Here is a 57,120-nt window from a genome sequence, read left to right on the forward strand (position 1 = left end):
CCTGGTGCTGGAGCCGATGCTCGTGCACATCGCGCCGGGTGGGCGGCGGGAGAACGCGTACGGCCACCGGGGCGAGGAGTTCGCCTACGTCATCTCCGGCGAGCTGCTCTACGAGGTCGAGGGCGTGGAGCACCGGCTGTTCCCGGGTGACAGCGTGCACCTGCGCTCGTCGGTGCCGCACCAGCTCTACAACGACACCGACACGGTGACGACTGTGGTCTCGGTGGTCACGCCCCGACTGTTCTGACGGCCGCACCGGGCACGAAGAATCGCCCTCCGTGTTCACCTACGTGAAATCGGAGGGCGATTCCTCGTGTGGTGTCAGCGACCGAGACGTGCGTCCACGGCGCACATCGTGTCCTGCCAGATCACCGAGGCGCCGTCGATGACGGCGAAGTGGTCCCCCGCCTGTTCGAGGTAGCGGATGTCGTCGCCCGCGCCGGCCGCCGCGGCGGCGTAGCGCCGGTTGGCGTCGACGAGGTCGAGGCTGTCCTCCGTCCCCTGCACGAGCAGGGTCGGCACCCCGGTCGGCAGGCGCCGCATGGGGTCGCTCTCGGCGTACCGGCGCGGCGCCGTCGCCGGTGAGCCGCCCAGCGCCGCGGCGACCGCGCCGTCACCGAGATAGCGCCGCTCGCCCTCGGTGAGGTCGAGCACCCCGGCCAGCGACACGGCGAGCGCGACGCGCGGCCCGCTCGTACGCCCGGCGAGGTCGGCGGCGGCGCGCAGCGCGAGCTGCCCGCCGGCCGAGTGTCCGAACACGACGATCCGGTCCCGGTCCAGCGGCCGGTCGCGGGTCAGCTCCCGCACCGCGACGATGCCCGCCTCCACGTCCTGCGTGGTCGCGTCCCAGCCGTGCCGGTCCGGGCGCCGGTATTCCAGGTTCCAGCTCGCGTACCCGCGCCGGGCCAGGTCGACCGCGAGCGCGTCCATCAGGTCCGCGCCCCAGATCGACCGCCAGAACCCGCCGTGCAGCAGCACCGCGACCGGCGCCGGCCCGGTGTGCGGAACGGACGGCAGCCGCAGGTCGCCCCACTGGTCGGGCTCCGGGCCGTACGCGATCCGGGTGGCGGGCGTCCGGTGGCGGTGCACGGCGTGCCGGACCGCCCAGGCCAGGCCCCACAGTCCCCGCCCGGCCAGGTGCACCGCGCCGGGCACCGGCGCCTCGACGGTGAGGTCGTACCAGACCACGCCGGACGGCTGGGCGCCGATCAGAGCGCGGGCCGCTGGTGTGGGGCCGGGCAGCGCCACCACCGGCTGGTCCGTCGCGGCGAGCAGCGAGCGCAGCTCCTCGGCCGAGGCGGCGGTGACGACCTGACCGGCGATGTCGAGTTCGGCGCAGGTGACGGCGGTCAGCGACGCCAGCAGCGCCAGGTCGGCCACCAGCCCGGGGCCGGCCACGACGGTGAGTCGCACCTGACTCACCTGCGCAGCAGCGGCAGAACCGCCGAGCCGAGCAGGTCCACGCCGCGCTCGTCGGTGAGGCCGTGCGGTGTGCCGAACTCGACCCGGCGTACGCCCGCGTCGATGAGCGCCTGGGCCTGCGCGGCGACCTGCTCCGGGGTGCCGGAGAAGGCGAACCGGTCGAGAACGTCGTCCGGGATCAGCCGGCCCGCCGCCTCGTCCTCGCCCGCGTCGACGAGGTCGCCGACGCGCTTCACCAGGTCCTCGGGCATCTCGACGGTCGGGTCCAGCTCCGCCACCACGGCCAGGTACATGGCCACCTCGGTACGGGCCTTGGCGCGGGCCGCCTCGCCGTCGGTGTCGACGACTGTCACCGCGCCGAGCACGATGCCGACGTCGGCGACGTCGCGTCCGGCCTTCTCCGCGCCGGCCCGCAGCCGGTCGCGGATCACCGGGACCATGTCCGGGTTGGCGCTGCCGCCCACCTTGATCTCGTCGGCGATCCGTCCGGCCAGCGCCGCGCCCTGCGGGCCCCACGCGCCGAGCAGCAGCGGCGGGTCGGGCCGCTGCACGTCGTAGCGCAGCGCGGTGCCGGGGGCGAGCGAGAAGACCCGGCCGGTGAAGCCGCCGCGGTCGCCGCGCAGCAGGCGGTAGACGACCTGGACGGCCTCCTCGATGGTGGTCAACGGCCGCGGCTGCGGCAGGCCGACAGCGCCCAGCCAGGTCCCACGGGCCAGACCGAGGTAGGCCCGCCCGTGCGAGGCCAGGTCCAGGGCGGCGAGCTGACCGGCGATCTCGTACGGCGCCATCGAGTACGGGTTCAGGCAGGCCGCGCCGAGGCGTACCCGTTCGGTCGCCTGTGCCATCTCCAGCAGCGGGAAGATCGGCGGCTGGTACATCAGGTCGCCGAAGACGGTGAGCACGTCGAAGCCGTGCGCCTCGGCGGCGCGCGCCAGCCGGGCGTAGGCGCCGGCCGGCTTGTCGCTCTGCAGGCCGAGTCCGATCTCGACGGTCATGTCAGGTCCGCCGAGTTCATCGTGCGGCGGCAGGTCCGTTCCACCTTCATGACGAGCCGCTCCTCCGGGTCCGGGCAGATGAAGTGGGAGTCCTGGGCCAGCCAGTCCCCCGGCGCCAGGTCACGCTGCTTGGCGGCGAGGAAGGGCAGCACCGAGGCGAGCGCGTACACGCAGAAGTGCTTTCCCTCGGGCAGCCGCAGGTGCGCGCTGTTCGTCAGTTCGAAGTGGTCGCCCACGGCCATGCCGCACACCGACCGGCCCTCGATCCGGTCGACTGTGACCTTCAGGTCGTAGATCTCCATGTCGCCGTCGCTCACGGTCCCTCCCCCTCGTCGATCCGTACGATGATCTTGCCGGTGGTCCGGCGTTCGGCCAGCTCGGTGAGCGCCGCGGGCGCCTCGTCCAGCGAGACGACGCGGCTGACCGGCGGCCGGACCGCGCCGGAGGCGCACATGTCGAAAAGCTCCTGGTAGGCGGACTCGACGGCGCTGGCCCGCTGCCACGGATACTGCGAGCCCCAGGAGAGGCCGACGAGCGTCGCGTTGGCAGCCATCAGCCGCAGCGGGTCGACCGGCGGTGGTGCGCCACCGGCAGCGCCCACGGCGACCAGGCGGCCCTCGAACGCGAGGCAGTCCCAGGAGCGGGCGAACACGTCGCCGCCCACCGGGTCCACCACGACGTCCACGCCCCGGCCGCCGGTGGCCGCCCGCACCGCGGGTACGAAGTCCTCAGCGGTGTAGTCGATCGCCACGGCGGCGCCGTGGTCGCGGCAGATCGCGGTCTTGGCCGGGCCACCCGCCGTGGCGAGGACCCGGGCGCCCCGGGCGACGGCCAGCTGGATCGCGGCGATGCCCACCCCGCCCGCACCGGCGTGCACCAAGACGGTCTGCCCGGCGGTGACACCAGCGCGTTCCAGCGCGAACCACGCGGTCTGATAGGTGACAGGCAGCGCCGCCGCGGTCACCGGATCGATCGTGGACGGCCGCGCCACCACTACCGCGGCGTCCACGGTCACCGTGCTGCCGAGCGCTCCGCGCGGCAGCGCAGGGCAGGCGAGCACCTCCTGACCCAGCAGGTGCTCCGCTCCGGCGCCGGCGGCGACGACCCGGCCGGCCGTCTCCACGCCGGGCGTCATCGGCGGGTCCGGCCGCACCGGGTACTCGCCCCGGCAGAGCATGACGTCCAGGAAGTTCAACCCCACAGTGCGGACGGCGAGCCGTACCTCACCGGGGCCGGGCGGCGGGTCGTCGGGCAGCTCGGCGACCGACAGCACGTCCGCCGGCTCACCGGTCCGCCCGGCGACCAGCCGCCGGATCACGCCGCGCCCACCGGTTCCCGGACCAGCTCGGCGTGGTGGTGCACGATCACCCAGCGGCCGTCGATCCGGCGCACCACGTCGGTGACCCGGGTGATCTCCGGTTCGTCGTCCGGGCCGAGCTGCGCGACCAGCTCGTACCGGGCCACGCCGAAGTCGTCCCAGACGTCGATGCGCTTGTCCCGCGCGGCGAGCACCGCCAGCCGGGGCCGCTGACCCGCCGCGTCCCGCCGGGCGCGGTACTCGTCCAGCTCGGCCCGGGTCCGCAACGGCCCCGGCAGGTGCGTCTCCCAGGTGGTCACGTCGGGGTGCAGGTGCGTGTCGAACCGCTGCTGGTCCCCGGCGAGGAACGCGTCGTACATGTCGTCGATGCCGACGGCGATCGCCGCCGCGCCTGAATCCGCGAACGTCATCGCGTCTCCTCCTGGTTCCGGTCGTCGCGGGCGATCTGCCCGCCCTTCATCACCCACCGCACGTCCCGGAACGCCGAGGTGTCGGCCAGCGGGTCGGCGTCGGTCGCGATCAGGTCGGCCAGCTTGCCGGCCTCGACGGTGCCGAGGTCGGACTCCGCGCCGAGCCACCGGATCGGGCCGAGCGTGCCGGCGTGGATGGCCCGTGCGGTGCCGATCCGCTCGGACATGTACTCCATCTCCCGGATGGAGGCGGTGGTGCCCTCGAACTGCCAGAACGGGGGCATGTCGCTGCCGAGCAGCACCTCCACCCCGGCGGCGACCGCCATGTCGAAGCTCTCCAGGTGCCGTGGGCCGGCGCCGAGCGACCGGCACTGCATCCACTCCGGCACGCCCAGCTCGTCGAAGAACTCCTTGCAGCGGGTCACCAGCAGCGTCGGCACGAGCGCGGTGCCGCGCTCGGCCATCCGCGCCGCGACCTCCGGGGTGAGCTGGTAGCCGTGCTCCACACAGTCCAGTCCCAGCTCGACCGCCGCGCCGATCACCTCGGCCGGTCCGGCGTGGGCGGTGACCTTGCGGCCCCACGCGTGCGCGGTCTCGATCACCGCGCTCATCTCGTCGGCGAACAGCTGGGGGGTGTGGATGCTCTCGTGCTCACCGGCGATGCCACCCGAGATCATCACCTTGATCAGGTCCGCGCCGGCCTTGATCTGGCTGCGGACGCCGTGGCGGAAGCCCACCGGGCCGTCGCACTCGAGCGTGTCGTTGCTCTCGTGGCCGTGCCCACCGGTGCACACCAGCGCCCGGCCGGCGGTGTAGATGCGCGGACCCGGGACGCGCCCGCCGTTGATCGCCCGCCGCAGGGCGAAGTCCGCGTGGTCCTTCTCCGCCACGCAGCGCACTGTGGTCACGCCGGAGTGCAGCGTGCGCCGCGCGCCGTCGGCCATGTAGTGGGCGAGGTCGTACGAGCCCATCCCCTTGACGCCGTCGCCCCCGGAGCCGGGCAGCGACAGGGAGAAGTGGGTGTGCATGTTCACCAGACCGGGCGTCAGGTACGCGCCGTCGAGGTCCACCTCGGTCAGCCGGCCGGCGGCCCGCGCCTGCTCGGCCACCTCGGCGTACGGGCCGACGGCGACGATCCGGTCCCCCCGGACCCACACCCCGGCGCCGGTCACCGGCGTCATGCCGTCCACCACGCGGGCGTCCAGCACTGTGCAGTTGCCGAGCAGCGTGCTCGGCTGCTCGGGCGAATAGGCGGCACTCACGCGATCACTCCATAAACGTCTCGGGCGGCCCGGGCGGAGACGTAGCCCTCGGCCACGTCCCGTCGCACCGCCTCCGGATCCCGACTCCTCGGGTCGCCGTGCCCGCCGCCACCGGCGGTCAGCAACGTCACCCGATCCCCCACCGCCACCGCGGTACGCCGTGTGCTCACCCGGTGCTCCCGGTCCGTGCCCGGGAACACCACCACCTGGTTCGGCTCCGGCTGCTCGCCGCCGGCCAGCGCCCACGGCGCGCTCTTCGTCTTCTTGATCACCGTGAGGAACTCACCCGGCGTCACGAACCGGATGTCCCGACGCAGGCCGCAGCCGCCCCGGAACCGGCCGGCGCCACCGGAGTCCGTACGGATCTCCAGGCGCTCGAAGAACATGCCGGTCTTCGACTCCAGCACCTCGACGGGCGTGTTGCGGGCCTGGGTCTGGCACAGGTGGTTCGCCGGTCCGATGCCGTCGTGCCGTGGCGTGCCGCCCCAGCCGACCGGGTCGTTGTTGCTGACCGCGAACATGTCGCCGGTGTCCGGGTGCCGGCCGACCATCATGAACCCCGGCACGTCGCCGCCGGAGGAGGCGGCCAGCCCGTCCGGCATGCCCTGCGCCAGCGCCTTGAGGATCAGCTCCAGCGCGACGGTGCCGGTCCACTGGGTGAACGTGGCGGCCGGATACTGCGCGTGGAACAACGTGCCGGGCTCGGCGCGTACCCGCAGGGGCGCGAAGTGCCCGGCGTTCGTCTGCTCGCCGGGCGTGGTGACCCCCTTGAACGCGACGCGGCAGGTGGCGATGGTGGCGCCCAACGGCAGGTTCACCGGCCCGGGCACCGCCGGGGACGACCCGGAGAAGTCCACTGTGAACTCCCCGTCGGCGACCGTGACTGTGACCCGCATCCGGATCGGGTCGTCGGTGACGCCGTCGTCGTCCAGCCAGTCCTCGGCGGTCCAGCTGCCCTGCGGCAGCGCGGCCACCGCCTCTCCGGCGCGCTGCGCGGCGGCGTCGATCACCCGGTCTACGACAGCGTCGACCACTGCGGGGCCGTAGTGGCGGTACAGCTCGGTCACCCGCCGCTCACCGGTACGCAGCGCGGCGATCTGCGCGTTGAGGTCGCCGAGGACGAGTTCGGGCATCCGCGAGTTGAACCGGATCAGCTCGTGGATCTCCGCCACCGGCTCGCCCCGGGAGTACACCTTCGTGCCGGGGAAGATGATCCCCTCCTGGTGCATGTCCGTGGAGTCGAGCACGTAACCGGGATCCTTGGCCCCCAGGTCCATCCAGTGCGCCCGGATGCACAGGAAGCCGATCAGCTCCTCGCTCTCCGGCAGCACGACCGGCGCGAACATCGTCGCGTCGTACGTGTGCGCCGCGTTCCAGTACGGGTAGTTGAGCAGCACCACGTCGCCGCGGTGCAGGTTCTCCCGGCCGACGTACTCCACGCCCTTGCGCAGCGAGTAGTCGTTGGCGCCGAGGAAGCGGGACAACCCCGTGGACTCCGCGACCAGCCGCAGATGCCGGTCGTAGATGGAGATGCCGAAGTCGTACACCTCGTAGATCACCGGGTTGAACGCGGTGCGCACCAGCGCGGCCCGCATCTCCTCGGCGGCCGAGACGAGGTGGCTGCGGACGACCTCGACGGTTGCCCCGTCGACCGTCGGCTCACCCATCGACGTCCACTCCGTAGACGTCCCGGGCCGCCTCCCGGGAGACGTAACCCTCGGCCACGTCCCGCCGGACCGCCTCCGGGTCGCGGTTGCGCGGGTCGCCGTGCCCGCCGCCACCGGCGGTCAGCAGCGTGACCCGGTCGCCCGCCGCCACCACGGTGCGCTTGGTGCTCACCCGGTGCTCGCGGTCGGTGCCCGGGAACACCACCACCTGGTTCGGCTCCGGCTGCTCGCCGCCGTCCAGCGCCCACGGCGCGCTCTTCGTCTTCTTGATGACGGTCAGGAACTCGCCGGGGGTCAGAAAGCGGATGTCCCGCCGCAGGCCGCAGCCACCTCGGAACCGGCCCGCGCCGCCGGAGTCCGCGCGGATCTCCCAGCGCTCGAAGAACATCCCGGTCTTGGCCTCCATGACCTCGATCGGGGTGCCCCGGCCGGTGCTGCCGGAGACGTGCGTGGCGGCGTCCATGCCGTCGTGCCGCGCGGTGCCGCCCCAGCCCACCAGGTCGTTGTTGCTGACCGCGAACATCTTGCCGGTGTCCGGGTGCAGGCCGACCATCATGAAGCCGGGCACGTCGCCGCCGGAGGAGGCGGGCAGCCGGTCGGGCATGCCCTGGGCCAGCGCCTTGAGGATCAGCTCCACGGCGACGATGCCGGTCCAGAGCGTGAACGTGGGCTGCGGGTAGACGGCGTGGAACAGGGTGCCCGGCTCGGCCCGCACCTCCAGCGGCGCCACGGTGCCGGCGTTCGACGGCTCGTCGCGCGAGGTGAGCGACTTCAGCACGACCTTGCAGATCGCCTCGGTCGCGCCGAACGGCATGTTGATCGGGCCGCGGGTGGCCGGGGCCGAGCCGGCGAAGTCGACGACGAAGCGCCCGTCGGTGATGGTCACCGTGACCCGCATCTTCACCGGGTCGTCGGTGATGCCGTCGTCGTCCACCCAGTCCTCGGCGGTCCAGGTGCCCTGCGGCAGCGTCGCCAGCGCCGCGCGGGTGCGGGCCTCGCCGTCGGCGATGATGCGGTCGATCGCCTGGTCGACAGTGGTCCGGCCGAACTTCTCGATGATCTCCAGCAGCCGGCGCTCACCGGTACGCAGCGCGGCGATCTGCGCGTGCAGGTCACCCAGCACCGCGTCCGGCATCCGCGAGTTGAAGCGGATCAGCTCGTGGATCTCGCGCACCGGCTCGCCCCGGGAGACGACCTTGGTGCCCGGGAAGATCAGCCCTTCCTGGTGCATGTCGGTCGAGTCGAGCACGTAGCCCGGGTCCTTGGCGCCCAGGTCCATCCAGTGCGCGCGGACGCAGAGGAAGCCGACCAGCTCGCCGTCCGCGTCCGGGTCGGCCTCGTCGGGCCGGAACACCGGGGCGAACAGCGTCGCGTCGTACGCGTGCGCCGCGTTCCAGTACGGGTAGTTGAGCAGCACCACGTCGCCGCGGTGCAGGTTCTCCCGGCCCACGTACTCCACGCCCTTGCGCAGCGAGAAGTCGTTCGCGCCGAGGAAGAACGTCAGCCCGGTGGCCTCGGCGACCAGCCGCAGGTCGGCGTCGTACATCGACAGGCCGAAGTCGTGCACCTCGTAGATGACCGGGTTGAAGGAGGTACGGATGAGGGTGGCCCGCATCTCCTCCGCCGCCGACAGCAGATAGCTGCGGACGACCTCGACCTGGGCTCCGTCCAGCGTGGTCATGCCGCTTCCTCCAGGGTGACGAGCAGGTATCCGTGGTCGTCGACGGTGACCCGCTGGCCGCTGGGCACCACTGTGGTGGAGGTGCCCTCGTCGATCAGCGCCGGTCCGTCGAAGGTGTCGCCCGGCTCCAGGCGGGCCCGGTCGTAGACCGCGAACGGCACCACCGCGTGCTGCCCGAAGTCGTAGGCGTCGCGGTGCGCCAGCAGCGCCTGCGACGGGTCGCCGTCGCCGCGCGGCAGGGTCTCCAGCTCGGGCCGGTCGGTGCGGCCGATGCCGCGCACCCGCAGGTTGAGGATCTGCAGCGGGTTGCCCATGGTGTGGCCGTACCGGGCGCGGTGCGTCTCGTCGAACGCGGCGCGGACGGCGTCGCGGTCGAGCTCACGCCCGACGGTGACCATCAGGCTGTGCTCCTGGCCGAGGTAACGCAGCTCGAACTGCCGCTCCAGGACCGCCTCGCCGGCCGGCACGCCCTGCGCCACCAGCGACGTGACCGCCTCGGCCTCGACGGCCTTGAACAGCTGCTCCAGCTCCGCCAGGTCGGCGTCGTCGAGCGTGGCCATCACGGTACGGCTGAAGTCGTTGACGATGTCGGCCGAGAGCATGCCCCAGGCGGAGAACCCGGACGGCGCGAACGGCACGATCACCTCGCCGATGCCCATCTCCCGGGCCAGCAGCGGCGCCAGCAGCGGGCCGGCCCCGCCGAACGCGAGCAGCGCGAACTGCCGGGGGTCGTGCCCCCGCTCGACGGTGATCTGGCGGACCGCGCCGACGGTGCGGGCCAGCAGCACGTCGAACACGCCCGCCGCCGCGTTCTCCACGGTGAGGCCGAGCGGCTCGGCGAGCTGCTCGCTGATCGCGGCGCGCGCCTCGGCGTCGTGCAGACCCATGGTGCCGGCGAGGAAGCGGTCCGGGTCCATGTAGCCGAGCACCACCGCCGCGTCGGTGACGGTCGGCTTGGTGCCGCCCCGGCCATAGCAGACCGGGCCCGGGTCGGCGCCCGCGCTCTGCGGACCGACCTTGAGCAGGCCGTGGTCGAGCCAGGCGATCGAGCCGCCGCCGGCGCCGATGGTACGGATGTCGTACGTGGGGATGAGCAGCGGGAAGTGCTCCAGCTGGGCCTCGTACGCGGCGACCGGGTTGCCGCGCTCGATCACGCAGGCGTCGAGCGAGGTGCCGCCGATGTCGAACGTGAGCACGTTGTCCCGGCCCAGCTCGGAGGCGACGTAGGCGGCGCCGACGATGCCGCCGGCCGGGCCGGACAGCACCGTGTGCGTGGGTGCGGTCTTGGCGACCGCGCTGGTCATCGAACCGCCGCCGGACCGCATGATCAGGAAGCGTCCGGAGAAGCCGCGCTCGGCCAGACCGGCCTCCAGCTCGTCCACGTACCGCTCGAAGATCGGCCGGATGTACGCCTCCAGCACCGTGGTGCTGGTGCGCTCGTACTCCCGGTACTCGCGCACGATGTCCGTCGACAGCGACAGGCTGACGTCGGGGAACTCCTCGTGGATCAGGCGCGCGGCCTCCCGCTCGTGGCTCGGGTCGAGGAACGAGTGCAGGAAGCAGATGGCGATCGAGGTGACCTGCTGGTCCGCCACGAGCGTGCGGGCGGCCTCCCGGACGCTGTCCGGGTCCAGCGGCTCCACCACGCGTCCGCGGTAGTCCAGCCGGCCCCGCACGCCGGCGGTGAAGCGGCGCTGCACCAGGCTCTCCGGCCGCTGGTACTGGAAGTCGTACATGTGGTCGGACGGCACGTTGCCGCGGCCGATCAGGAAGATGTCCCGGAAGCCCTCGTTGGTGATGATGCCGGTACGGCCACCACGACGCTCCAGCACCGCGTTGAGGCCGAGGGTGGTGCCGTGGATGAACAGCTCCACCTCCGACAGGTCGGTGCCGAGCGCGGTGATCGCGTTGAGGACACCGTCCGCGGGCCGGGCCGGGGTCGTCGCCGCCTTGCGGAAGCGGACCCGGTTGGTGCGCGTGTCGAGTTCCATGGCGTCCACGAAGGTCCCGCCGATGTCGACGGCGAGCCGGATGGGGCGACGGGTCATGGCGTGACAGCCTGCCTTCCGATGAGGGCGGGAAGCTCGGGAACGCGCCAGCAGGCGGCCCGGCTCTCGCCGTACGACTGAAGCTCCTGCTGCTCCGATCGGCACCGGTCGGTGACGAACGGGCACCGGGCGGCCAGTGGGCACCCGGTCGCGGCGTCGGCTTCCTCCAGGTCCTTGACCAGCTCGACGGCCTCGCCGCCGGACCCGGTCGTCCCGCCGAGGCGGGGGGCGCTGCCCAGCAGCGCCCGGGTGTACGGGTGACGGGGCGTGTCGAAGACGACGTCCACCGGCCCCTCCTCGACGACCTGGCCGAGGTAGAGCACCACGACCCGGTCGGCGAACCCGCGCACTGTCGCCAGGTCGTGGGAGATGAACACCGAGGCGCGGTCCGCGTCGGCCGCCACGTCGGCGATCACGTCGAGGATCTGCGCCTGGACGGTGACGTCCAGCGCGGAGGTCGGCTCGTCGAAGACGATCAGGTCCGGCTCACCGACCAGCGCGCGGGCGATGCCGATGCGTTGCGCCTGGCCGCCGGACAGCTCGTGCGGGTAGCGCTGGAGGATCGACCGGTCCAGCTCCATCCGGTCCAGCACGGCGGTGACGCGCGCCTCCCGTTGCGCCGGGGACAGGCCCGCGGCACGCAGCGGCTCGGCGATGGAGTCGCCGACGGGACGGCGCGGGCTCAGCGAGCCGATCGGGTCCTGGAACACGAGCTGCGCCCGGGTCCGGGCCCGGCGCAGCGCCCGGCCCCGCGGACGAGGGCGGCCCGGCTGCTTGACCAGCGCCTGCCCGGCGACCGTGACGGTGCCGGACGTGGGCGCGACCAGGCCCATCACGAGCTTGGCGAGCGTGCTCTTGCCGCAACCGCTCTCGCCCACCACGCCCAGCGTCTCGCCCGGCCCGAGCCGCAGCGTGACGCCGCGCAGCGCGTGGTGCCCGCCGGAACCGAACCGGCTGCGGTAGACGACGTGCGCGTCCTCGATCTCCAGCACGGCCGGCTTCGGGTCCGCGCCGGCCGGCCCCGCACCGGACGCCACCGGCGTGTGCGAAGCCGGCGGCACGTCGGCGTCCAGCGGCCGGGTCTGCGGGTGGAAGCAGGCGAGCGACCACTCGCCGCCGCCGGGCACCGGCGTGGTGGCCGGGCGGCGCGACGAGCAGGTGCGGTCGGCGTGCGCGCAGCGGGCGACGAACGGGCAGTTGTGCGGCGCCTCGGTCAGCAGCGGCATGGCGCCGGGGGTGGCGACGACCGGCCGGCCGCCGACGTCCGGCACCGAGCGCAGCAGCGCCCGGGTGTACGGGTGCGCGGGCTCCCGCAGCACCTGCGCGGCCGGTCCGCTCTCCACCACGGTGCCGGCGTAGAGCACCACCACCCGGTCGCAGACCTCCGCGATGGACGCCAGGTCGTGTGAGATCAGCAGTACGCCCCGGCCGTCGGTGTCGGCGGCGTGCCGGAACTGGCGCAGGATCTCCCTGGTCAGCGTCACGTCCAGGCCGGTGGTCGGCTCGTCGGCGATCAGCAGTTCCGGTGCGCAACCGGTGGCCAGCGAGATCATCACCCGCTGGGCCATGCCGCCGGACAGCTCGTGGGCGTACGCGTCGAGCCGCCGCTGCGGGCTGCGGATGCCGACCGCCTCGAACAGCTCGCGCGCCGCCTCCCGGGCCCGGTCGCCGGACATGTCCTGATGGGTGGCGAGCCGGTCGACGAGCTGCTTGCCGATGGTACGGGTGGGGCTGAGCGCGCCGCGCGGGTTCTGGAAGCAGATGGCGACCCCCCGGCCGCGGTGGGCGGCGAGCGCGGCGTCGTCCATGCGCAGCACGTCCGAGTCGCCGAAGCGCACCCGCCCGGTGGCGTGCGAGCCGCCGGGCAGCAGCCCGACGACGGCGCGGGCCACCATGCTCTTGCCGCCGCCGCTCTCGCCGACCAGGCCGACGACCTCGCCCGGCCGGACGGCGAAGCTCACGCCGCTGAGCGCGGCCACCTGCCGGCCGGGCCGGCGGATCGTCACGGAGAGGTTCTCGATCGACAGCATGGTCACCGCCGCTTCGCGTTGGCGCGGTCCTGCAGGCCTTCGCCGAGCAGGCTGAAGCCCAGGACGCAGACGAACAGGGCCAGGCCGGGCGGGACCGAGGTCCACCACCGGCCGCCGACCACGTCCGCGGCGCCGAGGCTGATCATGGCGCCCCACTCCGCGTCGGGAATGCTCACGCCCAGGCCGAGGAAGGAGAGCCCGGCCAGGGTGAGCATGGCCCAGCCGCAGTTCAGCGGCGCGATCACCCGGACCGGGGTGAGGCTGTTGGGGAGCAGGTGCCGCCAGAGCACGCCGACCGGCGACGCCCCGGAGGTGATCGCGGCGTCCACGAACGGCAGTTCCCGCAGTGACCGCACCTCGGCGCGGACCAGCCGGGCGTACGCCGGCGCGTTCACCGCCGCGATCGTGATGATCAGGTTGATCGTGCCGTTGCCGAGCAGGGCGGCCACCGCCAGCGCGAGGATGAACGTGGGGAACGACTGGAAGATGTCGACCACCCGCATCAGCACGTCGTCGAGCCAGCCGCCGAAGTAGCCGGCGACCAGTCCGAGCAGCGTGCCGACGACCACCGCGAGCGCGACCGCGGCCAGGGCGATGCCCAGGTCCAGCCGGGCGGCGTAGAGCACCCGGCTCCAGATGTCCATGCCGTTGCCGTCGGTGCCGAGCAGGTGGCTTCCGCCCGGCGCGACGAGCGTGTTCGCCGCGTCGATCTCGGTCTCGCCCCACTGGCTCAGCAGTGGCGCGAACACCGCCGCCAGCGCGACCAACGACAGGATGCTCGCCCCGGCGATGATCATGCGACGGGCGAAGCGGCTGTCCCGGTCGCCGCCGGGCACGACCACCGGCGCGGCGGCGGGACCGTCGGTTCGCAGCTCGGCCATCAGAGCCTCACTCTCGGGTCGAGGATCGCGTGGACCACGTCGGCGATGAGGAACACCAGCACGTAGCACAACGCGATGACCAGCACCGACGCCTGCACCACCGGGTAGTCCCGGTAGAGCAGGCCGCGCAGGGCCCACTGGCCGAAGCCCTGCCACGAGTACACGTACTCAACGAGCACGGTGGAGCCGATCGCCGTACCGAAGACCAGCGCGGCCAGCGACGGCAGCCGGACCAGCGTCGCCCGCAGCAGGTAGCCGCGGTGCAGCGTCCGGTCGCGCAGCCCGTGGGCCTTCGCCGCCGTGTACGACTCGGAGTGCAGCACCTCCAGCGCGGAGGCCCGGACGCTGCGCAGCAGCGGGGCGACCACGCCGACCACGAGGGTCAGCACCGGCAGCACCAGGTACGCCGCGGCCGAGGCGATCGCCGGCCCGTTCGCGGTGAGGACGGCGTCGACGAGGTCGGCGCCGGTGAGCGGGGTCAGCCCGGTGTCCGGGTCCACCCGGCCGTTGGGCGCCGGGAACCAGCCGAGGATGCTGTAGCCGACGAGCACCAGGACCAGGCCGAGCCAGAACTCCGGGACGGAGTTGCCGACCAGCGCGAAGATCCGGACGCTGTGGTCGCCGGCCCGGTTGGCCCGCTTGGCCGACCAGATGCCCAGCACCGTCGCCACCACGAGCGCGATGCTCACCGAGATGACGACGAGTTCCAGGGTCGGACCCACCCGGAGCGCCATCTCCGAGCCCACTGAGCTGCCGCTCTGGATCGAGGTACCGAAGTCGCCGGTGAGCAGCCCACCGAGGTAGTCGAGGAACTGCTGCCACAGGGACTTGTCCAGCCCGAAGCGGGCCCGGGCCGCGGCGGCGTCCTCCTCGGTGGCGTTCTGCCCGAGGATGCTGCGGACCGGGTCGCCCGGCAGCACCCGGACCAGGAGGAAGGCCAGGACGACCACTCCGAGCAGAACGGGGATCAGCTGGAGTAGTCGCCTGACGACAAACCGGAGGATTCGCATGAAGGGGTGACGTTTCCTAGGCCGAAGCGCTCAGGTAGCGCAGGCGGGCGAGGCCGTCCATCGGCTGCACCCAGCCGGCGACGGATTCCCGGACGGGCAGGTTGAAGTTGGGCTGGCAGATGACCACCCACGGCACGTCGGCGGCGAGGATCTCCTGGACCCGCTTCCACAGCGCGTTGCGGGCGCCCGCCTCGACGGTGGTGTGCGACTTCTCGTAGATCTGCTCGATCTCCGGGTTGCTGTAGTTCGAGTAGTTGAGGTTGGCGCCCTTGACGAAGCTCGTCGCCAGCATGTACTCGACGTCGTCCACCCAGAGCTGCCCGGAGGTGATCTGGAGCGGGATGTTCTTCTTGGTCCGCCGCTCACCGAGGGTCGCCGGGTCCAGCGGGGTCAGCTTGAGCCGGATACCGGCCTTGGCCGCCTCGCTCTGCACCTGGACGGCGATCTTCTGCTGCTCCTCGTTGTCGGCCTCGAAGACCAGCTCGGAGTCGAGCGACGCCCGGCCGGCGGCGGCCATCGCGGCCTTCGCCTTGTCCAGGTCGTAGGTGAACGGGTAGCCGCTCTCGTCGTATCCGGGCATGTCCAGCGGGACCGGGCTCTTGGCCGCGCGGGCGTCGCCGCCGTACACGTTGTTGATGATCTGCTCGTAGGGCACCGCGTAGGCGAGCGCCTTGCGCACGTTCACGTCGTTGAACGGCGCGGCGGTGACCGACATCTGGATGGCGACCTGGCGGTTGCTGGCCGCCGAGATGACCTTGATGCCCGGAGCCTTCTTCAGGTCCTGGATGTCGCGCTGGCTGACGCCCAGGGCGATGTCGATGTCACCGGCCTGGAGCTGGAGCCGCTGGTTGGAGGCGGCCGGCACCACCGAGATCCGGATGGTCGGCGTCTTGGCCGGGTCGGGTCCCGGGTAGCCGGTGTTCGCGCTGAGCTCGATCTCCTGGCCCTGGGTGGCCTTGGCGACGTTGAAGTAGCCGCCGGTCGGCGGGTTCTTCGCGAACCACTCCTTGGCCCAGGGGTCGCTGCCGCTGGCGTGCTTCTTGGCCTCGGCGGAGTCGAAGACGTACAGCGAGATCGCCTGGATCTGCCGGGTCAGGGCGCTCGGGAACGCCTGGTGGAACTCAACCGTGTAGTCGTCGACGACCTTGACCTGGTCCGCGCTGGTCAGGCCGATGGTGCGGTAGACGCCCGCCACGTTGGCCTGGGCGGCGAACGCGCGGTCCTTCGACCACTTCACGTCGGCGGCCTTCATCTCGTTGCCGCTGGCGAACTTCACGCCCCGGCGCAGCTTGAGGGTCCACACCTTCTGCTCGGCGTCCGGCTCGAACGACTCGGCGAACGTCGGGGTGATGTTCTGGGTGTCGAGGATCTGGCTGCCGCCGGCATTCGTGACGCCGTAGTCGATCAGGTACGGGAAGACGTTCTTGTAGAGCATCAGCGCGGTCAGGTCGAAACCGACGAAGTCCTGGTCCCAGCTCGACAGGTAGCTGGAGACGGCGATGCGCAGCGTCTTGGCGCCGGCGCCGCCGGACTTGCCGTCGCCTGACTTGCTGCCGCTGTCCGCGGCGCAGGCCCCGGTGGCGAACAGGAGCGCGACGCCGCCACCCAACTGCAGGACGCCGCGGCGGGAGAGCGTGGGCGAGGAGGCGCCCGGACGGTGTGAACGAGCCATGAGAAGCCCTCCTAGAAGCACGAGGCGAACGGCCCGAGCTGCGGACCTACCTGGTGTTCTACCGGATTAGGCAGCAGTGAACAATAGGGTGAACAGGTGTTCACGCCGGGCCCGCTCAGCGAAACACGAACGCTCTCGAACTGCGGGATTACCACGATGTCCGCGTTCACAGCGGTTCACTGAAACGTTATGAACACGAATCGCGCGGAGGGCCGAAACGCCGATGACCCCGGGAGGGACACCCGGGGTCATCGTTCGCGCGGCGGCCCGCGCGGTCAGCGGCGGCCGGACTCCGCCGGCCCGCCGCGCGGGTCGGAGCCGGCCTCGTCGGTCAGAGTGGTCCGCGGTAGCCGATGTCGCGGGACACGGCACGGGCCGCCTCGACCACCGCGGCACCGTGCCGCAGCGTCTGCTCGGCGAGCCGCTCCCGCGGGCCGCACAGCGAGACCGCGCCCACCACGTCGCCCGAGGCGTTGCGGATGGCCGCCGCGACGCTCGCCGAGCCGGCCTGCCGCTCGCCGAAGCTCACCGCGTATCCCCGCTCCCGGATGCCGGCGACGTCGTCACGCAACGCGTCGGCCGAGGTGAGCGTCCGCGGGGTGAGGCTGGCGTGCCGGTGCTGGGTGAGGAACTCCTCGATCGTCTCGTCGGGCAGCGCGGCCAGGATCGCCTTGGAGGACGACCCGGCGTGCAGCGGGTACATCCGGCCCAGGGCCACCGACATCCGCACCTCGTGCGGGGAGAGCACCTGGTCCACGTACACCCGCTGCCAGCCCTGCCGGATGGAGAGCGTGGCGGTCTCCCCGCTGAGCTCGACGAGCCGTTCGAGATAGGGGCGGGCGGTCTTCGGCACGTCCAGCGTCCGCAGCGCGGCCAGGCCGACAGTCAGCGCGCCCGGGCCGAGCTGGTACTGCTTGGTCCCCTCGTCGAACGCGAGGAACGCGTCCGTCACCAGCTCCTTGAGGATCCGGTGCGCGACCGCCTTGGGAATCCGGAGGTCACGTGCGATCGCCGACACGCCCAGCGCCTCGGGCGCCCGGGACGCCAGCAGATTGATGATCGCGAAGGTCCGGGCCAGCCCGGAGCGGGCCCGGCCGTCGTCCCCCTCCAACTGCTCCGCGCCCGGCTCCGGCCGCCGGCCGGGCCGGGACTGAACGATGATCTCCGCGCCAGCCGGACCGGTATCCACTGGGGCCATGTCGAAGGCTCCTTACAGAACAGTTGGCGTCTATGGTGCCGGAGAATGCCGCGGACACGTTAATCGCCGAGCCGCACCGCCCGCATCAGAGCCTCGACATCCGTCGCGGGCAGCCCGGCCGCACCCTCGACCAGCCGATCCACAGAGGCCTCCGGCCACCGGCCGGCCAGCAGCCGCCGTACCTTGCCCGCGACCCGGTCGAACCCGAGCGGATTGCCCGCGTGCCCGCTCGCGGCGAGCACCTCGGCGGTCGCCTGCCGGCCGTCCCGGGCCACCAACTGGATCCGGGCGCCGAGATGCCGGGGCGGCAACCGGTCGAGCCGGTCGTCGACAACCAGCCGGGTCACCGACTGCAGGCGCGCGAGTTCCGGGTCCGCGATGCGGCCGGAGTCCAGATGGGACAGATCGAAGCCGCCGTCGCGGACTCCGCAGGCGACCACGTACGGGGTGCTCATGCTCGCGGCCAGCGCCGTCGACGGGTGGGACCGGCCCAGCACGTCGACCATCTCGCGGAAACCCCAGCCGTTGATCTCCACGATCTCGGCGGCGTCGCAGCCGAGTTCGGTACGGGCCGCCACCGCCGCCTCCAGCGCGGCGTGCGTCGCGCCGGAGGAGGGGTACAGCTTCTGGCCCGCCCGCATCAGCATCGGCTCGCCGCCCAGCCCATCGGTGAGGCTGTCGAGGTCGACCTGGTCGGAGGCGGCGGCCAGGTAGCCCCGGTCGGCCGCCAGTGGCTCGTCGGTGGCGCGCAGGCCGGCCCGCGCGGCGAGCCCGGCGAGCAGGCCCTCCCGGGACGCCTGCCCGGACAGGGCGTACCAGGCGTCGGAGAAGTACGCCGCGCCGACCACGCCCGCCGCCGCGTTGACGGCCAGGCCGATCGCCGCCTGGTAGACCTCGGCCCGCTGCTCGCCGCCCACCTTCAGGCTCGCCACGGCGGCGGCCGCCGCGTTGCACCCGCCCCGCGGGTGCCAGCCCCGGTCGAACGCCGAGCGGCCGAGAGCGGTGCCGATCCGCATGGTGACCTCGTATCCGACCACCGCCGCCTCGATCAGCGCCGGGCCGGAGGCGCGCACCTCCTCGCCGCGCGCAAGCAGCGCCGGGAACGTGCCGACGCCCGGGTGCCCGAGCGAGCCGTGCCAGACGTCGTCGAGGTTGGGGCCGGACGAGCCCGCGACGCCGTTGAGGAACGCCGCCCGGTCCGGCGCCACGCGCAGGGCGGTGCCGACGACGGTGCTCAGGCCCGGCTCCCCGCCGCCCATGCGCAGTTCGGTGGAGACCCAGCGCCGGTGGTGGTCGCGGGTGCTGCCGAGCACCGCGACGCCGAGGTGGTCGAGCAGCAGCCCGCGTACCCGCGCGACCACGTCGGCGGAGAGATCGTCGTACCGCAGGTCGGCGGCCCAGCGTGCGAGCGCGGCGGTCGGGTTCATCTCAGCCCTGCTTCCAGCGGGTCGCCCAGCGCTCCAACACGATGATCAGTTGGGAGAGGACGACCGAGACGCACGCCACGAGCGCGACGCCGGCCAGCACGCCGGTGGTGTTGAAGAACGCGGCGGCGTTGGCGATGACGTAGCCCACGCCCTGGTTGGACGAGATCAGCTCACCGACGACGGCACCGATCACGGCCTGCGGCACGGCGATGCGCAGACCGGTCATCACCCACACCGCGGCCGACGGCATGACGACCCGGCGGTAGATGGTCAGCCGGTTCGCCCCCATGATCCGCAGCGAGTCGATGAACAGCGGATCGACGTCACGCGCGCCGGTGAACGTGTTGTAGAAGACCAGGAAGAACGAGATCAGCCCGACCAGGACGATCTTCGAGCCGAACCCGATGCCGAACCAGAGCACGAACAGCGGGGCCAGGGCGAGCTTCGGCATGCTGTAGACGACCGTGACGAACGGGTTGAGCACCGCCGCGGTGGTCGGCAGCCGGCCCAGGGTGAAGCCAACCAGCACGCCGGCCACGCTGCCGACCGCCAGCCCGACGCCGAACTCCTGCAACGTGATCAGCAGGTGCGGCCAGATCGACCCGGTACGGAACCACTCCAGCAACTGCTGCCCGATCGCGCTGGGCGAACTGGTGAAGAACGGGTCGAACACCCGGCCGGACATCCACTGCCAGGAGCCGAGCCAGACGATCACCACGGCGAGCTGGCCGAGCGCGATCTTGATCTTCGGGTTGAGCTTGCGGGGCGGCTGGGCGGCGGCCGGCCCGGCGGCCGGCGCGGTGACCGCGCCGCGGCTGACCGTCTCGGTGTCACTCATGGCTTCGCCATCTCCTTCTCGCCGGCGTGGATCTCCCGCCCGAGGTTGTGCCAGACCCGGCGGCGTACCTCCTGGTACTCCGCGGTGAACTGAAGCTGCTCCAGATCCCGCGGGCGGGGCAGGCCGACCTCGATCACGTCGACGATGCGGGCCGGGCGGGCGCTCATCACCACGACCCGGTCGGCCAGCGTGATCGCCTCGTCCATGTCGTGGGTCACGAACAGCACCGCCGCGCCGAGCTTCTCCATCAGCGAGAGCAACTCGGCCTGCATGCGCAGGCGCAGGATCGCGTCGAGCGCGCCGAAAGGCTCGTCGAGCAGGAGCGTCTCCGGCTCGTACACCAGCGCCTGGGCCAGGCCCACCCGCTTGCGCATGCCGCCGGACAGACCCGCCGGGTACGTGTTCTCGAACCCCTTGAGGCCCACCATCTCGATGTAGGTGGCGACCTTCTCGCGGCGCTCCCGTCCCGGCACCCGGCGGATCTGGAGCGGCAGCTCGATGTTCTCGGCGACCGTACGCCAGGGCAGGATCGAGTCCCGCTGGGTCATGTAGCCGATGCTGGTGTTCGGGCCGTCGATCGTCGCCCCGCGGTAGGTCAGCGACCCACTGGTCGGCGTGATCAGCCCGGAGACCATGTTGAGCAGCGTCGACTTGCCGCAGCCGGAGGGGCCCAGCAGCGCGACGAACTCACCCTCCCAGAGGTTGAAGTCCACGCGGGAAAGGGCGTTCACCGGGCCGCGGCGTCCGTGGTAGGTCATGGAGACGCCCTCCGCCGACACGACGGCGTTGCGGGCGGTCCCCGTTTTCTCGGTAGGCATCCGACTTCTCCCGTATCCGCTGTCAGGCCGGCTGGAGCATCGAGCGGTCGACCTCGGCCAGACTCGATCGCCCGAGCAGGGCCATCGACTTGACCATCTCCGCCGCGACCATCTCTAGGGCCCGCCGTACGCCGTCGCGACCGCCGGCACACAGCCCCATCGCCGCGAGCCGGCCCACCACCACCAGGTCGGCACCGAGGGCGATCGCCTTCAGCACGTCGGTGCCGCGCCGGATGCCGCCGTCGACGGCGACGCTGATCCGGCCGCCCACCGCGTCCACCACCTCGGGTAGCTGCCGGAGCGTGGCCGGGGTGCAGTCGAGCTGCCGTCCGCCGTGGTTGCTGACGATCACGCCGGCCGCGCCCATGTCGGCGGAGAGCACCGCGTCCTCGCCGGTCATCACGCCCTTGATCACCACTGGCAGCGAGGTCTCGCTGAGCGCCTCGGCCAGGTAGTCGAACGTCCACACCGGCTGACTCATGGCGCGGAACTCGCCGAACATCTCCTCGGCGTGCCCCGTCTCGCCCTGGTAGTTGCCGCGCATGACGTCCTCGTAGACGAACTGGTTGGCGAGGTTGCGATCGCGGTAACCGGCGGTCGGGCAGTCGGCGGTGATCACCAGACCGCGGTATCCGGCCGACTCGGCACGGCGGACCAGCCGCCGGAAGTTGACCAGGTTGCCGACCGGGTGGAGCTGGAACATCAGCGCCGACTCGGGCGCCACCTCGCGGATCTTCTCCAGCGGGTGGGTGGAGACGTGCGGCGCCAGGGCCAGCGCGCCGACGTCCTGCGCCGCGCCGGCCACGGCGAGCTGGCCGTCCGGGTGGAACAGCCCGTCCGCGCCGAAGGGCGCGGTGGCCACCGGCATCTTCAGCGGCCAGCCCAGGTACGTCGTCTCCAGCGACGGCGGCTTGCTGCCGGTGAGGATCCGCGGCCGGAAGGTCCACCGGTCGAACTCGTCGAGGTTGGCGGCGACGCTGCGCTCGGCGCCCGCGCCGCCCTCCAGGAAGTCCCACACGGCCTGCCGTGCCCCGTTGCGGGCGGCGGCCTTGAGGTCTCCGAAGTTCTTGATGTGGGTGGAGCTCACGCCTGGTACCGAAGTCGTAGTCATGATCGTCTTCCCAACGTCGAGGAGCCGGCCTGGCCGGCGATGGGCGGGCAGCTCAGTAGGACGTGCCGACCTTGTCGAACGCCTGCTTGGCGATGGTGGCGTTCCAGGTGTCGTCGAAGCCGATCTTCTTGGCCGCGGCCGCCTCGCTGACGCTGCCGTTGATCTCGAAGGCGGTGACCACGAATTCCTTGGCCTGCTCGTACTGCTCCGGGGTCGGGACGATGCTCTTGCCGTAGATCGGGTAGTTCGACTCGAACGCCGTCTTGAAGACCTCGGGCTTGATGTCGGTGAAGATGCCGCCGAGCAGGTCGCGGAACTCGTCCTTCTCCGCCTGGATGAAGTTGAGCGACCGCTGGATCGCCCGGCAGTACGACGCGATCGCCTCGGGGTTCTTCTCCAGGAAGTCCTTCTTGCAGGAGGCCATGATGTAGGGGAAGCCCACCAGCGGCTGGACCGGGTCCTTGGACATGTCGTAGAGGTACTTCATGCCGAGGTCGGAGATCGCCTGGTCGGAGATCGGCGACGAGATCGCCATGCCGTCGATCTGCTTGTTCTTCACCGCCGCGAGCATCGCCGAGCCGCCGCCCTGGATCGGCACGATCTGCAGGTCCTTGTTCGGGTCGAGCTTGCCCAGGTTGCTGGAGACGTAGCGGATCAGCAGGTCCGGGGTGCCGGCGACACCGGTGGAGGCCAGCTTCATGCCGCGCATGGCCGCGCCCCGCTGCTCGGGCGTGCTCGAGTCGGACAGTCCGGCCTTCTCGAACGACTCGGCGCTGACCACGATGTTCGTGGCCAGGGTGGTCACCATGCCGCAGAAGCTGATCAGCGGCTGGCCCACCGCCGTGGACTTCATGGTGTCCATCGGCGAGCCGACGACGAACTCGGCGTCACCGGCGAGCACGATGTTCGCCACCACGCCCTGGCCGGCGACCTTGCCGCTCTGCTGCAGCCCTTCCTCGGCGAAGTAGCCCTTCTTCTCGGCGACGAGGAACGGCGCCCAGATGTAGGAGGTCGCGGTCGATCGGATGGTGGTGTACGGGCCGCCGGAGTTGCCGCCGCCGGAGGCGGCCGGGGCACCGTCGGGGCGGGAACACGCGGCCAGCAGACCGCCGGCGCCGGCCAGGGCGCCGAGCCGGAGCAGGTTGCGACGGGACAGTGAAGACATGGTTACTCCCGGGGGGGGAACGAGTAAGTGAGACGAGGTGGCGCGCGCTCAGTGCCGGCCGAGGGCCCCGAACGCCGCAGGCGAGTCGCCGAGACCGGCCGCCCGGAAGGCGGCCCAGATGCTGGCCTGGTTGGCCGTGACCACGGGGATGGAAAGGTCGCTCTCCAGCTCGGCGACCACGCCGAGGGTGGAGAGGTTCGTGCAACTGATGAACAGCGCCTCGGCGTCCGGGTGGGCGGCGGCACGAGCGAGTCGGTAGACGACCTCCTCGGACTGCTGCGCGATGGCCGAGACCGGTGTGCGGGCGAGCGGGAAGTGCGTGACGCGCTCCCGCAGGCCGAGACCGACCAGGTTGACCACGTCGAGCCCGTGTGCGGTGAAGAACTCGCGCAGTCGCTGGTTGATGGTGTCGTCGTAGGGGGTGGCGACGGCGATCCGGGTGACGCCCAGCGCGCGGAGCGCCTGCACGCCGGCCCCCGACGTGGACAGCGCCGGGCAGCCCGCGCGCTCGGCGATCCGCCCGACCAGGTCGGTCTCGTACTCGTGGCCGCCGACGAAGCTGCCGGATGTGCAGCCGAAGACCACGACGTCGGCGTCGAGTTCGGACAACTGCTCCGCGGCGCGCAGGGCGTCGTCGGCCATGGTGACCAGACCGGCCGGGTCGAGCCGGGGGATCACCATCCGGGCCGCGTGTGCGGACGCGCCGCAGGGCAGTACGGAGTAGATCTCCGGCTCCATCGTCATGTTGACGTGCGGGACGATCAAGCCGATTCGGGCTCGCCAGCCGTGCATCGTTCGTCACCTCCTGGCGGCCCGGTGCCGGGACATAGGTTTAGTGGTGAAGCGGATTCGTTCGTCTGAGTGGAACGCCGGTCCGCTGTGTATGCCGGGACGCTAATGGCTGCTCCCGAGCCCCGTCAAGGGTGGAAAAGCAGCCGAAACAAAACTCAGCGCCAGCGGCCGACCAGGTCGTTGACCAGGCACGACGACGAGGCCGCCGGCCGACCGAGGCGATGCAGGGCGCGATACGCCGCCGCCACCGACGAGGAGAGCACCGGTACGCCGAGTTCGTCGCCGATCGCCGCGATGGCCTCGACCGTGGGCATGCCGGTGCCGCTGAGCAGCACCACCGTGTCGGGGTCGGGCCGCAGCTCACGCAGCAGGGCGGTGACCTCGGCGGGAGTGATCGCGTAGATCCCGTTCGGCGCCGGCGCCTTCTCCACGCCGGCCACGGTGAGCCCGGCGGAGGTCCAGTACGCGACCGCCAGGTCGGTGAGCCAGTCCGGGTACGGCGAGACGACCAGCACCCGCGTGCGGCCGAGTTCGGCGAGCGTCTCCAGGATCGCCCGGGCGGCGGTCAGCCCCTGTCCGGCGCCCGCCGCGTCGATCGCCTCGTGCAGCCGCGCGTCGCCATCCGTTCCCACCAGGTAGGAAGAACCGGTGCACGCGAAGTAGGCGACCTCGGGCCGGGCCGGGAGCAGCGTGCCCGCGGTCGAGGTGAGCGCGTCGTTGTAACCGAGCAGCCGCTCCTTCAACGTGCCCGGGATCTGCGGCAGCGGCGCGATCCGGACATCGACCGCACCGGGCAGCAGCGCGCGCAGCTCGGTCGCCACCGTGGGGTTCTCCGGCGGCACCAGCGCCGCGATCCCGCCACTGCCGTTCCCGCCCGCCGCGTCGATCCGATTCGGCTCGTCGCCCATGACAGCCACCGCCTTCCAGTTCGCTGATCATTCCGAGACTTGACCCGGACCGTTGACAGGCCGGGCAGTGGCACGACAGTATCCACCTTGTTCCGCCTGGGAAACCACCGTTCGTTTGACAGGAACGATCCTTATCTCGGATGGGCACCCAGGAACCCCGAGGCAAAGGTGTGCAGACTGACATGTGGAATCGCCCTGACGTCGACTTCATCTCGACCCAAGACCTGCCCTGGGCCCCGGTTCCGGGCGGTCAGTTCGGCTCCGGCCACGGCGGCGGCCTGCGCAAGACCTTCTCGGTCGACGAGGAGGACGGCGCCCGCACCGAGCTGCTCGCCTTCACCAACCGGCAGCGGGGCGTGCTGAGCGCCCAGGCCGACATCTTCGTGATCGCCGGCCGGGGCACCGTCAACGATGAGCCGTACGCCCCGGGCACCTACCTGCACGCCCAGGCGATGACCGAGCTCGACTGGGTGCCCGGCGTCGGCGAGACGGTGCTGTACTTCGGCCCGCACAGCACGCCGGACTTCGCCGCCGGCCCGGGTTCGGGAACGCTCACCGTGCTGCACGAGACCCGCGACGAGTGGGTGTCGATGGGCTGGCGCGGCGACGAGGCGCAGCCGGCCGACGTGCGGATCCGGTGGCTGCGCCGCGACGAGGCCGGCATCGTCTTCCTGGTCGGGATGCTGCCCGGATACACGGCGATCAACGAGGAGAAGCACCCGGTCTACGAGGAGTCCTTCAAGATCGCCGGAGACCTGATGCTGGGACGCCGCGGCGTGGTCAAGCCCGGCGGCTACTTCTTCCGCAGCCCGCAGACCTGGCACGGCCCGCTCTACAGCCGCACCGGCAACCTCTCCCTGATCCGCAAGAACGACTTCGGCAGCACCGACTACCGCGACCCGCTGCCGGGTCACGACCTGGGCAGCCTCATCCCCGCCTTCTACGACCGCGACGCCTCGTTGACGCCGAGCCTCGGGCCGTCGCAGCGATGAGCGAGCCCGATCAGCTCGCCGCGATCCGGGCCGAGCGCGGCTACCTGCTGTCGTACCACGAGGTGTACGCCCGCACGGAGCCCGGCTTCCTGGAGGCGTACACCCGGCTCTACCGCCGGTTCACCCTCGACGAGCGGCACCTGTCGGCCCGCGAGCGGGAGCTGATCTGGGTCGGTCTCCTCGTCGCCGACGAGGAGGCGGTGGGCACGCTGCACGTCGAGCGCGGGTACGCCGCGGGGCTGACCACCGACGAGATGGCGCAGGCGACGGCGGTGGCCGGGGCCGCGGCCGCGTGGCGGCCGATCTTCTTCGCCGCGCGGGCCTGGGCCGCCACGCTGCCGATGGACGGTTTCGCCCGATACCACGCTCTGCTCGCCGCCGCCGCGCCGGACCTGTCCGCCCGCGAGACCGACCTGATCGCGGTGGTGGTGCACTCGGTGCACCAGCAGGAGGAGGCTTTCCTGCACCACCTCGACCGGCTGTACGCCGCCGGCGTGCGGGAGCCGGACATCGCCGAGGCGATCAGCTACCTGCTGCTGCCACGCGGCGCCAACGCGCTGCTCTGGGCCACCGACCAGTGGCTGGGCGCGGTGGAGTCCGGCCGCGTCACCCCCACCGGCGAGCTGGCCGGCGTCAACACCCGGACCCGCCGGTCATGACCTCGCTGGTGGTCGGCGGACGGGGGGCGATCGGCGCCGCCGTGGTCGACGCCCTGCGCCGCGACGGGGAGACGGTCCACGTGCTGGACCGGGCCGACGGTGTGGACGCCGCCGACCCGCGCCAGGTTCGCCAGTTCCTGGACGCGCTCCCCGAGGTGCCGACCCGGGTGGCGCACCTGGCCGGGTCGGTGGGACACGGCGGGCTGCTCGACGTCTCACCCGAGCAGTGGCGGCAGGTGCTGGACGACAGCCTGACCAGCGCCTACGTCGTGGTCCGGGCGGTGTTGCCGGCCATGCTCGCGGCCGGTGGCGGCGCGATCGTGCTGATGAGCTCGGTGAACGGCCGGCACGGCGGGAACGCGTTGTCCGGGCCGGCCTACGCGGCGGCGAAGGCCGGCGTGCTGGCGCTGACCCGCAACATCGCCAAGGAGTTCGGCGGCCGGGGCGTACGGGCCAACGCGGTGGCGCCCGGACCGGTCCGGTCGGTGATGACCGAGCGCCTGTCCGCCCGGGAGCTGTCGGAGCTGGTCGACCAGGTGCCGCTGCGCCGGCCCGCCGAGCCGGCGGAGGTCGCCGACACGATCGCGTTCCTGCTCGGTGAACGCGCGAGCTACGTCAACGGCGCCACGGTCGACGTCAACGGCGGGATGTGGACGGGATGACCGGGACCGTACGAGTAAGGAGGGACCAGCGGTGACTGAACGGGAGACCCGGGCGGACGGGCACGGCCCGCTGCACGGCATCCGGGTGCTGGACGTCTCGACCATTCTGGCCGGGCCGCTCTGCTGCCAACTGCTCGGCGACTACGGCGCCGACGTCGTCAAGATCGAGCACCCCGTCGCCGGGGACAGCATGCGCGGCCACGGCGAGGCGAAGGACGGCGTGCCGCTGTGGTGGAAGGAGATCTCGCGCAACAAGCGGACGGTCGGGCTCAGCCTCTCCGACCCGGACGGCGCCGACCTCTTCCTCCGGCTCGCCGCCACCGCCGACGTCGTGGTGGAGAACTTCCGCCCTGGCACGCTGGAGCGGTGGGGCGTCGGGCCGGACCGGTTGCACGAGGTCAACCCCGGGCTGGTGATCGTCCGGATCACCGGCTTCGGCCAGACCGGTCCCTACGCCGCCCGCCCCGGCTTCGGCACGCTGGCCGAGGCGATGAGCGGCTTCGCCCACCTGACCGGCGAGGCGGACGGCCCGCCGACGCTGCCCGCGTTCGGCCTGGCCGACAGCATCTGCGGCATCGCCGCGTCCTCGGCCGCGGTGATGGCCCTCTACGCCCGCGACGCCCGGGGCGGCCGTGGTCAGGTCGTCGACATGAGCCTGCTGGAACCCATCATGGCCGCCGTCGGCCCCGGCCCGATCGCCTACGACCAGCTCGGCGTCGTCGGGCAGCGGCACGGCAACCGGTCCACGAACAACGCCCCGCGCAACACCTACCGCACCCGGGACGGGCGCTGGGTCGCCGTGTCCACCAGCGCGCAGGCGATCGCCGAGCGGGTCCTGCGCCTGGTCGGTCACCCCGAGGTCATCGACGAGCCGTGGTTCCGCTCCGGCCGGGAGCGGGCCGCGCACGCCGACCTCCTCGACGCGTACGTGGGCGGATGGATCGCCGAACGTACCCGCGACGAGGTGCTGCGGGAGTTCAGTGCGGCCGGCGCGGCCGTCGGCCCCGTCTACGACGCGCGGGACCTGGTGGAGGACGAGCACGTCCGTGCCACCGAGATGATCACCACGGTGCAGGACGACGACCTCGGCCCGATGCGCATGCACAACGTGATGTGGCGGATGTCGGACACCCCGGGCCGGATCCGGTTCACCGGGCGTGCCCTGGGCGCCGACACCGACGAGCTGCTCGGCACCGAGCTGGGATGCACGCCCGAGGTCCTGGCCGAGCTGCGCGCGCGCAAGGTCGTCGCCTGACCGCCCCCGTGGTCGGTCGACCGATTCCCAAAGAGTGAGGAACAACCCGTGACACCCCCAACCCAAGCCCCCGTCGCCGATCCGCTGCTCGCGGCCGTCAGTGGCGGAGTGACCGTGTACGACCTCGGCCGCCGGCTCTCCGTCGGCATGCCCCAGTCCCCCAACCACCCCGCCTACTGGCACTCGCTGCCCCGCCGCCACGGGGACATGGTCCGCTCCGACGGCGGTTCCGCGGCCAACGACATGATCACCATGGGTACGCATGTGGGCACGCACATCGACGCGCTCGCCCACGTCTCGCACCGCGGCCTGCTCCACGGCGGTGCGGACGCGGCCGAGGCGGGCCGGGGCGGCCGGTACGTGGAACTGGGCGCGCACACGATCGCCCCGATGGTGCGCCGTGGCGTCCTGCTGGACGTGCCCCGCGCGATCGGCGCCGGCGACGGCTGCCCGGCCGGCTACGAGATCACGCCGGACGACCTCGCGGCCACCGAGCGGGCCCAGGGCACACCCGTCGGCGCGGGCGACGTCGTCCTGGTGCGCAGCGGCTGGGGCCGGTTCTTCGAGCACGAGGACCGGAACGTCTACATGGGCCTGGAGTCCGGGGTGCCGGGCGTCGGCGAGGCCGGGGCGGTGTGGCTCGCCGACCGCGCGGTGCACGCCGTCGGGGCCGACACGATCGCCTTCGAGCAGCTGCGCCCGGGAGCGGCGCACAGCGTGCTGCCGGCGCACCGGGTGCTCCTGGTGGAACGCGGGATCTACATCATCGAGGCGATGGCGCTGGAGGAGCTGGCCGCCGCCGGAGTGCACGAGTTCACCCTGATCCTGGCGCCGCTGCCGCTGTTCGGCGCGACCGGCTCGCCGGTGCGTCCGCTGGCGGTGGTCGGGCATGGCTGAGCTCACGCTGGCTGAGCGGCTCGCCGCGTTCGCCGCCGCCACCACGCACACCGGCCTGCCCGACGACGTACGGCACAGCGTCCGCCAGCGCGTGCTCGACGTGCTGGGCCTCTGCGTCGCCGCGTACCGGCTGCCGACGAGCACCGCGGCCGCCGGGTTCGTGGCCGACCAGGGCGGCCGGCCCGAGGCGCACGCCGTCGGTTTGCCCGAGGCGGTGCCGGCCGCGCAGGCCGCCTTCGCCAACGGGGTGCTCGCCCACTCGCTCGACTACGACGACACGCACCTGCCCTCGGTGCTGCACCCCAGCGCCAGCGTGGTGCCGGCCGCGCTGGCCGCCGCCCAGGCGTCGGGGGCCACCGGCGGTCAGCTGACGGCCGCGGTCGCGGTCGGCCTGGAGGTCGCCGTCCGTCTCGGCATGGCCGGGTACGACCGTAAGCTGGGCAACTCGGTCTTCTTCGAGCACGGACAGCACGCCACCTCGATCTGCGGGGCGATGGGCGGAGCCGCCTCGGCGGCGCTGCTGTTCGGCCTCGGCGCGGAGGGGGTCGCCAACGCCCTCGGCGTCACCGCCTCCTTCTCCGCCGGCATCATCGAGGCCAACCGCACCGGCGGCACCGTGAAGCGACTGCACTGCGGGTGGGCGGCGCACTCGGCGGTCACCGCCGCGCAGCTCGTCAAGCGCGGCTTCACCGGCCCGCCGACCGTCCTGGAGGGCAGGTTCGGCTTCTTCCGCGCCTTCCTGCGCGACGAGGCCGACCTGGACCAGGTCACCGGCGGGCTGGGCGAGGAGTGGTCGGTGCCGGGGATCTTCTTCAAGCCGTACCCTGCCAACCACTTCACCCACGCCGCGATCGACGCCGGGCTGCGGCTGCGCGAGCGCGGCCTGCCGCTGGACCGGATCAGCCGCATCGAACTGCGCGTGCCCGCCGCGGTCATCCGCACGATCGGCCAGCCGATCGAGGTCAAGCGGGCGCCGGAGACCGGCTACCAGGCGCAGTTCTCCGGTCCGTACGCCGTCGTGGCGGGCCTGCTCGGCGGCTCCGGGCTCGGCGTCGGGCTGACCGACTACACCGACGAGCTGGCCCGCGATCCCCACCGTCGCGCGTTGATGGCGACCGTCGACGTGCTCCCGGACGACCGCTGCGACTCGATCTTCCCTAACCAGTTCCCGGCGATCGTGACGGTCCGCACGGACGACGGCCGGGAGTGGACCGAGGAGGTGCTGGCCAACCGCGGCGGCCCGCAGCGCCCGCTCAGCGACGAGGAACTCGCCGTGAAGTTCCGGGAGAACGTCGCCGGCCGGCTCACCGACGAGGCCGCGCGCCGGGTCGAGGACCTGGTGCTGCGCCTCGACGGCCTCGACGTAATCGACGAGATCCCCCGGACCCTGGCTCGCCTGGAGGCCGGCTCACCCACCTCAAGGAGGAACCCATGACGTCCTTTGACACCCTCGTGACGAACGTCCGTGTGGTACGGCACGAGTGGACGCAGCCGCGGCAGGTGGACATCGCCATCCGCGACGGCCGCGTCGTGCAGGTCGCCGCCGGCATCGATCCGGCGCTGGCCCGGACCGTTGTCGACGGCGGCGGCAGGCTCGCCTTCCCCGGCGTGGTCGACGCGCACCAGCACTGGGGGATCTACAACCCGCTGGACCAGGACGCCGCCTCGGAGAGCCGGGCCTGCGCCCAGGGCGGGGTGACCTCCGCCATCACGTACATGCGCACCGGGCAGTACTACCTGAACCGGGGTGGCGCGTACGCCGACTTCTTCCCCGAGGTGCTCGCCGCCACCGCCGAGCGGTCGCACGTGGACTACGCGTTCCACCTGGCACCGATGTCGAAGCAGCACATCGGCGAGATCCCCGACCTGGTCGAGCGGCACGGGGTCACCTCGTTCAAGGTGTTCATGTTCTACGGCAGCCACGGCCTGCACGGCCGGTCGTCCGACCAGAGCAGCTTCCTGATGATCCCGGAGAACGAGCGGTACGACTACGCGCACTTCGAGTTCGTCATGCGCGGCGTGCAGGCGGCCCGGGAGCGGTTCCCCGAGCTGGCCGACGAGATCTCGCTGTCGCTGCACTGCGAGACCGCCGAGATCATGAACGCGTACACCCGGATGGTGGAGGAGGAGGGGACGCTGTCCGGGCTGGCCGCGTACCACGCCTCCCGGCCGCCGCACTCCGAGGGCCTGGCCGTCAGCATCGCCTCGTACCTGGCCCACGAGACCGGCCTGCCGACGATCAACCTGCTGCACCTGACGTCCCGCAAGGCGGTCGACGCCGCCCTGCGGATGTCGCAGGCGTTCCCGCACATCGACTTCCGCCGCGAGGTCACGGTCGGGCACCTGCTCGCCGACATCGACACCGCGAACCTGGGCGCCAAGGTGAACCCGCCGATCCGGCCGCGGGAGGACGTCGAGGCGCTCTGGGAGTACGTCCTGGACGGCAAGATCGACTGGGTGGTCAGCGACCACGCCTGCTGCCGTGACGAGGTGAAGTTCGGTGAGCCCCGGGACGACGTGTTCGTGGCGAAGTCGGGCTTCGGCGGCGCCGAGTACCTGCTGCCCGGCCTGATCTCCGAGGGCAACCGCCGGGGCCTGCCGTACCACCGGATCGCCGAGATGACCGCGTGGAACCCGGCCCGGCGCTTCGGGCTGCGCTCCAAGGGCGACATCGCCGAGGGCTTCGACGCCGACTTCTGCCTGGTCGACGACGACCACACCTGGACGGTGCGGGCCGCCGACTCGGAGTCGGCGCAGGAGTACACCCCGTTCGAGGGCTTCGAGCTGAGCGCCCGGGTCACCGACACGTTCCTGCGCGGCGAGCGGATCCTGGAGGCGGGTGCCGTGGTCGGCACGCCCCGCGGGCGTTACCTGGCCCGGCCGGCGTGACCCGTACGCCGCGCAGCTACCTCTACGCGCCCGGGAACGAGCCGAGGAAACTCGCCAAGGCCGCCACGGCCGACGCCGACGCCGTGATCTGCGACCTGGAGGACGCGGTCCCACCGGCCGCCAAGTCGCAGGCCCGCGACAACGTGGCCGCGTTCCTGGCCGACCCGCCACGACCGGACGGTGAGTGGTGGGTGCGGATCAACGCCGACTCGGCCACCGCCGACGTCGCGGCGGTGGCGGGCCCGGCGCTGCGCGGCGTCGTGGTGCCCAAGGCCGAGCCGGAGCTGCTCGACGAGGTCGCCGAGGCGCTGACCCGGGCCGAGTCGGCGTGCGGATTGCCGCCCGGCACGCTGCGGGTGCTGCCGCTGCTGGAGACCGCGCGCGGCGTGCTCACCCTGGACCGGGTGGCCGCCGCGCCGCGGGTCCTGCGGCTGGGCCTCGGCGAGGCGGACCTCGCCGCCGAGCTGGGCCTGCGGCCGGGGCCGGACAAGGAGGAGCTGTGGCCGCTGCGCACGGCGGTGGTGCTCCACTCCGCGGCGGCCGGCCTGGTGCCGCCGGTGGGTCCGGTCGAGACGGCGGTACGCGACGCCGAGCGCCTCGACCGGAGCACCCGGATGCTGCTGCGGCAGGGCTTCCGGGCCCGCACCGCGATCCATCCCGCGCAGGCGCCGGTCATCAACGAGGTGTTCACCCCGTCCGCCGAGGAGGTGGCCGACGCGCGGGACGTGGTGGCCCGCCTCGCCGCCGTCACCGAGCACGGGCACGGCGTCGCCGTCACGGCGGACGGCCGGATGATCGACGCCGCGGTGGCCCGAGCCGCCCACGACGTCCTCGCCCGAGCGCTCTGAGGCGGGACCGGCAAGCCATCTGTTATCGCTAACAGGCTGGGCTCCCGGCTCGGCCGCCGGCACCGCGACGACCAACGCCGGGACGGGCTCCCACCGGCCCGTTCCGGCGCTCGCGGTTGAATGTGTTATCGATAACCTGCTATGTTCCGGGACGGGAGCGAAGGGCACGCTCCCGTCACCCCACCATCGGCTAGGCGTCCCGAGGCATCTCCCTCGCCGCCCGGCCGGTCGGTGACCAGTCCGGGCCGCTCCGCCGATGCACGCCGACGCAGGCGGCCAACGGACGACTTCGGCCCCGGCCCACGCGCGGCTCCGCGCCCTCTTCGCAGGCGACGTCGGCATCGACGGACGGCCCGGCCTGCACCGCCACCCAGGGCAAGGAGTCAGCAATGGCGAAACGAACACCGCTTCTCTCATCCATAGCCGCCGCGGCGGTGCTGCTCGCGGCAGCGGCCGGCGGCGCGCTCAACGCCGGCCTCGGCGAGACGGCACAGGCGTCGACCAACGGCACGCTCGCGGCGACCGCCGGCTGCGGCAAGGCGCCCACGCTGTCCAGCGGGACACGCACCATCTCCAGCGGCGGCCAGAACCGCAGCTACATCCTGCGCATCCCGGACGGGTACGACCGCAACCGCCAGTACCGCCTGATCTTCGGGTTCCACTGGCTGAACGGCTCGGCGAACAACGTCGCCTCGGCCGGCTACTACGGCCTGCTGCCGCTGTCGAACAACAGCACGATCTTCGTCGCGCCGCAGGGCATCGACAACGGCTGGGCCAACACCAACGGCCGTGACCTGACGCTGTTCGACGACATCTCCCGGCAGATCGAGAACGACCTCTGCGTGGACACCAGCCAGCGGTTCGCGCTCGGCTGGAGCTACGGCGGGGCGATGAGCTACGCGGTGGCCTGCGCCCGGCCGAATATCATCCGTGCGGTCACCGTCCTGTCCGGCGCCAACCTCAGCGGTTGCAACGGCGGCACCCAGCCCGTCGCCTACTTCGGCATCCACGGCATCTACGACAGCGTGCTGAACATCTCCGCGGGCCGGTCGCTGCGGGACACGTTCGTCCGCAACAACGGCTGCACCGCGCAGAGCCCGCGCGAGCCGAGCCGGGGCAGCCTGACGCACATCACCACCACGTACTCCGGCTGCCGTGAGGGCTACCCGGTGCAGTGGGCCGCGTTCGACGGCGACCACACCCCCAGCCCGGTCGACGGGTCGCCGAGCCCGAACGACTCGCGGACCTGGACGTCGGCGGAGATCTGGCGGTTCTTCAGCCAGTTCGCGTCCACCACACCGCCGCCGACCACCGCCCCGCCCACCACGCCGCCGCCCACGACCCCGCCGCCGAGTGAGCCGGGTGCCTGCACCGCCACCTACCGGACCGTGAACACCTGGCCGGGCGGCTTCCAGGCCGAGGTCACTGTGGCAAACAACGGCGCCGCCACGCTCAACGGCTGGACCGTACGCCTGACCCTGGCCTCCGGCCAGGCGATCAGCAGCCTCTGGAGCGGCGTCAACACGGGCACCACCGGCTCGGTGTCGGTCCGCAACGCGGACTACAACGGCACTCTGGGCGCGAACGCCTCCACGACGTTCGGGTTCACCGCCACCGGGAACGGTGCCACCGCGCCCAGCGGTGTCACCTGCACCAGTCCCTGACCGGACGGCCCGCCGCCCCGTTCGGGGCGCTGGGCCGGGGGTGGCAGACCGCCGCCCCCGGCCCGGCCCCGGGCGGGAGCAAACCGAGGTCCCGCTTCCCGCCGAGGTGTGCTCTAATTAATACTGGTCGATGTTTGCGTTAACACTACACCTGACATGCCACCACCACTCGGCTGTTCAGAGCCCTTCCGTCACGGGTGTTAACGCTTGCACCGGCGGCCATCCATAGCTCGTGAGGCACCGCGCCGGCACGAACGGTCGCGGAGCCCTGCGTACCCGAGGAGCCGTCATGGTGATCCCCCGTCCCCGGTCCGTCCGATCCGGACCATCCCGTCTGACCATCCCCGCCCTGATTCTCGTCCTGGTCGTCGCCGGCGCCGCGCTGGCCACGTCGACCCGAAACGCCGTGGCCGCCCCCGGGCCCGGCTCCATCGTGGGCGCGCAGTCCGGCCGCTGCGTCGACGTCCCCAACGGCAGCACCACGAACGGCACCCAGGTGCAGCTCTACGACTGCACGGGCGGCACGCCGCAGAACTGGACGTACACGTCGGCGAAGCAGCTCATGGTGTACGGCAACAAGTGCCTGGACGCCAACGGCCAGGGCACCAGCCCCGGCACGGCCGTGATCATCTGGGACTGCAACGGCCAGGCCAACCAGCAGTGGAACGTCACCCCCGCCGGCGCCATCACCGGCCAGCAGTCCGGGCTGTGCCTGGACGCCACGAACGCGGGCACCGCCAACGGCACCAGGATCATCCTGTGGACCTGCAACGGCCAGGCCAACCAGCGGTGGAACACCTCGGCCACACCGTCGTCACCGCCGCCCACCTCGACACCCCCGCCCGGCGGGCGGCCGTGCGACATCTACGCCGCGGGCGGCACGCCGTGCGTGGCGGCGCACAGCACCACCCGGGCGCTGCTCTCGGCGTACGGCGGCAACCTCTACCAGGTCCGCCGCGCCTCCGACAACGCCACCCGCAACATCGGGCTGCTGGGGAACGGCGGCTACGCCGACGCCGCCGCACAGGACGCGTTCTGCGCCGGCACGAGCTGCGTGATCACCGCCGTGTTCGACCAGTCGGGACGCGGGAACGACCTGTGGTACCAGGGCTCCGCGCAGGTCCCCGGCTCCACCTCCAGCCGGCCCGCGAACGCGACGAGCGAGTCGTTGACGGTCGGGGGCGCCCGGGCGTACTCGCTCTACATCAATCCCGGGAACAGCTACTGGCGGGACGGCCACCTGACCGGCATCCCCACCGGCGCGGCCCCCGAGGGCATGTACATGGTGACCAGCGGCACCCACGTCAACAGCGGCTGCTGCTTCGACTACGGCAACAGCGAGACCACCCGCAGCGCCGACGCGGCCGGGGCGATGGACGCGATCAACTTCAGCACCAGCTGCTGGTTCGGCGGCTGCTCCGGCAGCGGCCCCTGGGTGCAGGCCGACCTGGAGTGGGGTCTCTACCCGGGTGGCAGCCAGTCCTGGAACCCGAACCAGCGGGCCTTCACCAACCGGTTCGTCACCGCCACCCTGAAGAACAACGGCACCTCGCGGTTCGCCATCAAGGGCAGCAACGCCCAGTCCGGTGGCCTCGCCACGCTCTACGACGGGTCGCTGCCGGCCGGCTACAGCCCGATGCGCAAGCAGGGCGCCATCATCCTGGGCAGCGGCGGCGACTGCTGCAAGCCCGGCGGCGGCGCGAACCTCAGCGCCGGCACCTTCTACGAGGGCGCCATGGTGGCGGGCTATCCGTCCGACGCGACCGAGAACGCCGTCCAAGCCGACATCGTCGCCGCCGGCTACCGCTGACCGGTGGGCGAGGCAAGCGACCACACCCCGAATTCGTGAAGGGACTCGTCATGTCCGAACCGATACGGATACGCCGTCGCCCCCGGCTGCTGGCGGCGCTGGCCGCCAGCGTCCTTGCCGCCGCCGGCGGCCTGACCCTCACCGCCGGACCCGCGCAGGCGGCCACCACGATCACCGTCAACGGCGCCTCCGGCGGCCAGACGTTCGACGGGGTGGGCGCGGTCAGCGGCGGCGGCGGCAACAGCCGGCTGCTGATCGACTATCCGGAGCCGCAGCGCGGGCAGATCCTGGACTACCTGTTCAAGCCCGGCTACGGCGCCGCGTTGCAGATCCTCAAGGTCGAGATGGGCGGCGACACCAACTCCACCAGCGGCTCGGAGCCGAGCCACGCACACGTCCGGGGCGACCTGAACTGCAACCGCGGCTACCAGTGGTGGATCATGGAGCAGGCCAAGGCCCGCAACCCCGCCATCAAGCTGGCGGCACTGCCGTGGGGCGCTCCCGGCTGGATCGGCAACGGCAACTTCATGTCCCAGGACATGATCGACTACTTCGTGAGCTGGCTGGGCTGCGCACGGCAGCACAACCTGACCATGGACTACATCACCGCCGCCCAGAACGAGAAGCGCACCGACGCCAACTGGACCATCAGCCTGCGTCAGGCGCTGAACGCCAACGGCTACAGCGGTGTGAAGATCATCTACGGGGACGACTACCCCGGTAGCTGGGGCCCGGCCAACGCCGTCGCCAGCAACGCCACGCTGCGCAACAGCATCGACGTGCTCAGCGGCCACTACCCGTGCGGCTACCTCAGCGCGCAGACCACCTGCACCGTCTCGTCGACCGCCACCAGCACCGGCAAGACGCTGTGGAACAGTGAGGGCGGCTCGCAGGACTACAACGACGGCGCCAAGCCGCTGGCCCGCGGCATCAACCGCGGCTACATCGACGGCCGGATGGTCGCCTACCTCAACTGGGACCTGATCGCCGCGATCACGCCGAACCTGCCCTGGTCCACTGTCGGGCTGATCCTGGCCAACCAGCCGTGGTCCGGCTGGTACTCGGTCGGCAAGACCAGCTGGACGCTGGCGCACACCACCCAGTTCACCGCGCCCGGCTGGCGCTACCTGGACTCGTCCTCGGGCTACCTGGGCGGCAACCGCAACAACGGCAGCTACGTGTCGCTGCGGTCGCCCACCAGCGGCGACTACAGCACGGTCATCGAGACCATGGACGCCACAGCGGCCCAGCAGCTCACCCTGAACGTCACCGGCGGGCTGTCCACCGGCCAGGTGCACGTCTGGTCCACGAACCTGAACTCGACGAACCCGAACGACTTCTTCGTCCGCGGGGCGGACATCACCCCGTCGGGCGGTTCGTTTTCGCTCACCGTCCAGCCCGGACACCTCTACACCGTCACCACCACCACCGGGCAGGGCAAGGGCACCGCCACCAGCCCGGCCCAGGGCTCGCTGAGCCTGCCGTACCGCGACGACTTCGACGGCTACGCCGCCGGGCGGATACCGAAGTACCTCCAGGACATGCAGGGCGCGTTCGAGACCGTCGGCTGCGGCGCCGGGCGGGCCGGAATGTGCCTGCGCCAGATGTCCGCGCAGGCGCCGATCACCTGGAAGACGCTCGCCGACCCGGCGACCTACGGCGGGAACCTGAGCTGGGGCAACTACACGGCGTCCGCCGACGTCCTGCTCGAACAGGCCGGCTACGCACAGATCATGGGGCGCGTCGGCAGCACGAACCTGGACCCCATCGGCCGGTACAACGCCTACTTCCTGCGGGTCACCGACTCCGGCGCGTGGTCCATCCTGCGCAACAACACCGCCGGGCAGCTCACCACGCTGCGCAGCGGGAACGTCGCGGCGCTGGGCACCAACCGCTGGCACAGTCTCGCGCTGGGCTTCTCCGGCTCCACCATCACCGCGACCATCGACGGCACGACGGTCGGCACGGCCACCGACTCCACGTTCGGCACCGGCCAGGTCGGCTTCGGCACCAGCCAGGGTGGGACCGCCCAGTTCGACAACCTATCGGTGGTCGCCGGCCCGGGCGGCAACCCCGGGGGTACGAGCGGCGCGCTGCTCAACCCCAACTCCAGCCGCTGCCTGGACGTGCCGAACCAGTCCCAGACCAACGGCACGCAGGTGACGTTGTGGGAGTGCAACGGCGGCGCGAACCAGCAGTGGACGGCGACCTCCAGCCGCCAGCTCCAGGTGTACGGCAGCAAGTGCCTCGACGCCGAGAGCCAGGGCACGTCGTCCGGCACCCGGGTCATCATCTGGGACTGCAACGGCGGCACCAACCAGCAGTGGAACGTCAACACCGACGGCACGATCACCGGCGTCCAGTCCGGACTGTGCCTGAGCCCGAACGGTGGCGGGACCGGCAACGGCACCGCGATCGTCCTGTCCGCCTGCACCGGCGGCAGCAGCCAGAAATGGAGCCGAGCATGACGGCCCGACCGACCACACCCATCCGCCGCGGCGCGGCCCACCGGGGAGATGACCTGTGACGTCAACGCTATGGAGAACCGACCGCCGGACCAGACGATGGCTCGCGCTGGCCGTGACCATGCTCGCCCTGCTGGGGCTGGCCCCGGTCATCGCCGGAGGGCTGAGCCCGACCGCCGCCCGGGCGGACAACCCGATCGTGCAGAACATCTACACGGCCGACCCGGCGCCGCTGGTCTACAACGGCCGCGTCTACCTCTACACCGGCCACGACGAGGACAACTCGACCTGGTTCACCATGAAGGAGTGGCGGGTCTACTCGTCCGACGACATGGTCAACTGGACCGACCACGGCTCGCCGCTCAGCCTCGCCACGTTCAGCTGGGCCAAGCAGGACGCGTGGGCCGGCCAGGCGGTCCACCGCAACGGCAAGTTCTACTGGTACGTGCCGATGGTCGTGCGGGCGACCGGCCAGATGGGCATCGGGGTGGCGGTGGCGGACAGCCCCACCGGGCCGTTCCGGGACGCCATCGGGCGTCCGCTGGTGAGCAACGGCGAGATCGACCCCACCGTGTTCGTCGACGACGACGGCCAGGCATACCTGTACTGGGGCAACCCGCGCCTGTGGTACGTGAAGCTGAACTCGGACATGATCTCGTACTCGGGCAGCCCGACGCAGATCCCGCTGACCACCGCGGGCTTCGGGACGCGGACCGGAGACGCGAACCGGCCCACCCTGTACGAGGAGGGGCCCTGGGTCTACAAGCGCAACAACATCTACTACAACGTGTTCGCCGCCAAGTGCTGCTCGGAGTTCCTTGCCTACTCGACGGCGCCCGGCCCGCTGGGGCCGTGGACCTACCGCGGCACGGTCATGCCCACCCAGGGCAGCAGCTTCACCAACCACCCCGGGATCGTCGACTTCAAGGGTGGCTCCTACCTCTTCTACCACAACGGGGCACTGCCCGGCGGCGGCGGTTTCACCAGGTCGGTGGCGGTGGAGAAGTTCTCCTACGGCGCGGACGGCTCGATCCCGACGATATCCATGACCACCACGGGCGCCCCGCAGGTCGGGACGCTGAACCCGTACGTCCGGCAGGAGGCCGAGACGAGCGCGTGGGCGGCGGGAGTGGAGACCGAGCCGGCCAGCGGCGGCGGGATGAACGTCGGCTGGATCGACAACGGCGACTACCTGAAGATCAAGGGCGTCGCCTTCGGGTCCGGCGCGGCCTCGTACACCGCCCGGGTGGCCTCGGCCGGCAGCGGCGGCACCATCGAGCTGCGCCTGGACGGCACCAGCGGTCCGGTGGTGGGCACCTGCCGGGTGTCCGGCACCGGTGGCTGGCAGACCTGGGCGGACACGACCTGCGCGGTCAGCGGCGCCACCGGCACTCACGACCTGTACCTGCGGTTCACCGGCGGCAGCGGCTCGCTGTTCAACATCGACCACTGGCGGTTCACCCCCGCCGGGAGCACTCCGCCGCCCACGACCCCGCCGCCCACGACCCCGCCGCCGAGCGATCCCCCGCCCACCACGCCTCCGCCGACCACGCCGCCACCCACCACGCCTCCGCCCACCACGCCTCCGCCGACCGGTGGCGCCTGCACGGCCACCTACCGCACCACCACCTCCTGGTCCGGCGGTTTCCAGGCCGAGGTGACGGTCACCGCCGGCGCCGCGCCGCTCAACGGCTGGTCGGTTCGGTGGACCCTCGCCAGCGGCCAGAGCATCGGCCAGGTCTGGAGCGGCACGCTGAGCACCAGCGGCTCCACGGCGACCGTCCGCAACGCGGAATACAACGGCTCGGTGCCGGCGTCCGGCTCGACCACGTTCGGCTTCGTGGCGAACGGCTCGCCGTCCACCCCGTCCCTGACCTGCACCAGCCCATGAGAGGAACAGACATGCGTACCCGAGCGAGGAGATGGCTCACCGCGGGCGCCGCACTGGCTGCGCTGGCCGCCGGTGTGCTCACGCCCGCCGGCCCGGCGGGCGCCGAGTCCAACGGCGGAACCCGGGTGATGCCGCTCGGTGACTCCATCACCGAGGGCACCCAGGTGCCGGGCGGCTACCGGATCGGCCTGTGGCAGCGGATGGCCGCCGACGGTTACCGGGTCGACCTGGTCGGCTCCCAGTTCAACGGGCCGGGCAACCTCGGCGACCACGACCACGAGGGCCACCCCGGCTGGCGCATCGACCAGATCGACGCCAACATCACCGGCTGGCTGAACTCCTACCAGCCGCGCACCGTGCTCCTGCACATCGGCACCAACGACATCCTGCAGAACTACAACGTCTCGACCGCGCCGAACCGGCTGTCCTCGCTGATCGACCGCATCACCAACACGGCGCCGAACGCCGACGTGTTCGTCGCGCAGATCATCCCGCTGGCGAACTCCGGCCAGGAGGCGGCGGTGCGCACGTTCAACGCCGCCATCCCGGGCATCGTGCAGTCGAAGGTGAACGCCGGCAAGCGGGTCCACCTGGTCGACCAGCACTCGGCGCTGACCACCGCCGACCTGATCGACGGCATCCACCCGACCGCCACCGGCTACGACAAGATGGCCGCCGTCTGGTACCGGGCGTTGCAGTCGGTGTCCGGCAGCATCGGCACTCCCGGCAGCGGCGGCGGCACCTACCAGAACGTGCAACTGGTCGGCGTCGGCTCGGGCCGGTGCCTGGACGTGCCGAACGGCAGCACCACGAACGGCACCACGGTGCAGTTGTACGACTGCTGGGGCGGCACCATGCAGCGCTGGACGTACACCTCGGCCAAGCAGTTGCAGGTGCTCGGCAACAAGTGCCTGGACGCCAACGGGCGGGGCACCGCGAACGGCACCAGCGTGATCATCTGGGACTGCAACGGCCAGCCCAACCAGCAGTGGAACCTCAACGCCGACGGCACGATAAGCGGGGTCCAGTCCGGGCGCTGCCTGGACGCGGCCGGCTACGGCACCGCGAACGGGACCAGGATCAACCTCTGGGACTGCCACGGCGGCACCAACCAGCGGTGGAGCGTACGCGCCTGACCGGCACGCGACGGGCTCCCCGGCCCACGACGCCGGGGAGCCCTGCCCGCCGCATGACCAGCGGCGGGACCGGCGGGTACGTACAGTGGGAGCCATGTCGAAGCCGCCGTTGCCCGAGCCCGCCGTCGCCATGCTGGGCAAGCCGAATCCCGCCGTCATCTCCACACTGCGCGACGGCCAGCCGGTGTCCGCGGCCACCTGGTACCTCTGGGAGGACGGCCGCGTCCTGGTGAACATGGACGAGGGCCGCCGCCGGCTGGCGCACCTGCGCAGCGATCCCCGGGTCTCCCTGACGGTGCTGGACGAGGGGAACTGGTACACCCACGTCAGCCTCATCGGGCGGGTGGTCGAGGTGCGCGACGACGAGGGTCTGGCGGACATCGACCGGATCTCGCAGCACTACACCGGACGGCCGTACCCGCGACGGGACCGCGGCCGGGTCAGCGCGTGGATCGAGATCGAGCGCTGGCACGGGTGGGGCGCGCACAAGGACAACGACCAGACCGGCTGACCGCCGCCCCACGATGTCCGACCCATGCTGAAGAGTGTCGGGCATGACCGAACCGAAGGACCCGAAGGCAGCGCTGCACCACTACCTGCGCGCGATCCGGGAAAACCTGATCTGGAAGCTCGACGGGCTGAGCGAACGCGAGGCCCGGCTTCCCCGCACCGCCACCGGCAACAACTTCCTCGGCCTGCTCAAGCACTGCCTGAACGTGGAGGCCGGCTACTTCGGGGAGACATTCGGCCGCGAGTTCCCCAACCGCGGGGAACTGGTCGCGCTGGAGATGTTCGACGCGGACCCGCAGGCGGACTGGTACGCCCGAGAGGACGAGACCAAGGACGGGCTGATCGACCTGTACCGCCGGGTCGGCGCGTTCGCGGACGAGACGATCGAGACGCTGCCGCTGGACGCGCCCGGTCGGGTGCCGTGGTGGCCCGCCGGCCGGCAGGACGTCACGCTGCACCAGATCATCGTGCACGTCTGCGTCGACCTGGCCCGGCACGCCGGTCACGCGGACATCATGCGCGAGCAGCACGACGCGGCGATCGGGCTGGGGCGGGAGAACCGGAACGTCCCCGACGGCTACGACTGGCCGGCCTACGTCAGTAAGCTGTCGGCGCTCGCGGACCGGTTCGCGTAGCCGGCCCTTCCGGTACTGCGGGCCGGAAGTTTCAACCATATTTCGGACAGTGGATCGACAGGACCAGCAGCATCGTGAAGCATCTATCCCATGAAAATCCGGCCCGCCGTCGCCCCGCCGGCCGCTGAGGACACCGATCCCGCGCAGCCGCCCGCCGACCAGCCCTCGGACGACAGTCCCACCGACGATCGCCCGACGGACGGCAGACGCCGGTGGCGGCCGAACCCGGAGTGGACGCTGGCGATCCTGGGGAGCCTGCTGCTGGCGGTGGTGCTGACCTGGCCGACGTTGCGGCACCCGGCGACCACGATCCCCGGCGACCTGGGCGACCCGACGTTGCAGGCGTGGCAGGTCGCCTGGTCGGGGCACGCCCTGCTCAACGACCCGGCCAACCTGTGGAACTCGAACACGTTCTATCCGGAGCGCTACACCTACGCCTACAGCGACACCCTGCTCGGGTACGCGCCGTTCGGGATGCTCGGCTCCGGGTTCGAGGCCGCGCTGATCCGCTACAACGTGCTCTACGTGCTGCTGCACGCGCTGGCGTGTTTCGGGGCGTACGCCCTGGCCCGGCAGCTCGGCGCGAACCGGTGGGGTGGGGCGGTCGCCGGGGTGGCGTGGGCGTTCGCGCCGTGGCGGCTGGCGCACTCCGGCCACCTGAACATCCTGTCCAGCGGCGGTATCGCGCTGGCGCTGGCGATGCTGGCGCGCGGTCACGGCTGGTCGCTGCGCCACGGATACCGGCCGGAACGCCGCCGGCCCGGCTGGGCGGTGGCCGGATGGCTCGTCGCGGCCTGGCAGGTCACGCTCGGCTTCGGCATCGGGCTGCCGCTCGTCTACTTCCTGCTGGCCGCCGTCATCGTGGCGGCCGGCTGCTACGGCTGGTCCTGGTGGCGCAAGCGGGAACGGCCCCCGTTCGGCCGGCGGCTGCTCGTCGCCGACCTGGCCGGCGGCGCCGTGTTCGGCGCCGTGACGCTGCTGCTCGGGCTGGTCTACCTGCGCGTGGTCGACCTCAACCCGCAGGCCGTGCGATCGCTGGACTGGACCAAGATGTTCTCCCCGCCGCTGATCGGGTTCGTCACCGCGCCCGGCGACTCGTGGCTGTGGGGGGAACGGCACGCCGCCGCCCGCGAACAGCTCTCCTGGCCGCCGGAGATGGCGCTGCTACCCGGCATGACGCTGATCGGGCTGGCCGCGGCGGGGCTGTTCGTCTCGGCGTTCCCGGTGCGGCACCGGGTCACGCTGGGTCTCGGCGTGGCCGGCACCGTGCTGCTGGGCCTGGGTTCCACGCTCGGCGGGGACGGCGAACCCGGCTACCTGACGTTGTCCCGGCTCCTGCCCGGCTGGGACGCGTTGCGCACCCCGGGCCGGATGATGCACTGGACCAGCCTGCTGCTGGCCGTGCTGGCGGCCGGGCTGGTGACGGCGCTGGCCGAGTCGTGGCGCCGGCCGGTGGCGGCGCGCGCGTCCCGGGCCGTCGCGGCGCTGGTCCTGCTGGTGCCGCTCGCCCTGGTCACGCTGGAGGGCGTCAACCGCACGCCGCACCCGGTCGTGCCGACACCACCGGCGGCGATGCGGACCGCGCCGGAGCCCATGCTGGTGCTGCCCGCCGGCGGGGTGGGCGACCTGAACTACATGCTGTGGTCGACCGACGGGTTCCCCCGGATCACAAACGGGCTCGGCGGTTTCGAGCCGGTCAGCCAGGGCCAGACCCGGGTCGCCGTGGCCTCGTTCCCCGACGCGGGCAGCGTGGCGTACCTGCGCGGGATCGGCGTGCGGTCGGTCGTCGCGGTGCCGAGCCGCGCGGCGGGGACGCCGTGGGAGGGCATCGAGACCCGGCCGGTCGACGGGCTGGGCATCACCCGGGAGGACGTCGATGGCACGCTTGTCTACCGTCTCTGACACCGCCGGCGCCGGGCAGGCGCACCCGGGCCGGGCGGGGTGAGCGCCGTGCGGTTGTCCGTGGTGGTGCCCTGCTTCAACGAGGAAGCGTCGGTGGAGCGGCTGCACGAGATGCTCAGCGTCGCGTTCGCCGAGCTGCAGGACGTGGACGTCGAGGTGGTGTACGTCGACGACGGCAGCGAGGACGGCACGCTGGCGGCGCTGCGCCGGCTCGCCGCCGCCGACCCGGCCGTCTGCTACACGTCACTGAGCCGCAACTTCGGCAAGGAGGCGGCCATGCTCGCCGGCCTGCGCCGGGCCACCGGCGACGCGGTCGTCATCATGGACGCCGACCTGCAACACCCGCCGCGGTTGCTGCCCGAGATGGTGATGCTCTACCGCCAGGGCTTCGACCAGGTGATCGCCCGCCGGGACCGGCGTGGTGACCGGTTCATCCGGATGGTCGCCTCGCGCTCCTTCTATCGGCTGGTCAACTGGTGGATAGACGTACGCCTGCTCGACGGCGCGGGCGACTTCCGGCTGCTGTCCCGGCTCGCGGTGAACGCGATCCTGGCCATGCCGGAGTACAACCGCTTCTCCAAGGGCCTGTTCTCGTGGATCGGCTTCCGCACGGCGGTGGTGGCGCACCGCAACGAGACCCGGCAGGCCGGGCACAGCCGCTGGACGTTCGGCAAGCTGTTCAACTACGCGTTCGACGGCCTGCTGTCGTTCAACAACCGGCCGCTGCGCCTGGCCATCTACGGCGGACTGTTCCTCACGCTCATCGCGGTGGGCTACATGGCCTGGGTGGTCACGGACGCCGTGGAGAAGGGCATCGACGTGCCCGGCTACACCACGATCATCGTCAGCGTGATCGGGCTCGGCGGCATCCAGATGATGATTCTCGGGGTGATCGGCGAGTACATCGGCCGGATCTACTACGAGACCAAGCGCCGTCCGCACTATCTGGTGCAGGAGACCGAGCGCGTCGTCGATACCCCCGGCCGGGCGTCCCGGCTTCCGGAGCAGCGTACGTCCACCGGCGAATCGATGGCTGGCGACGCCGGCTGATCCACCGCGATCGGCGGGTGCCGATAGGCGCAGAATCGTTCTCTTTTCGCAGGTGGCGGGGGGTTGCTATGGTCGCCCGCGACGCCGGAGACCGGCGCCGAGGAAAGGGTTGCGATGGGGCTGATGGACAAGCTCCGGGGCGAACTCATCGACATCATCGAGTGGCTGGACGACAGCCGCGACACGATCGTCTGGCGGTTCCCCCGGTATCAGAACGAGATCAAGATGGGCGCCCAACTGGTCGTCCGGGAGTCCCAGACGGCGGTGTTCGTCAACGAGGGGAAGATCGCCGACGTCTTCACGCCGGGGACGTACACGCTGGAGACCCGCAACCTGCCGATCCTGTCCACCCTGAAGGGCTGGAAGTACGGCTTCAACTCGCCGTTCAAGGCCGAGGTGTACTTCGTCAACACCCGGCAGTTCACGGACATGAAGTGGGGCACCCAGAACCCGGTCATCCTGCGCGACGCCGAGTTCGGCGTGGTGCGGGTGCGGGCGTTCGGCGCCTTCGCCGCCCGCGTGGTGGACGCGGCGCGGCTGCTGCGGGAACTGGTCGGCACCGACCCGCAGTTCCGCACCGAGGAGGTGCAGGAGTACCTGCGGCAGCTCATGGTCGGACGGCTCGGCGGCGCGCTCGCCACGGCCGGGGTGCCGCTGCTGGACCTCGCCGCGCATCAGGACGCGATCGGCCGGCGGCTGGCCGCCGTGCTGACCGAGGAACTGGCCGAGGTCGGTATCGCGATCCCCAAGTTCGTCATCGAGAACGTGTCGGTGCCGCCGGAGGTCGAGAAGGCGCTGGACAAGCGGACCAGCATGGGCGCGGTCGGCGACCTGGACCGGTACACCCGTTTCCAGGCCGCGAACGCGATGGAGGCCGCGGCGAACAACCCGGGTGGCGAGGCGGGCGCGGGCATTGGCCTGGGCATGGGCATGGCGATGGGCCAGCAGATGGCCCGGACCATGGGCGGCGGCGCGGCCACGCAGCCGGCGCCGGCCCCGCCGGTCCCCGCGCAGCCGGCCGCCGCCGAACCGCCGCCGCTGCCGGGGCAGGCCCAGTGGTACGTCGGCGTCGGCGGCCAGCGGCAGGGCCCCTACGACCTCGGTGGGCTGGCCGAGCAGGCGGGTGCGGGCGCGCTCGGCGCGGACACGCTCGTCTGGCGTACCGGCATGGCGCAGTGGCAGCCCGCCGGGCAGGTGCCCGAGCTGGCGTCGGTGCTCGCCAGCGTCCCGCCGCCGCTGCCGCCGGCATGAGCGACACGGCTGTCTCGCCGCCCTCGTACCAGTGCGGGGGGTGCGGCGCCCGGGTGGAGTACGCGCCGGGCACCACCACACTGAGCTGCCCGTACTGCGGGCACCGGCAGGAGATCGCCGGCGCCGGGCGGGAGGTGCGCGAGCACGCGTACGCGGAACTGGCGTCGCTGCCCCGCAAGCCGGTGGCGAGCGTCGGGGCGCACACGTTCGTCTGCCCGGGCTGCGGCGCCCGGACGGAGAGCGACGCGCTGGCGCAGCGCTGCCAGTTCTGCGCCACCCCGCTGGTGGCCGACGCCGGTGCGGGTGAGCTGATCGCGCCGGAGGCGGTGCTGCCGTTCGCCGTCGACCGCAACGGCGTGCGGACGGCCCTGGGCCAGTGGTGCGGCAGCCGCTGGTTCGCGCCCGGGAGCCTGAAGAAGATCAGCGAGGCGGAGACGCTGAAGGGCACGTACCTGCCGCACTGGACGTTCGACGCGCGGACCGTGTCGGACTACCAGGGTCAGCGGGGCGAGCACTACTACGTCACCGAGACGTACACGGTGACCGTCGACGGCAGGCAGGAGACGCGGACCCGGCAGGTGCGGCACACCCGGTGGCATCCGGCCGCCGGCACCGTCCGCCGGGACTTCGACGATGTGCTGGTGCCCGCCACCACCCACCTGCCCACCGAGCAGTTGGACAAGCTGGCGCCGTGGCCGCTGGCCGAGGTGACCGCGTACCACGGCGACTACCTGGCCGGATACCAGGCCCTGCGGTACGACACCGAGCCCGAGGCGGGACTCACCGAGGCGAAGGCGCGGATGGCGCCGGTCATCGAGCGGGACTGCCGGTCGGACATCGGCGGCGACGAGCAGCGCGTGTCCGCTGTGGACACCACGTACTCCGACGTGTCGTACAAGCTGGTCCTGCTGCCGGTGTGGATCGCCGCGTACCTGCACGCCGGGCGGTCGTACCAGGTGCTGGTGAACGCGCGGACCGGAGAGGTCATCGGCGAGCGCCCCTACAGCGCGGCGAAGATCGCGGCGGCGGTGCTGGCCGCGCTGGCGCTCGTCGCGCTCGTGGTGGCGTACGCGATGAGCCGTTGACGCCTACGGGCCACCGGTGTGCCGCACCGGTGGCCCGTACGCATCGCGCGAGGTGACTGCCCCAGCGGCCGATGCCGCCGCCGGGCCGGTCCACAGGACGGTGAGGCACCTCCCATCGCGGTGTGGGGGTTCTCGCTCGGTGTCTACCTGGTGGTCAAGGGCTTCAGGCCCTCCCCCGTCCCGGCCGGCCCGCCGCTGGTCCAGGACACCACCGTCTGAGCCGGGTCAGGCCCGCGCGCCGCCGTCGACCCGCAGCACCGTCCCGGTGACGAAGGAGGCGCGGTCGCTGAGCAGCCAAGCGGCGGCCTGGGCGATCTCGTCGGGCTCGGCGGCCCGGCGCAGCGGGCTGGCCGCCGCGAGACGGTCGATGATGCCCGGCGACTCGGCGTCCCAGGACCGCATCATCTCGGTGAGCGTGCTGCCCGGGGCGATCGCGTTGACGCGGATGCCCTCCGGCCCGTAGGTGACCGCGGCGGACTCGGTCAGGCTGTTCACGGCGCGCTTCATCGCCCCGTACGCGGGCAGTGCGGGGTTGCCCATCAGGCTGCCGACGCTGGAGTTGTTCACGATCGCGCCGGTGCCGGCGGTGGCCCGGATCGCCGTGATCTCGGCGACCATGGCGAGCCACGGCCCCTTCAGGTTGACCGTGTAGACGTGGTCGAAGTCGGCCTCCCGCACCCGGTCCATCGGTCCCGGCGGCACTATCGTCGCGCCGTTGTTGAAGGCGACGTCGAGGCGGCCGTACACCTCGACGGCGCGGTCCACGGCGGCGCGCACGCTCGCCGCGTCGGCCAGGTCGCAGACCACGTACTCGGCGATGCCGCCGGCCGCCCGGACCTGTTCGGTGACCGTCTTCAACTGCTCCTCGGTCCGCGCGGCGAGCAGCACCCGGGCGCCCTCGGCGGCGAACAGCCGGGCCGCCGCCGCGCCGATGCCGCGCCCGGCGCCGGTGACGAAGGCGATCTTGCCGGCCAGCAGGCCCTCAGTGGTTCGTGTGGTGTTCATGGCAGCAAGACTGCGTCCGGCCGCGGAGCCCATCCAGGCACCGGCGGTACCTGGCTACGCACTACCGCAGGCGGGCACACTGGGGCCGTGGACCGACGTGAGCTGGCAGTGTTCCTGCGCAGCAGGCGGGAGCGGATCACCCCGGCCGACGTGGGCCTGCCCGCCGGACGGCGGCGCCGCACCCCCGGGTTGCGTCGCGAGGAGGTGGCGCGGCTGGCGTTCATCTCGACCGAGTACTACACGCGGCTGGAGCAGGGCCGGGGTCCGCGTCCGTCGCGGGAGGTGCTGGCCGGGCTGGCCCGCGCGCTGCGGCTGTCCGACGCCGAACGCGACCACCTCCACCACCTGGCCGGGGAGCCGCCCGCGCCGCCGTCCGGGCCACCCCGGGAGGTACGGCAGAGCGTGCTGGACCTGCTGCACCGGCTGCCGCAGGCGGCGGCGTTCGTGACCTCGGCGGCGTTCGAGGTGATCGCCTGGAACGACCTCGCGGCGGCCCTCATGGAGGACTTCTCCACTCTGCCCCGGCGGGACCGCAACCTGGTCCGCCGGACCTTCCTCGGCCCGCACCTGCACGGCGCGCGGCTGTACGACGTGTCGGACGCGGGCGAGTTCGCCCGCCACTCGGTCGGGCGGCTGCGCGCCGCCGCGGCCCGCTATCCGGACGACCCGGAGATGGCCGCGCTGATCGCGGACCTGCTCGCCGGAAGCGAGGAGTTCACCCGCCTGTGGGCCTCGCACGAGGTGGGTGGCGCACGGACGCTGTGCAAGACGTTCCGCCACCCGCTGGTCGGGCCGGTGACAGTCAACTGCGACGTCCTCGACATCACCGACCGCGACCAGCAGGTGGTCATCTACACCGCCACTCCCGGCTCACCGTCGGAGGAGGCGCTGCGGCTGCTCTCCGTCATCGGCACCCAGCGCATGACGGTGGAGCACTGAGCCACCCGGCACGTCAGCAGCCGATCCGGCTGGACCCGACGGCGACGTCGTCGTACCAGAGGGTGTCGGCACCGCCGCCGTAGCTCTCCCAGCCCAGCTTCAGGTCGGTGAGCTGCGGTCGCCAGGTGCGGTTGTACCACTGCCCGTCGATGTCGTGCGTCGGTACGCCGTCGGCGGTCAGCCCAGCCACCGCGACGCCGTCCAGCCAGGTACGCAGTTGGCCGGCGGAACCGTCCACCATGAACTCCAGGCAGGCCCAGCGGTTGGTGGGCAGCGGCACGCTCTGCGCCACGCCGGCCGGGCTCTGCTCGGGCAGCGTGGCGTCGTCGGAGGCGCGGTTCCACTGGAGGGCGCCGTTCTGGCCGCCCAGCCGCAGGTCCCGGTTGCCGTCGGCGGCGTCCGCCATGGTGATCATCGTGGTGTGGTCGGTGGGCTGGGCGGTGGTGTGCCGGACCCAGATCCGGGCGTACCGGACGCTGCCCAGGCCGCTGAGGTTCTTCGTGGTCCGGACGAACACGTGGTTGCAGTACCCGGCCGCGCCGTTGATCCGGACCGCGCGGCTGCCGCTGTGCGTGGTGGTCGTGTCGATGGTGGCCGTGCCGGCGCCGGAGCAGTCCGGGCTCACCACGCTCCAGTCTCCCGACGGGGTCGGCCCGGTCTGGTTCTCGAAGCCGTCGCAGAGCACCGCTCCCGCGCACCCGCTCGGCGGCGGGGTGGTCGGCGGCGGAGTCGTGGGCGGCGCGGTGGTCGGTGGCGCGGTCGTCGGCGGGGCCGTGGTCGGCGGCGCCGTCGTGGGCGGCGCGGTCGTCGGTGGTGCCGTGGTCGGGGGCGCGGTGGTCGGCACCGTCGTGGTGGGCGGCGGTGTGGTCGGGCCGGCGCCGTTGCACGGTACGCCGTTCAGGCTGAACCCGGTCGGCGCGCCGCCGGCGGTGCCGAACGTGCCCTGCACGCCGAACTCGGTCGAGCCGCCGGCCGGGATGCTGCCGTTGTACGACGCGTTGCGGGCGGTCACCGTCGGCCCGGACTGGCTCACGGTGGCGTTCCAGCCGTTCGTGACGCGCTCGTCCCCGGCGTACGTCCAGGTGACGGTCCAGCCGGACACGGCGGTGTCACCCGGTGACACCTTGATGTTCGCGGTGAACCCGCCGGGCCACTGGTTGGGTGTGTAGTCGACCCGGCAGCCCTGCGCGGCTGCGGCCGGGCCGGTGAGCAGGGCCGTACCGGCCGCTGTGACGGCGGCCAGCGCGGCGACGGCCGCCACGAGCGGGGCGGGGCGGGCACGGAGAATCGTCATGGAGAGTCCTTCGACGTCGGGCAGGGCGCGGCGCCACGCGTCCGGGGTCGGACGCGGCGGCGCGCGAGGACGCGGCGCGGCGATGCGCCAGGGTGGATGGTCGATGCGTACGACCGATGTGCCCGGCTCGAAGGCGGCCCGGTCAGCCGCCGAGGTCCGGTCTGCGGACCTCGGCGACGCCCGAGTCCAATCTATTTATCGCCGCCTATTCAATCAAGGCCTGCGGGCGGGTGGCCCGTCATCCTGGATCGGCGCCCGCGCCGCTCAGCGATGGTTGCCAGCCGTCCCGGTAACGCACGCCGCCGGGTCGCAGCCGGATCCGGTCGTGCGCGGTTCCCGCGACGGGCTCGATCCGGATCACCGCCGGCCGGTCCACGACGACGCAGACCTCCTCCCCCGGCCACCACCAGCCGCAGGATCGGGCCAGGTCGGCCCAGGTGTCGAGGTGTCCGTCCTCGGCCGGCCCGTACCGGGCGAGGCCGAGCCGGCGCAGCACGTCGTAGTACGCGATCCACGACGCGTCCTGCTGCCCGTACCAGCACACGGGCACCGGGCCGTCGCCCGCCAGCGCCGCACGCACCGGCAGGTAGAACCCGTGAGCGAGGCTGCGGTGCAGCGCCGTGCGTACCCCCTGGTGCAGCACGACGGCGAGGGGTACGCCGCTGTCGAGGGCCCGCAGCGGCGCCAGCTCGGGCCACGGCTGCTTGGTCTTGCCGGTGCGGGCGGGTGACAGCTCGGGATCGGTGTGCGCCACGCCCGCGCTGAGGGTGCCCCGAAGCTGGGACACGATCATGGCGATGTCGCTCGCCACCAGCGGCGTCCTGGGCGGCCGTGCCGCGCGGATGCGGTCGTGGAGCGAGTCGAGTGTGGGCCAGCCGCTGACCAGGGGCATCGCCTTGGCCGGCGAGTCGACCCACTCGAACCGGGGTCGCGGCCGCGACGCCCTCGCGTAAACGGCGGTCAGGCAGCGCTCGGCGGCCGGCCGGTCGGCCGGCTGCGTGGACAGGGCGTGGTCGAGCCATTCCTGGCGGATCTGGACTGCCTGGTGCCACAGGCCGGAGGGGTCACCGCTGCGAACGGCCTGTGGGGTCTTCGCGGCGCCGTCGCGCCGCGTGGGGGCGCTCATCGCGCCGGGGCGTCGCCGCCCTTCCGATAGGAGATCATGGAACCACTCTGACTCACGGCGCGGCATCGCTCAAGTGAATTCCGGCCATACGGCGACCGCGCTCACCGTGCCCCAGCAAGAGAAGGGAACACCGCTGACCGTGGACAGTGACCGCTTGACCCGACCCCCCGTCATCACCGCCCAGATGCTCATCCACCGGCCCGCCGCCGAGGTCTTCGAGGCGTTCGCCGACCCGGCGGTGACCACGAGGTTCTGGTTCACCAGGAGCAGCGGCCGGCTGGCGCCGGGCGCCGTCGTCACCTGGGAGTGGGAGATGTACGGCGTCTCCACCGTCGTCACCGTGAAGGACGTGGAGGAGAACCGCCGCATCCTGGCCGAGTGGGATCCGGAGTCCCCCACCCAGGTCGAGTGGCGGTTCCTGCCGGGCGAGGGCGGCACCACGTTGGTCCGGATCACCGAGACCGGCTTCACCGGTACCGCCGACCAGGCCGTGAGCAAGGCGATCGACTCGATGGGCGGGTTCACCATGGTCCTCTGCGCCTGCAAGGCGCTGCTGGAGCAGGGAGTGCTGCTGAACGTGGTCGGAGACGCCCACCCGAGCGGGTTCGAGGACTGACCGCCGCTTCCCGCAGCCGCCGGCTCGCGCCGCTGATGCCCGCGGCAGGCCGCCGGGCGGACCGGTCAGGCGCGCGCCACCGGCACCGGCGCGAACAGGGGCGGCGCCGGATCGGCTGCCCGGATGTCGGCCACGAGCTGCGCCAGCTGCGGGTAGTCGCCACGGGCCGCACCGAGAAGGTGGTCCGCGTCGGCGTGGTTGCCGAGATACGACTCGGCGGCCGCCCGCAGAAGAAGCGCGACGGCGCAGAGGTCGCGCGGCTCGGCACCGGGACGAACGTCGAGAAGCAGCGATCGCGCATCCTCGGGCCGCTGGTCGAGCAGGTGAGTCAGGCTCATCCCGATCCGGGCGGACAGCACGCGCGGCTGCGCCCGGAGGGCGATCCGCGCGAGTTCCGAGATCTCCCGCACCTCCCGGCGCTGCACCGGCGCGCGGGTCACCACCGCGGCGTACAGGTACCACAACCCGAACTGGACGCTCAGCGTCTGGCCGATCGCCGCGGCGGCCGCGCGGTCGATACCGCCGGCGCGAGCCAGCGCCGCGAGCCGCTCGGCTTCCTTGACCAGCTCCGCGGACTGCGTGTGTCCCGTGCCCAGTCTCTGCTGGTAGGCAGCGAGAGCCCGGAGCGGATCGTTGCCGCCGGGAGGCTGAATTCCGATCCGGTCGACGTCGCCACCGGCTCGGGCGACCGCCCGCAGCGCCCTGACCACCTCCTCCTGGTAGTAGCCCGCCCGCAGCCCTTCACGGGCGGCTGCCGGAGCCCGCAGCCAGCGGAGCAGGTTCTGACCGTCACTGCGGGTCGACCGCCCGGGAACGAGGTTGGTCAGGCCGAGCAGCGCCCCGACGAACGCGGCGCCGAGCAACGTCATCCGCGTCATCGCCGTGCCGGTGGACGCCGACGCGACGAGGAGCGCCGCCGCGCACAGGTTGGCCGACGGGCCACCGAGATAGAACAGCACCATCCGCAGCGGCAATGCCGTCGTCGACGGCGAGGGCCGGACCACCACCTCGTTGCGCCAGCCGTTGAAGGGCGCGACACGGACCGCGATGACCGGCAGGCGCAGCAGCTTCGCCACGACGAGGTGCCCGCATTCGTGCAGGACGAGGTGCAGCCACAACGACACGCAGGTGAGGCCGGCGGCGGCGATCGCACCCGTCACTGACTCGGTCACGAGCAGCGCGAACGCGGTCGCCTCCACCGCCAGGAGGAGTGACACGGCGACCAGCCGACGGCGGAGCTTCACCGGGAGATGGTACGCAGGCTCCGCCGCGGCCAGGAACGCGTCGACTGGCGATCGGTCCGATGAGTTCACGCGCGTTCGCCGGTCTGAGCTGGTGCATCCGATCGGATGCGGAACACCGGCCGACCGCCAGGAGGACGAGAACCATGACCGTTGCCGACACCACTCCCACACCCGTCGCCCGAGGGCTGCACCGGACGCTGTGGGTGCTCCAGATCTTCCTCGGCGTCTTCTTCATCGTCGCCTCGGCCGCCCCCAAGCTGTTCGGCGAGACGAACGCGGTCCAGACCTTCGAGGACATGGGCGCCGCGCCCTGGTTCCGCTACTTCGTCGGCCTGCTGGAGCTGGCCGGTGGCATCGGGTTGCTCGTGCCGCGGCTCGCCGGCCTGGCCGCCGTCGGGCTCGCGCTGCTCATGGTCGGCGCCGCCGTCACCCAGGCGTTCATCCTGGACGGCGGCGCACTGGTACTCACCCCCGTGGTGCTGTTCGCGCTGTTCGTGTTCATCGCGTGGGGCCGTCGCCACTCGATCGGCCGGCGCTGAGCCCGGGGGTGCGCCGGCCGGCCCGTCAGGGCGTCCAGCGCACCCCCGGGTTCACCCGCCCGAACCAGTCGAAGACGGCCATGTTGTCCCACTGGTTTCCGGTGCCGTTGATGTTCGCCGGGTCCCAGCCGTTGCCGCTGACGGCGTACCAGGTCGGTTCCCAGTAGAAGACACCGACGGCGCCGGCGTTGCGGGCGGTGTTCTGCACCCAGTCGAACTCCTGGGCCTGGCCGGCCCAGGTCGCGCCGATGCCGTCGCAGGTCGCGTCGCCGATCGCGTTCGGCTCGCCGTCGGCGTTGTCCCGGGTGAAGGGGTACGCGGTCTCCGCGATCACCACCGGCTTCCCGTAGCGGCCGCGCAGGTCGACGATGTTGTTGTAGAGGTTGGCCAGGCTGCCGTGCCACATGCAGTAGTACGACAGGGCCGTCATGTCCCACTGCACGCCCTGCGCCCGGATGCCGTCGTAGAACCACCGGGCGTTGGCGTTGCTGTCGGCGTTCGCGGTGTGGATCATCACCGGGATGCCGCCGCCGCATGCTTTCACCGCGTTGTAGCCCTGCTTCAGCAGCCCGGCCAGCGGGGCGAAGTCGTTGTTGACGACCTTGCCCTCGTTCCACAGCATCCCGACGTTGATCTCGTTGCCGATCTGCACGCTGTCCGGCAGGGTGCCCTGCCCCCGCAGGGCGGCGCAGACGTCGTACGTGAAGGCGTACACGTCGCTGCGCAACTGGCTGAGGCTGTGCCCGGCCCAGGCGGCCGGCTTGTACTGCTTGCCCGGGTCGGCCCAGGTGTCGGAGTAGTGGAAGTCGATCAGCACCTTGAGGCCCTTGGCCTTGGCCGTACGCGCCTGGGCCAGCACCCTGCTCTTGTTGTTGTAGCCGCTGGGCGGGTTGTTCCAGACGCGCAACCGGACGTAGTTGACGCCGACGGACTTGAGGATGTCCAGCGGGTCGCGGGCGACCCCGCCCGCGTCGTAGTACTTCGCGCCCAGGTCCAGGCTGCGCTGCAACGAGGAGACGTCGGCGCCCCGCATGCTGAGCGTGTTCGCGGCGGCGACGGGCGCGGGCGTACCCCCGAACGTGGTGGTGACGGCGAGGGCGACGGCCGTGACGGCCCCGGCCAGGGTGCGTCGGCGGTGGTGGGGTGTGGGCACGGGACTCCCTCTCAGGTCGGTCGCGGGCGGCGCTCAGCCCACCGCGCAGGGGGCGCCGTTCAGCGAGAAGACGGTCGGCGGCGCGTCGCTGGCGCTCCACCGTCCCTGGAAGCCGAAGGTCGCGGAGCCGTTCGGCGCGATGTGGCGGTTCCAGTCGGCGTTGCGGGCGGTCACCGTGGCGCCGGTCTGGGCGACTGTGGCGTTCCACGCGGTGGTGACCTGCTGGTCACCGGGGAAGCCGAAGGTGAGGATCCAGCCGTCGACAGGCGCCGTCCCGGTGTTCTGGACCGTCACCGCCGCCACGAAACCACCTGGCCACTCCGACTGGTTCCGGTAGGTCACCCGGCAGGTCGACGGCGGCGTGGACGTCGTGGGCACGGTGACCGTGTTGGAGGCGATCGACACGTTGCCGACCGCGTCCCGGGCCCGCACGTAGTACAGCGTGCGCAGTGGCGCCGGCGCCGGCGCGGGGAGCGACATCGTGTACGTGGTACCCGGCACGGTGGCGACGCGCGTGGAGGTGTACCAGCCGTCGAACCGGTAGACGTCGTAGGCGAGCACGCCAACGTCGTCGGTCGACGGCGACCACGACAGCCGGGCGGTCGAGTCGGTCACCTCGCCGACAGTGAGGTTCCCCGGCGCGCTCGGCGGAGTGGTGTCCGGTCCGGTGTCCGTCACCGGAGTGACGACAGTCGCCGGGTCACTGGCCGGTGAACGACGGTTGTCCGAGTCCCGGGCCGACACCCGGAACGTGTACTGCCGGCCCGGCTGGATGTAGCTGGTGACAGTCGCGGTGGTGACGTCGCCGAGGCTGAGGCTGTAGACCACGTCGTCGAACGGATTGAAGTAGACGATGTCGTACCCGGCGACGGCGCAGCAGCCGGGCGTGGCGGCCGTCCAGGTGAGGGTGACGGACGTGGTCCGTACCTGGGTGGCGGTCAGGTTCGTGG

Annotated in this window: 50 protein-coding genes (2 of these 50 running past the window's edge); 23 read left to right on the forward strand and 27 right to left on the reverse strand. The window is 72.0% G+C overall.

Features of this window, described 5'->3' with window-relative positions:
• On the forward strand, positions 1-247 hold the 3' end of the coding sequence (locus ACFYO8_RS08895; RefSeq protein WP_355094987.1) for an XRE family transcriptional regulator. The gene continues 389 nt to the left of window position 1, outside the view; 247 of the gene's 636 nt are visible here — the last part of the coding sequence; its start codon lies beyond the left edge, outside the window; its stop codon occupies positions 245-247.
• Positions 248-321: 74 nt separating this feature from the next.
• Here ACFYO8_RS08895 and ACFYO8_RS08900 read toward each other — a convergent pair whose 3' ends face one another.
• From ACFYO8_RS08900 to ACFYO8_RS09000, 21 genes are all read right to left on the reverse strand, one after another.
• A complete protein-coding gene (locus ACFYO8_RS08900; protein ID WP_354874094.1) occupies positions 322-1,413 on the reverse strand; it encodes an alpha/beta hydrolase in 1,092 nt (363 codons plus the stop codon).
• Positions 1,414-1,418: 5 nt separating this feature from the next.
• Positions 1,419-2,417: an LLM class flavin-dependent oxidoreductase gene (locus ACFYO8_RS08905; RefSeq protein ID WP_354874092.1), complete on the reverse strand. Its 999-nt coding sequence runs from the start codon at positions 2,415-2,417 to the stop codon at positions 1,419-1,421.
• A complete protein-coding gene (locus ACFYO8_RS08910; RefSeq protein ID WP_354874090.1) occupies positions 2,414-2,734 on the reverse strand; it encodes a TIGR04076 family protein in 321 nt (106 codons plus the stop codon). Before ACFYO8_RS08910 ends, ACFYO8_RS08905 begins: the two co-directional genes overlap by 4 nt.
• Entirely contained in the window at positions 2,731-3,735 is a 1,005-nt protein-coding gene (locus ACFYO8_RS08915; protein WP_354874088.1) for a zinc-binding dehydrogenase, read from the reverse strand. The genes ACFYO8_RS08910 and ACFYO8_RS08915 overlap by 4 nt, the downstream gene beginning before the upstream one ends.
• Positions 3,732-4,145 (reverse strand): nuclear transport factor 2 family protein, encoded by a 414-nt coding sequence (locus tag ACFYO8_RS08920; protein WP_354874086.1) that lies wholly within the window; start codon positions 4,143-4,145, stop codon positions 3,732-3,734. Before ACFYO8_RS08920 ends, ACFYO8_RS08915 begins: the two co-directional genes overlap by 4 nt.
• On the reverse strand, positions 4,142-5,407 hold the full coding sequence (locus ACFYO8_RS08925; protein WP_354874084.1) for an amidohydrolase family protein: 1,266 nt from the start codon (positions 5,405-5,407) through the stop codon (positions 4,142-4,144). The genes ACFYO8_RS08920 and ACFYO8_RS08925 overlap by 4 nt, the downstream gene beginning before the upstream one ends.
• Complete coding sequence (locus ACFYO8_RS08930) at positions 5,404-7,074, reverse strand: hydantoinase B/oxoprolinase family protein (RefSeq protein ID WP_354874082.1); 1,671 nt, start codon at positions 7,072-7,074, stop codon at positions 5,404-5,406. Before ACFYO8_RS08930 ends, ACFYO8_RS08925 begins: the two co-directional genes overlap by 4 nt.
• A complete protein-coding gene (locus ACFYO8_RS08935; protein WP_354874080.1) occupies positions 7,067-8,755 on the reverse strand; it encodes a hydantoinase B/oxoprolinase family protein in 1,689 nt (562 codons plus the stop codon). The genes ACFYO8_RS08930 and ACFYO8_RS08935 overlap by 8 nt, the downstream gene beginning before the upstream one ends.
• Positions 8,752-10,803, reverse strand: a complete 2,052-nt coding sequence (locus ACFYO8_RS08940; protein WP_354874078.1) for a hydantoinase/oxoprolinase family protein — start codon at positions 10,801-10,803, stop codon at positions 8,752-8,754. The genes ACFYO8_RS08935 and ACFYO8_RS08940 overlap by 4 nt, the downstream gene beginning before the upstream one ends.
• On the reverse strand, positions 10,800-12,833 hold the full coding sequence (locus ACFYO8_RS08945; RefSeq protein WP_354874101.1) for a dipeptide ABC transporter ATP-binding protein: 2,034 nt from the start codon (positions 12,831-12,833) through the stop codon (positions 10,800-10,802). Before ACFYO8_RS08945 ends, ACFYO8_RS08940 begins: the two co-directional genes overlap by 4 nt.
• Before the next feature lie 2 nt (positions 12,834-12,835).
• On the reverse strand, positions 12,836-13,714 hold the full coding sequence (locus ACFYO8_RS08950; RefSeq protein ID WP_354874076.1) for an ABC transporter permease: 879 nt from the start codon (positions 13,712-13,714) through the stop codon (positions 12,836-12,838).
• Positions 13,714-14,724 (reverse strand): ABC transporter permease, encoded by a 1,011-nt coding sequence (locus ACFYO8_RS08955; protein WP_354874074.1) that lies wholly within the window; start codon positions 14,722-14,724, stop codon positions 13,714-13,716. The genes ACFYO8_RS08950 and ACFYO8_RS08955 overlap by 1 nt, the downstream gene beginning before the upstream one ends.
• A gap of 16 nt (positions 14,725-14,740) precedes the next feature.
• On the reverse strand, positions 14,741-16,396 hold the full coding sequence (locus ACFYO8_RS08960) for an ABC transporter substrate-binding protein (protein WP_354874072.1): 1,656 nt from the start codon (positions 16,394-16,396) through the stop codon (positions 14,741-14,743).
• Positions 16,397-16,727: 331 nt separating this feature from the next.
• Positions 16,728-17,594 (reverse strand): IclR family transcriptional regulator, encoded by an 867-nt coding sequence (locus ACFYO8_RS08965; protein WP_354874070.1) that lies wholly within the window; start codon positions 17,592-17,594, stop codon positions 16,728-16,730.
• A gap of 59 nt (positions 17,595-17,653) precedes the next feature.
• On the reverse strand, positions 17,654-19,021 hold the full coding sequence (locus tag ACFYO8_RS08970) for an MmgE/PrpD family protein (RefSeq protein WP_387256894.1): 1,368 nt from the start codon (positions 19,019-19,021) through the stop codon (positions 17,654-17,656).
• A 1-nt stretch (position 19,022) separates the two neighbouring features.
• Complete coding sequence (locus tag ACFYO8_RS08975) at positions 19,023-19,859, reverse strand: ABC transporter permease (RefSeq protein WP_354874066.1); 837 nt, start codon at positions 19,857-19,859, stop codon at positions 19,023-19,025.
• Positions 19,856-20,677, reverse strand: coding sequence for an ABC transporter ATP-binding protein (locus ACFYO8_RS08980; protein ID WP_357707005.1), 822 nt, complete (start codon positions 20,675-20,677; stop codon positions 19,856-19,858). The genes ACFYO8_RS08975 and ACFYO8_RS08980 overlap by 4 nt, the downstream gene beginning before the upstream one ends.
• 22 nt (positions 20,678-20,699) lie before the next feature.
• Complete coding sequence (locus tag ACFYO8_RS08985) at positions 20,700-21,764, reverse strand: alpha-hydroxy acid oxidase (RefSeq protein WP_354874062.1); 1,065 nt, start codon at positions 21,762-21,764, stop codon at positions 20,700-20,702.
• A 76-nt stretch (positions 21,765-21,840) separates the two neighbouring features.
• Positions 21,841-22,953, reverse strand: coding sequence for an ABC transporter substrate-binding protein (locus ACFYO8_RS08990; protein ID WP_357471726.1), 1,113 nt, complete (start codon positions 22,951-22,953; stop codon positions 21,841-21,843).
• 48 nt (positions 22,954-23,001) lie between these two features.
• Positions 23,002-23,745 (reverse strand): aspartate/glutamate racemase family protein, encoded by a 744-nt coding sequence (locus tag ACFYO8_RS08995; protein ID WP_357707008.1) that lies wholly within the window; start codon positions 23,743-23,745, stop codon positions 23,002-23,004.
• Positions 23,746-23,900: 155 nt separating this feature from the next.
• Positions 23,901-24,653 (reverse strand): hypothetical protein, encoded by a 753-nt coding sequence (locus tag ACFYO8_RS09000; protein ID WP_357707010.1) that lies wholly within the window; start codon positions 24,651-24,653, stop codon positions 23,901-23,903.
• A 182-nt stretch (positions 24,654-24,835) separates the two neighbouring features.
• Here ACFYO8_RS09000 and ACFYO8_RS09005 point away from each other — a divergent pair, with 182 nt between their 5' ends.
• The 19 genes from ACFYO8_RS09005 to ACFYO8_RS09095 all read left to right on the forward strand — a co-directional run bounded on the left by ACFYO8_RS09005 (position 24,836) and on the right by ACFYO8_RS09095 (position 48,254).
• Positions 24,836-25,645, forward strand: coding sequence for a hypothetical protein (locus ACFYO8_RS09005; protein ID WP_387256896.1), 810 nt, complete (start codon positions 24,836-24,838; stop codon positions 25,643-25,645).
• The gene (locus ACFYO8_RS09010; RefSeq protein WP_355094594.1) at positions 25,642-26,304 is read left to right on the forward strand and encodes a carboxymuconolactone decarboxylase family protein; all 663 of its coding nucleotides are present in this window, start codon (positions 25,642-25,644) and stop codon (positions 26,302-26,304) included. Before ACFYO8_RS09005 ends, ACFYO8_RS09010 begins: the two co-directional genes overlap by 4 nt.
• Positions 26,301-26,966, forward strand: coding sequence for an SDR family NAD(P)-dependent oxidoreductase (locus ACFYO8_RS09015; RefSeq protein WP_355094592.1), 666 nt, complete (start codon positions 26,301-26,303; stop codon positions 26,964-26,966). Before ACFYO8_RS09010 ends, ACFYO8_RS09015 begins: the two co-directional genes overlap by 4 nt.
• 31 nt (positions 26,967-26,997) lie before the next feature.
• Positions 26,998-28,221, forward strand: coding sequence for a CaiB/BaiF CoA transferase family protein (locus tag ACFYO8_RS09020; RefSeq protein ID WP_387256897.1), 1,224 nt, complete (start codon positions 26,998-27,000; stop codon positions 28,219-28,221).
• A 48-nt stretch (positions 28,222-28,269) separates the two neighbouring features.
• Positions 28,270-29,118, forward strand: coding sequence for a cyclase family protein (locus ACFYO8_RS09025; RefSeq protein ID WP_354874046.1), 849 nt, complete (start codon positions 28,270-28,272; stop codon positions 29,116-29,118).
• A complete protein-coding gene (locus tag ACFYO8_RS09030; RefSeq protein WP_354874044.1) occupies positions 29,111-30,553 on the forward strand; it encodes an MmgE/PrpD family protein in 1,443 nt (480 codons plus the stop codon). The genes ACFYO8_RS09025 and ACFYO8_RS09030 overlap by 8 nt, the downstream gene beginning before the upstream one ends.
• Positions 30,550-32,007: a dihydroorotase family protein gene (locus ACFYO8_RS09035; protein ID WP_355047219.1), complete on the forward strand. Its 1,458-nt coding sequence runs from the start codon at positions 30,550-30,552 to the stop codon at positions 32,005-32,007. Before ACFYO8_RS09030 ends, ACFYO8_RS09035 begins: the two co-directional genes overlap by 4 nt.
• Complete coding sequence (locus ACFYO8_RS09040) at positions 32,004-32,855, forward strand: HpcH/HpaI aldolase/citrate lyase family protein (protein ID WP_387256899.1); 852 nt, start codon at positions 32,004-32,006, stop codon at positions 32,853-32,855. Before ACFYO8_RS09035 ends, ACFYO8_RS09040 begins: the two co-directional genes overlap by 4 nt.
• A gap of 389 nt (positions 32,856-33,244) precedes the next feature.
• On the forward strand, positions 33,245-34,519 hold the full coding sequence (locus ACFYO8_RS09045; RefSeq protein WP_387256901.1) for a cellulose binding domain-containing protein: 1,275 nt from the start codon (positions 33,245-33,247) through the stop codon (positions 34,517-34,519).
• Positions 34,520-34,808: 289 nt separating this feature from the next.
• Positions 34,809-36,329: an arabinofuranosidase catalytic domain-containing protein gene (locus ACFYO8_RS09050; protein ID WP_355015245.1), complete on the forward strand. Its 1,521-nt coding sequence runs from the start codon at positions 34,809-34,811 to the stop codon at positions 36,327-36,329.
• 50 nt (positions 36,330-36,379) lie between these two features.
• The gene (locus ACFYO8_RS09055; RefSeq protein ID WP_387256903.1) at positions 36,380-38,797 is read left to right on the forward strand and encodes a ricin-type beta-trefoil lectin domain protein; all 2,418 of its coding nucleotides are present in this window, start codon (positions 36,380-36,382) and stop codon (positions 38,795-38,797) included.
• Positions 38,798-38,915: 118 nt separating this feature from the next.
• A complete protein-coding gene (locus ACFYO8_RS09060; protein ID WP_387256924.1) occupies positions 38,916-40,685 on the forward strand; it encodes a family 43 glycosylhydrolase in 1,770 nt (589 codons plus the stop codon).
• Between the two features lie 11 nt (positions 40,686-40,696).
• Positions 40,697-41,821 carry an RICIN domain-containing protein gene (locus ACFYO8_RS09065; protein ID WP_387256904.1) on the forward strand — a complete coding sequence of 375 codons (1,125 nt, stop codon included), beginning with the start codon at positions 40,697-40,699 and terminating at the stop codon, positions 41,819-41,821.
• A 94-nt stretch (positions 41,822-41,915) separates the two neighbouring features.
• Entirely contained in the window at positions 41,916-42,332 is a 417-nt protein-coding gene (locus ACFYO8_RS09070) for a PPOX class F420-dependent oxidoreductase (RefSeq protein ID WP_354874030.1), read from the forward strand.
• 43 nt (positions 42,333-42,375) lie between these two features.
• Positions 42,376-42,966, forward strand: coding sequence for a DinB family protein (locus ACFYO8_RS09075; RefSeq protein WP_387256906.1), 591 nt, complete (start codon positions 42,376-42,378; stop codon positions 42,964-42,966).
• A gap of 90 nt (positions 42,967-43,056) precedes the next feature.
• A complete protein-coding gene (locus tag ACFYO8_RS09080; RefSeq protein ID WP_355047222.1) occupies positions 43,057-44,868 on the forward strand; it encodes a hypothetical protein in 1,812 nt (603 codons plus the stop codon).
• Between the two features lie 48 nt (positions 44,869-44,916).
• Positions 44,917-45,918, forward strand: coding sequence for a glycosyltransferase family 2 protein (locus ACFYO8_RS09085; RefSeq protein WP_387187783.1), 1,002 nt, complete (start codon positions 44,917-44,919; stop codon positions 45,916-45,918).
• 114 nt (positions 45,919-46,032) lie between these two features.
• Positions 46,033-47,169, forward strand: a complete 1,137-nt coding sequence (locus ACFYO8_RS09090; RefSeq protein WP_387256907.1) for an SPFH domain-containing protein — start codon at positions 46,033-46,035, stop codon at positions 47,167-47,169.
• Positions 47,166-48,254 carry a hypothetical protein gene (locus ACFYO8_RS09095; RefSeq protein ID WP_354874020.1) on the forward strand — a complete coding sequence of 363 codons (1,089 nt, stop codon included), beginning with the start codon at positions 47,166-47,168 and terminating at the stop codon, positions 48,252-48,254. The genes ACFYO8_RS09090 and ACFYO8_RS09095 overlap by 4 nt, the downstream gene beginning before the upstream one ends.
• A gap of 225 nt (positions 48,255-48,479) precedes the next feature.
• On the opposite strand, the gene ACFYO8_RS09100 is transcribed toward ACFYO8_RS09095, so the two are convergent.
• A complete protein-coding gene (locus ACFYO8_RS09100) occupies positions 48,480-49,259 on the reverse strand; it encodes a glucose 1-dehydrogenase (protein WP_354874018.1) in 780 nt (259 codons plus the stop codon).
• 87 nt (positions 49,260-49,346) lie between these two features.
• On the opposite strand from ACFYO8_RS09100, the gene ACFYO8_RS09105 reads away from it, so the two are divergent.
• Positions 49,347-50,198 carry a helix-turn-helix transcriptional regulator gene (locus tag ACFYO8_RS09105; RefSeq protein ID WP_354874016.1) on the forward strand — a complete coding sequence of 284 codons (852 nt, stop codon included), beginning with the start codon at positions 49,347-49,349 and terminating at the stop codon, positions 50,196-50,198.
• Positions 50,199-50,211: 13 nt separating this feature from the next.
• Here the strand turns inward: ACFYO8_RS09105 and ACFYO8_RS09110 are convergent, their stop codons facing one another.
• Positions 50,212-51,492 carry a cellulose-binding domain-containing protein gene (locus ACFYO8_RS09110; protein WP_355015239.1) on the reverse strand — a complete coding sequence of 427 codons (1,281 nt, stop codon included), beginning with the start codon at positions 51,490-51,492 and terminating at the stop codon, positions 50,212-50,214.
• Between the two features lie 238 nt (positions 51,493-51,730).
• Entirely contained in the window at positions 51,731-52,618 is an 888-nt protein-coding gene (locus ACFYO8_RS09115; protein WP_354874012.1) for a DUF6745 domain-containing protein, read from the reverse strand.
• 154 nt (positions 52,619-52,772) lie between these two features.
• On the opposite strand from ACFYO8_RS09115, the gene ACFYO8_RS09120 reads away from it, so the two are divergent.
• Entirely contained in the window at positions 52,773-53,234 is a 462-nt protein-coding gene (locus ACFYO8_RS09120) for an SRPBCC family protein (RefSeq protein WP_354874010.1), read from the forward strand.
• A gap of 65 nt (positions 53,235-53,299) precedes the next feature.
• Here the strand turns inward: ACFYO8_RS09120 and ACFYO8_RS09125 are convergent, their stop codons facing one another.
• Positions 53,300-54,478 carry a hypothetical protein gene (locus ACFYO8_RS09125; RefSeq protein WP_354874008.1) on the reverse strand — a complete coding sequence of 393 codons (1,179 nt, stop codon included), beginning with the start codon at positions 54,476-54,478 and terminating at the stop codon, positions 53,300-53,302.
• A 143-nt stretch (positions 54,479-54,621) separates the two neighbouring features.
• Here ACFYO8_RS09125 and ACFYO8_RS09130 point away from each other — a divergent pair, with 143 nt between their 5' ends.
• Positions 54,622-55,017 carry a DoxX family protein gene (locus tag ACFYO8_RS09130; RefSeq protein WP_354874006.1) on the forward strand — a complete coding sequence of 132 codons (396 nt, stop codon included), beginning with the start codon at positions 54,622-54,624 and terminating at the stop codon, positions 55,015-55,017.
• Positions 55,018-55,042: 25 nt separating this feature from the next.
• On the opposite strand, the gene ACFYO8_RS09135 is transcribed toward ACFYO8_RS09130, so the two are convergent.
• Positions 55,043-56,170 (reverse strand): glycosyl hydrolase 53 family protein, encoded by a 1,128-nt coding sequence (locus ACFYO8_RS09135; protein WP_354874004.1) that lies wholly within the window; start codon positions 56,168-56,170, stop codon positions 55,043-55,045.
• A 33-nt stretch (positions 56,171-56,203) separates the two neighbouring features.
• A protein-coding gene (locus ACFYO8_RS09140) for a cellulose binding domain-containing protein (RefSeq protein WP_354874002.1) crosses the window boundary here: on the reverse strand, positions 56,204-57,120 show its 3' portion. The gene runs 256 nt beyond the window's last position; 917 of the gene's 1,173 nt are visible here — the last part of the coding sequence; its start codon lies beyond the right edge, outside the window; it ends in the stop codon at positions 56,204-56,206.

Source organism: Micromonospora sp. NPDC005257 (assembly GCF_042872445.1).
Lineage (GTDB): Bacteria > Actinomycetota > Actinomycetes > Mycobacteriales > Micromonosporaceae > Micromonospora.

Excerpts from the sequence above, each read along its gene's own strand:
- ACFYO8_RS08905 (WP_354874092.1), bottom strand. The coding sequence starts at position 2,417 with ATGACCGTCGAGATCGGACTCGGCCTGCAGAGCGACAAGCCGGCCGGC.
- ACFYO8_RS08920 (WP_354874086.1), bottom strand. The coding sequence starts at position 4,145 with ATGACGTTCGCGGATTCAGGCGCGGCGGCGATCGCCGTCGGCATCGAC.
- ACFYO8_RS08930 (WP_354874082.1), bottom strand. The coding sequence starts at position 7,074 with ATGGGTGAGCCGACGGTCGACGGGGCAACCGTCGAGGTCGTCCGCAGC.
- ACFYO8_RS08935 (WP_354874080.1), bottom strand. The coding sequence starts at position 8,755 with ATGACCACGCTGGACGGAGCCCAGGTCGAGGTCGTCCGCAGCTATCTG.
- ACFYO8_RS08940 (WP_354874078.1), bottom strand. The coding sequence starts at position 10,803 with ATGACCCGTCGCCCCATCCGGCTCGCCGTCGACATCGGCGGGACCTTC.
- ACFYO8_RS08945 (WP_354874101.1), bottom strand. The coding sequence starts at position 12,833 with ATGCTGTCGATCGAGAACCTCTCCGTGACGATCCGCCGGCCCGGCCGG.
- ACFYO8_RS08950 (WP_354874076.1), bottom strand. The coding sequence starts at position 13,714 with ATGGCCGAGCTGCGAACCGACGGTCCCGCCGCCGCGCCGGTGGTCGTG.
- ACFYO8_RS08955 (WP_354874074.1), bottom strand. The coding sequence starts at position 14,724 with ATGCGAATCCTCCGGTTTGTCGTCAGGCGACTACTCCAGCTGATCCCC.
- ACFYO8_RS08960 (WP_354874072.1), bottom strand. The coding sequence starts at position 16,396 with ATGGCTCGTTCACACCGTCCGGGCGCCTCCTCGCCCACGCTCTCCCGC.
- ACFYO8_RS08965 (WP_354874070.1), bottom strand. The coding sequence starts at position 17,594 with ATGGCCCCAGTGGATACCGGTCCGGCTGGCGCGGAGATCATCGTTCAG.
- ACFYO8_RS08970 (WP_387256894.1), bottom strand. The coding sequence starts at position 19,021 with ATGAACCCGACCGCCGCGCTCGCACGCTGGGCCGCCGACCTGCGGTAC.
- ACFYO8_RS08975 (WP_354874066.1), bottom strand. The coding sequence starts at position 19,859 with ATGAGTGACACCGAGACGGTCAGCCGCGGCGCGGTCACCGCGCCGGCC.
- ACFYO8_RS08980 (WP_357707005.1), bottom strand. The coding sequence starts at position 20,677 with ATGCCTACCGAGAAAACGGGGACCGCCCGCAACGCCGTCGTGTCGGCG.
- ACFYO8_RS08990 (WP_357471726.1), bottom strand. The coding sequence starts at position 22,953 with ATGTCTTCACTGTCCCGTCGCAACCTGCTCCGGCTCGGCGCCCTGGCC.
- ACFYO8_RS08995 (WP_357707008.1), bottom strand. The coding sequence starts at position 23,745 with ATGCACGGCTGGCGAGCCCGAATCGGCTTGATCGTCCCGCACGTCAAC.
- ACFYO8_RS09000 (WP_357707010.1), bottom strand. The coding sequence starts at position 24,653 with ATGGGCGACGAGCCGAATCGGATCGACGCGGCGGGCGGGAACGGCAGT.
- ACFYO8_RS09005 (WP_387256896.1), top strand. The coding sequence starts at position 24,836 with ATGTGGAATCGCCCTGACGTCGACTTCATCTCGACCCAAGACCTGCCC.
- ACFYO8_RS09010 (WP_355094594.1), top strand. The coding sequence starts at position 25,642 with ATGAGCGAGCCCGATCAGCTCGCCGCGATCCGGGCCGAGCGCGGCTAC.
- ACFYO8_RS09015 (WP_355094592.1), top strand. The coding sequence starts at position 26,301 with ATGACCTCGCTGGTGGTCGGCGGACGGGGGGCGATCGGCGCCGCCGTG.
- ACFYO8_RS09030 (WP_354874044.1), top strand. The coding sequence starts at position 29,111 with ATGGCTGAGCTCACGCTGGCTGAGCGGCTCGCCGCGTTCGCCGCCGCC.
- ACFYO8_RS09035 (WP_355047219.1), top strand. The coding sequence starts at position 30,550 with ATGACGTCCTTTGACACCCTCGTGACGAACGTCCGTGTGGTACGGCAC.
- ACFYO8_RS09045 (WP_387256901.1), top strand. The coding sequence starts at position 33,245 with ATGGCGAAACGAACACCGCTTCTCTCATCCATAGCCGCCGCGGCGGTG.
- ACFYO8_RS09050 (WP_355015245.1), top strand. The coding sequence starts at position 34,809 with ATGGTGATCCCCCGTCCCCGGTCCGTCCGATCCGGACCATCCCGTCTG.
- ACFYO8_RS09055 (WP_387256903.1), top strand. The coding sequence starts at position 36,380 with ATGTCCGAACCGATACGGATACGCCGTCGCCCCCGGCTGCTGGCGGCG.
- ACFYO8_RS09060 (WP_387256924.1), top strand. The coding sequence starts at position 38,916 with ATGCTCGCCCTGCTGGGGCTGGCCCCGGTCATCGCCGGAGGGCTGAGC.
- ACFYO8_RS09065 (WP_387256904.1), top strand. The coding sequence starts at position 40,697 with ATGCGTACCCGAGCGAGGAGATGGCTCACCGCGGGCGCCGCACTGGCT.
- ACFYO8_RS09070 (WP_354874030.1), top strand. The coding sequence starts at position 41,916 with ATGTCGAAGCCGCCGTTGCCCGAGCCCGCCGTCGCCATGCTGGGCAAG.
- ACFYO8_RS09075 (WP_387256906.1), top strand. The coding sequence starts at position 42,376 with ATGACCGAACCGAAGGACCCGAAGGCAGCGCTGCACCACTACCTGCGC.
- ACFYO8_RS09080 (WP_355047222.1), top strand. The coding sequence starts at position 43,057 with ATGAAAATCCGGCCCGCCGTCGCCCCGCCGGCCGCTGAGGACACCGAT.
- ACFYO8_RS09090 (WP_387256907.1), top strand. The coding sequence starts at position 46,033 with ATGGGGCTGATGGACAAGCTCCGGGGCGAACTCATCGACATCATCGAG.
- ACFYO8_RS09095 (WP_354874020.1), top strand. The coding sequence starts at position 47,166 with ATGAGCGACACGGCTGTCTCGCCGCCCTCGTACCAGTGCGGGGGGTGC.
- ACFYO8_RS09100 (WP_354874018.1), bottom strand. The coding sequence starts at position 49,259 with ATGAACACCACACGAACCACTGAGGGCCTGCTGGCCGGCAAGATCGCC.
- ACFYO8_RS09110 (WP_355015239.1), bottom strand. The coding sequence starts at position 51,492 with ATGACGATTCTCCGTGCCCGCCCCGCCCCGCTCGTGGCGGCCGTCGCC.
- ACFYO8_RS09115 (WP_354874012.1), bottom strand. The coding sequence starts at position 52,618 with ATGAGCGCCCCCACGCGGCGCGACGGCGCCGCGAAGACCCCACAGGCC.
- ACFYO8_RS09130 (WP_354874006.1), top strand. The coding sequence starts at position 54,622 with ATGACCGTTGCCGACACCACTCCCACACCCGTCGCCCGAGGGCTGCAC.